Annotated in this window: 44 protein-coding genes (2 of these 44 cut by a window edge); all 44 read right to left on the reverse strand. The window is 37.1% G+C overall.

Going from position 1 to position 57671, the window contains the following annotated elements; translation table 11 throughout:
- Positions 1-309, reverse strand: the start of a protein-coding gene (locus tag EQG68_RS01840; RefSeq protein WP_129463084.1) for a DUF7619 domain-containing protein. It extends 2172 nt beyond the left edge of the window; 309 of the gene's 2481 nt are visible here — the first part of the coding sequence; its start codon is at positions 307-309; its stop codon lies beyond the left edge, outside the window.
- Between the two features lie 83 nt (positions 310-392).
- On the reverse strand, positions 393-1154 hold the full coding sequence (locus tag EQG68_RS01845; protein WP_129463085.1) for a LytR/AlgR family response regulator transcription factor: 762 nt from the start codon (positions 1152-1154) through the stop codon (positions 393-395).
- Between the two features lie 99 nt (positions 1155-1253).
- Complete coding sequence (locus tag EQG68_RS01850; RefSeq protein ID WP_164975367.1) at positions 1254-3221, reverse strand: tetratricopeptide repeat-containing sensor histidine kinase; 1968 nt, start codon at positions 3219-3221, stop codon at positions 1254-1256.
- A 228-nt stretch (positions 3222-3449) separates the two neighbouring features.
- Entirely contained in the window at positions 3450-3980 is a 531-nt protein-coding gene (locus EQG68_RS01855; protein WP_129463087.1) for a hypothetical protein, read from the reverse strand.
- Positions 3981-4080: 100 nt separating this feature from the next.
- Entirely contained in the window at positions 4081-7104 is a 3024-nt protein-coding gene (locus EQG68_RS01860; protein WP_129463088.1) for a MopE-related protein, read from the reverse strand.
- Positions 7105-7373: 269 nt separating this feature from the next.
- Positions 7374-14759, reverse strand: coding sequence for a GEVED domain-containing protein (locus EQG68_RS01865; RefSeq protein ID WP_129463089.1), 7386 nt, complete (start codon positions 14757-14759; stop codon positions 7374-7376).
- A gap of 206 nt (positions 14760-14965) precedes the next feature.
- Positions 14966-20323, reverse strand: a complete 5358-nt coding sequence (locus EQG68_RS01870; RefSeq protein ID WP_129463090.1) for a GEVED domain-containing protein — start codon at positions 20321-20323, stop codon at positions 14966-14968.
- 518 nt (positions 20324-20841) lie between these two features.
- Positions 20842-26718 (reverse strand): fibronectin type III domain-containing protein, encoded by a 5877-nt coding sequence (locus tag EQG68_RS01875; RefSeq protein ID WP_164975368.1) that lies wholly within the window; start codon positions 26716-26718, stop codon positions 20842-20844.
- 361 nt (positions 26719-27079) lie between these two features.
- A complete protein-coding gene (locus EQG68_RS01880) occupies positions 27080-27610 on the reverse strand; it encodes a hypothetical protein (RefSeq protein WP_129463092.1) in 531 nt (176 codons plus the stop codon).
- A gap of 100 nt (positions 27611-27710) precedes the next feature.
- Entirely contained in the window at positions 27711-31022 is a 3312-nt protein-coding gene (locus EQG68_RS01885) for a hypothetical protein (protein WP_129463093.1), read from the reverse strand.
- A gap of 307 nt (positions 31023-31329) precedes the next feature.
- A complete protein-coding gene (locus EQG68_RS01890; protein WP_129463094.1) occupies positions 31330-35667 on the reverse strand; it encodes a lamin tail domain-containing protein in 4338 nt (1445 codons plus the stop codon).
- A 195-nt stretch (positions 35668-35862) separates the two neighbouring features.
- Positions 35863-38487, reverse strand: coding sequence for a T9SS sorting signal type C domain-containing protein (locus tag EQG68_RS01895; RefSeq protein WP_129463095.1), 2625 nt, complete (start codon positions 38485-38487; stop codon positions 35863-35865).
- Between the two features lie 234 nt (positions 38488-38721).
- Positions 38722-40014: a phosphopyruvate hydratase gene (gene eno, locus EQG68_RS01900; protein ID WP_129463096.1), complete on the reverse strand. Its 1293-nt coding sequence runs from the start codon at positions 40012-40014 to the stop codon at positions 38722-38724.
- 162 nt (positions 40015-40176) lie between these two features.
- Positions 40177-41295, reverse strand: a complete 1119-nt coding sequence (gene carA / locus EQG68_RS01905; RefSeq protein ID WP_129463097.1) for a glutamine-hydrolyzing carbamoyl-phosphate synthase small subunit — start codon at positions 41293-41295, stop codon at positions 40177-40179.
- Positions 41296-41777: 482 nt separating this feature from the next.
- Positions 41778-42284, reverse strand: a complete 507-nt coding sequence (rplQ, locus tag EQG68_RS01910; RefSeq protein ID WP_129463098.1) for a 50S ribosomal protein L17 — start codon at positions 42282-42284, stop codon at positions 41778-41780.
- Between the two features lie 63 nt (positions 42285-42347).
- Positions 42348-43340, reverse strand: a complete 993-nt coding sequence (locus EQG68_RS01915; protein ID WP_129463099.1) for a DNA-directed RNA polymerase subunit alpha — start codon at positions 43338-43340, stop codon at positions 42348-42350.
- 21 nt (positions 43341-43361) lie between these two features.
- Complete coding sequence (gene rpsD, locus EQG68_RS01920; RefSeq protein WP_129463100.1) at positions 43362-43967, reverse strand: 30S ribosomal protein S4; 606 nt, start codon at positions 43965-43967, stop codon at positions 43362-43364.
- A 117-nt stretch (positions 43968-44084) separates the two neighbouring features.
- Positions 44085-44468 (reverse strand): 30S ribosomal protein S11, encoded by a 384-nt coding sequence (gene rpsK / locus EQG68_RS01925; RefSeq protein ID WP_129463101.1) that lies wholly within the window; start codon positions 44466-44468, stop codon positions 44085-44087.
- Between the two features lie 8 nt (positions 44469-44476).
- Positions 44477-44851, reverse strand: a complete 375-nt coding sequence (rpsM, locus tag EQG68_RS01930) for a 30S ribosomal protein S13 (protein WP_129463102.1) — start codon at positions 44849-44851, stop codon at positions 44477-44479.
- 2 nt (positions 44852-44853) lie between these two features.
- Positions 44854-44970 (reverse strand): type B 50S ribosomal protein L36, encoded by a 117-nt coding sequence (gene ykgO / locus EQG68_RS01935; protein WP_084139925.1) that lies wholly within the window; start codon positions 44968-44970, stop codon positions 44854-44856.
- A gap of 12 nt (positions 44971-44982) precedes the next feature.
- The gene (infA, locus tag EQG68_RS01940; RefSeq protein WP_112086714.1) at positions 44983-45198 is read right to left on the reverse strand and encodes a translation initiation factor IF-1; all 216 of its coding nucleotides are present in this window, start codon (positions 45196-45198) and stop codon (positions 44983-44985) included.
- A 5-nt stretch (positions 45199-45203) separates the two neighbouring features.
- Positions 45204-46550 (reverse strand): preprotein translocase subunit SecY, encoded by a 1347-nt coding sequence (gene secY, locus EQG68_RS01945; protein WP_129463103.1) that lies wholly within the window; start codon positions 46548-46550, stop codon positions 45204-45206.
- A 12-nt stretch (positions 46551-46562) separates the two neighbouring features.
- Positions 46563-47015, reverse strand: coding sequence for a 50S ribosomal protein L15 (gene rplO / locus EQG68_RS01950; protein ID WP_129463104.1), 453 nt, complete (start codon positions 47013-47015; stop codon positions 46563-46565).
- A gap of 11 nt (positions 47016-47026) precedes the next feature.
- Positions 47027-47209, reverse strand: a complete 183-nt coding sequence (gene rpmD / locus EQG68_RS01955; protein WP_129463105.1) for a 50S ribosomal protein L30 — start codon at positions 47207-47209, stop codon at positions 47027-47029.
- A gap of 14 nt (positions 47210-47223) precedes the next feature.
- Positions 47224-47748: a 30S ribosomal protein S5 gene (rpsE, locus tag EQG68_RS01960; RefSeq protein ID WP_129463106.1), complete on the reverse strand. Its 525-nt coding sequence runs from the start codon at positions 47746-47748 to the stop codon at positions 47224-47226.
- Between the two features lie 6 nt (positions 47749-47754).
- Positions 47755-48108 carry a 50S ribosomal protein L18 gene (rplR, locus tag EQG68_RS01965; protein ID WP_129463107.1) on the reverse strand — a complete coding sequence of 118 codons (354 nt, stop codon included), beginning with the start codon at positions 48106-48108 and terminating at the stop codon, positions 47755-47757.
- A gap of 12 nt (positions 48109-48120) precedes the next feature.
- Complete coding sequence (gene rplF, locus EQG68_RS01970) at positions 48121-48663, reverse strand: 50S ribosomal protein L6 (protein WP_129463108.1); 543 nt, start codon at positions 48661-48663, stop codon at positions 48121-48123.
- Positions 48664-48679: 16 nt separating this feature from the next.
- A complete protein-coding gene (rpsH, locus tag EQG68_RS01975; protein WP_129463109.1) occupies positions 48680-49078 on the reverse strand; it encodes a 30S ribosomal protein S8 in 399 nt (132 codons plus the stop codon).
- Between the two features lie 140 nt (positions 49079-49218).
- Positions 49219-49488 carry a 30S ribosomal protein S14 gene (gene rpsN / locus EQG68_RS01980; protein ID WP_129463110.1) on the reverse strand — a complete coding sequence of 90 codons (270 nt, stop codon included), beginning with the start codon at positions 49486-49488 and terminating at the stop codon, positions 49219-49221.
- A 3-nt stretch (positions 49489-49491) separates the two neighbouring features.
- Positions 49492-50043: a 50S ribosomal protein L5 gene (rplE, locus tag EQG68_RS01985; protein ID WP_129463111.1), complete on the reverse strand. Its 552-nt coding sequence runs from the start codon at positions 50041-50043 to the stop codon at positions 49492-49494.
- A 2-nt stretch (positions 50044-50045) separates the two neighbouring features.
- Positions 50046-50360 carry a 50S ribosomal protein L24 gene (rplX, locus tag EQG68_RS01990; protein WP_129463112.1) on the reverse strand — a complete coding sequence of 105 codons (315 nt, stop codon included), beginning with the start codon at positions 50358-50360 and terminating at the stop codon, positions 50046-50048.
- An 11-nt stretch (positions 50361-50371) separates the two neighbouring features.
- On the reverse strand, positions 50372-50740 hold the full coding sequence (gene rplN, locus EQG68_RS01995) for a 50S ribosomal protein L14 (RefSeq protein WP_007803649.1): 369 nt from the start codon (positions 50738-50740) through the stop codon (positions 50372-50374).
- A 2-nt stretch (positions 50741-50742) separates the two neighbouring features.
- Positions 50743-51003, reverse strand: coding sequence for a 30S ribosomal protein S17 (rpsQ, locus tag EQG68_RS02000; RefSeq protein ID WP_129463113.1), 261 nt, complete (start codon positions 51001-51003; stop codon positions 50743-50745).
- A gap of 17 nt (positions 51004-51020) precedes the next feature.
- Positions 51021-51212 carry a 50S ribosomal protein L29 gene (gene rpmC, locus EQG68_RS02005; protein ID WP_129463114.1) on the reverse strand — a complete coding sequence of 64 codons (192 nt, stop codon included), beginning with the start codon at positions 51210-51212 and terminating at the stop codon, positions 51021-51023.
- 13 nt (positions 51213-51225) lie between these two features.
- Positions 51226-51645 carry a 50S ribosomal protein L16 gene (rplP, locus tag EQG68_RS02010; protein ID WP_112086726.1) on the reverse strand — a complete coding sequence of 140 codons (420 nt, stop codon included), beginning with the start codon at positions 51643-51645 and terminating at the stop codon, positions 51226-51228.
- Between the two features lie 19 nt (positions 51646-51664).
- Complete coding sequence (rpsC, locus tag EQG68_RS02015; RefSeq protein ID WP_129463115.1) at positions 51665-52411, reverse strand: 30S ribosomal protein S3; 747 nt, start codon at positions 52409-52411, stop codon at positions 51665-51667.
- Positions 52412-52419: 8 nt separating this feature from the next.
- On the reverse strand, positions 52420-52830 hold the full coding sequence (rplV, locus tag EQG68_RS02020; protein ID WP_129463116.1) for a 50S ribosomal protein L22: 411 nt from the start codon (positions 52828-52830) through the stop codon (positions 52420-52422).
- A 6-nt stretch (positions 52831-52836) separates the two neighbouring features.
- Positions 52837-53115: a 30S ribosomal protein S19 gene (rpsS, locus tag EQG68_RS02025; RefSeq protein ID WP_129463117.1), complete on the reverse strand. Its 279-nt coding sequence runs from the start codon at positions 53113-53115 to the stop codon at positions 52837-52839.
- A gap of 10 nt (positions 53116-53125) precedes the next feature.
- The gene (rplB, locus tag EQG68_RS02030) at positions 53126-53950 is read right to left on the reverse strand and encodes a 50S ribosomal protein L2 (protein ID WP_129463118.1); all 825 of its coding nucleotides are present in this window, start codon (positions 53948-53950) and stop codon (positions 53126-53128) included.
- Positions 53951-53956: 6 nt separating this feature from the next.
- The gene (rplW, locus tag EQG68_RS02035) at positions 53957-54247 is read right to left on the reverse strand and encodes a 50S ribosomal protein L23 (protein ID WP_129463119.1); all 291 of its coding nucleotides are present in this window, start codon (positions 54245-54247) and stop codon (positions 53957-53959) included.
- Positions 54248-54253: 6 nt separating this feature from the next.
- Positions 54254-54883 carry a 50S ribosomal protein L4 gene (rplD, locus tag EQG68_RS02040; protein ID WP_129463120.1) on the reverse strand — a complete coding sequence of 210 codons (630 nt, stop codon included), beginning with the start codon at positions 54881-54883 and terminating at the stop codon, positions 54254-54256.
- Positions 54883-55500, reverse strand: coding sequence for a 50S ribosomal protein L3 (gene rplC / locus EQG68_RS02045; RefSeq protein WP_129463121.1), 618 nt, complete (start codon positions 55498-55500; stop codon positions 54883-54885). Before rplC ends, rplD begins: the two co-directional genes overlap by 1 nt.
- A gap of 108 nt (positions 55501-55608) precedes the next feature.
- A complete protein-coding gene (gene rpsJ, locus EQG68_RS02050; protein ID WP_026710316.1) occupies positions 55609-55914 on the reverse strand; it encodes a 30S ribosomal protein S10 in 306 nt (101 codons plus the stop codon).
- 11 nt (positions 55915-55925) lie between these two features.
- Positions 55926-57671 carry the 3' portion of an elongation factor G gene (gene fusA / locus EQG68_RS02055; protein ID WP_129463122.1) on the reverse strand. 411 nt of this gene lie beyond the right edge of the window, so the window shows 1746 of its 2157 coding nt (coding positions 412-2157); the start codon falls outside the window, past its right edge; its stop codon occupies positions 55926-55928.

Here is a 57671-nt window from a genome sequence, read left to right on the forward strand (position 1 = left end):
ATTACAGGCAAGTGAGTATAAGATACTCATACCGGACAGATCTAATGTTGTGAGTTGGTTTTCCCAACAAGATAATATTTCTAAATTACTGAAACTTTGAATTCCTTCTAATGAGGAAATATCTAAGCCATCTAATATTAGATAAGTCACAGCCAATGCCTCACTTTCTTGAATCTCTCCATCAGAATTTGTGTCAATTACGGGATTATAAGATAAAAGTGCGTTCTTAAAATTCGGATCAGGAATATTCACAATTTGAGCCTGAACAAAACTTGAGAAAAGAATCAATAAAAAGAATATCTTTTTCATAACAATAATTTTTATAAAAATACAACTTCTGTTTTTAGTGTTTTTAGTTGATTGAGTAAATGTACGTTTTCACTTAGAATTCGCTACATCGTCTTCAACAACTCTTGCAACCGCTCCTTCTTTCGTTGCGAAATGGGCAAATGACTATTATCCGCCATCACCACATACCCACCCTCCTTTTTAATATACGATTTCAAATAGGCCAAATTGATTAAATGCGATTGATGAATGCGTTCAAAACCGTGTTCCGTCAACAAATCTTCATATTCTTTTAAGGTTTTGGAAATCAAAATCGGTTTGTTGTTTTTGATGTAAAACTTGGTGTAATTGTCTTCGCTTTCACAACGAATTATATCGCTGATTTCAAACAAATGAATGCCTTCTGAGGTAGAAAGAGCAATGCGTTTGAAATGATCTACTTTCCTGCGAATGTTTTCCAACAGCAAATCAATGTGAGCATAATTATCGCTTTTTGACATCACCTCTTTTATCTTTTGAATTACTTTTTGCAATTCATCCGGGTCAACCGGTTTCAATAAAAAATCCAACGCACTAAAGCGAAAAGCTTTGATGGCATATTGTTCATGAGCCGTTATAAAAACCACTTGCGAAGTGATTTTGCCATTGATTTCCGCTAATTTTTCCAATACATCAAAACCGGTTCCGTCGGTTAATTGAATGTCTAAAAACAACACGTTTGGTTTTAACCGATGAACTGCTTCTACACCGGACAGAACACTATCCGCTTCACCAATAATGGAAATGTCGGGTGCATACCGAGAAAGCATTTGTCGCATTCCGGCTCTTAGGTTGGCATCGTCGTCGATTAGTATAGCTGTTGTCATGTTTTTGTTTCAGGTTTCAGGTTTCAAGTTTCAGGTTTCAAGTTTGCTTCGCCAGTCGCCCTTTGGGCTCGTGTCAGGTTCAATCACAAACCGGTTATTTTACTTTATATATTGTATCGGTAAATTCAAGACGACTTTTGTACCTTGAATTACGCCTAACTCATTTTTAATTTCTTTTATTTCCACCTTGGCTTTTTGAGCCGTGGACGCTTCCATCATTTCCAATCGTTTTTTAGTAATATCGAGTGCCATTGATTTATGGATAGCCACTAAATTTTCTTTGATTTCTTTGGATTTTTCAAACCCAATTCCGTTGTCTAAAATAGTACACACTAAATTATTTTTTTCAATTGAAAAATCAACTGAAATAGTGCCGTTTTCTTTTTTAGGAATTAATCCGTGAATGATGGCGTTTTCAACAAAAGGTTGTAAAAGCAAAGGCGGAATTGCCATGTCATCTTCGATTTCGTTGCTTTTGGATAGTTTAAATTCAAATACATTATTAAATCGAAGTTGTTCTAACTCCAAATAATTTTGCAAACTCTCCATTTCTTTATCAATGGGAATGAGTGATTCTTTTGAATATTCCAAGGTCAATCGCATCAATTTGGAGAATTTTGATAAGTATTTAATGGCAGAATCCGTTCCGTTTTGAACAATAAAACTGGAGATGGAACCCAAACAATTGAATACAAAGTGTGGATTCATTTGTAAGTGTAAGGCTTTTTGCTCGTATTCTGCCAATTCTTTTTGTAGCGTTAAATTTTTCTTTAACTGTATGCGGTTGTAAATCAAAAAGGCAATTCCTAACAAAAGCAACACAAATAAAGCGGTAAAAATGGTTTGAAGGGTTTGTCTTTTTGACTTTTCTGCTAAAAGCAACGCCTTCTTTTCCTGCTCTTTTTTCTTGATGGCTTCTTTCTTTTCAAATTCATAATTCATTTCGGCTTGCACACTTTTCCGAATGTTTTCATGATTAATCAAGCTGTCCTGAGCGGTTTTGTATAATTTAAAATGCTTGAACGCTTCGTTGGGTTGATTGCGTTTTTCGTATATCGAACTCAATAATTTTTCAGCCAAGGCCGTTCCTTCCAACACCTTGAGTTGTTTGGATAATTCGGCTGCTTTTTGGGCATGGATTAACGCTTCACTCCACATATTTTGTTCATAAAAATACTCACCCATAAAAAGATAGGTGTCTGATTTTCCGAATTTATCGTCAATTATATCGAATGTTTGGAGAGCTAAATTCCAACTTTCCAATGCTTTTGACGAATTTGCATTTTTCTTGTGAAGTAAACCCAAATTATTATACAATTCACCCAAACCTCTTGGATTGGGAAATTTTTCAAAATAAAATTTTGCTTTGGTATAATAGTCCTCCGCTTCTTTTAGGTTATGCTGTTTTAAATGAAGATTTCCGATATTGGTTAGGGTAATACCAACGGTTGGATCGCCCACTTTTTCTTGAAGTTTTTGAGCTTTACTAAAGTAATCTAATGCCTTGAAGTCTTCATTTTGTGCTCGGTAGACAATTCCGATATTATTATAAACACGTGCTAATTTTTCTTCTTCTTTAGTTTCTTCGTATAAAGTCACTGCTTTTAAATGGTGTTGAAGGGCTTTGGCATAATTGCTTTGTTCCGAAAAAACAACACCCATGCTTCCATATACTCTGGCCAAACCGTTTTTTAGTTTGCGGTTGTCTTTTGAATTTACACCCAATTCATTTTCATACACTACTTTGGCTTGCGAGAAAAAGTCCAATGCTTTCGGATAATCGCCTGAAATTATTTTGGCGATGCCCAAATGGAGTAAAGCGGTTGCTTCTTCAGCTTTGTAGTTTATTTTTTTTGCCAGTGATAACGCTTTTGAAGCATAATCCTCCATCAAAATAGGATTATTACTTTTGTAATAATCGGCTATTTCATTGAGCAATTGCACTTTTTCAATGTCATTTTTTGTTTGATTCAGGACATTCTTTAAACTGTCTGCCGTTCTGTCTTGTGCAAAAACAACAGCAAAACTCCAACATAACAAAAAGAATGATAAGCATAACTTCTTCATAACCATCATTTGAAAACAAATATAAGTTATCCTTTGAGAAGTTAAGCGGTAAATGAGTGATTGAGGGTTTTGAATGAGAATCTGAAGATTCGTCTAAATTAAACAAGTGATGCTTTCAATACGATATAATAGAAATCCCAAAAACCCTAAAAAATCAAAAACCCCTCTAAAAGAAGGGTTATGAAGGGTTTTAAGTAACTGATTGTTTAGTTTCTTTTTGACGTAAAACTAAACCGTTGCGTTTACATAACTGTCTGCTTTTTTCATAATCGAACGAATCAAGATGGTTTTGGTAGACATTCCTGATCTTAAATATTGTTCTTTTTTTGAAACTAAGGAAGAACGGTTAATGGTCGTTGATTCTTCTTTTGCAGTAGAAACTTTCGTTTCTTGTTTTGCTCCGGAAAACCAATTTGATATTTCAATTGAACTCATTTCAACAGTATTTTCTTGAATCATCTCTTGAGCATTTTCTTCTGATACCATTTCGTTCGCTACTGATGTTTGAGCAGCAACTTCTGTGATAGCAGAGAAAAGAACTACGATTAAAGAGATTAAGAATTTTGTGTTGATTGCTTTCATATCTAATTTAAAAATTCGTTTTGTTTTTATTTCTGATGTAAAAGTATATCGGTTGTATGCCTCTACCCGATTTTTTCGATGACGTGTCGATAAACTCGATAAAAAGACAACGGACTGAAAGTGAATGGATAAAATGTGCATTTCGTCGATAGTTGCTTTATTGACAGTGCTTTTCATAGAACGACAAAATGTGCATTTCGTCTAATCAGTCACAATTAGGCATAAAAAAACCTTCGATTGCTCGGAGGTTTTTATTTAGTTAACTCAGTAACTTAGCTTATTGTTTCACCACTCGTAGGGCTCTCGTTTCTTCTCCTTGTGTTACAATCACATTGTAAACTCCGGAAGGATATTGATTACCGAATTGATAGTTGGTAACGTCTTGTGCTTTTACTTCTCTTACTTCTAAAAGTCTTCCTGCCATATCATACACTGTCAAGCTTACAGCTTCAGTGTTGGATGTTCTCACATCAAGGGTAAAGCTTGTTGCAAATGGGTTTGGATAAGCTATTGCTTTAAAGCCTGTTTCGTTAGTTGATTCCTCTGGTCGGATAAGTATGATTTCTCCACCAGGAGTAATGATACTACACGATTTTCCATAAGGTCCCCAAACACCATTTAAGCGAATTGCAACACGTACAGTATACATCTCTCCCGGTACTAATCCTGTGAAATTATTCAATGTAACTGTTCTTGTGGCTCTGTCAACCGTTTGGCTGTAGGGTAGGTTGATGTTTTCCAATAAGAATCGGTATTGTTCAACACCCGGATATGACTCTGCAAAAAGTGATTCATTGTTTGAATTTACAAGGTATTCATCACATTGTGCATCTTCCAAACCAACAGTTGGAAACATAGGCGTAGTAATGTTACAAACCGGTCCGTATGATAAATACGTTCCGTCTGTATTTCTAACTGCTACTTCCACATTGTACGTGGTGTTGAATTCTACAGAAGTCAAATTACTCATTCTAAAATCTCTTATCGGACGGTCAACCGTTTGTACATCGATTGGATTCAGCGTATTCGTTACTCTGAAACGGTAACCCGTTGCAAACGGTACAATATCAGCAAAAATTGAATTGTTCAAGTTACTGATAGCGGAATTACACTGAGAAGCTTGAATTTGCGTAGTGGTATCCGGTGTAGAAACAGTACATGGTGTGCCGTAGAACGGTTGCCATACATTATTGATTCTCACAGAAACTTCAACCGAATATTCGGTTGCAAAAGCATAGCTTGTTAATTGTGTAAAACGGAAAACACGCAAAGCTCTGTCAATGGTTTGTACTTCATTGGTTGATAAATTGGTCACTCTAAAACGGTATCCTTGTGCTCCCGCTACCAAGTTGGCATAAACATAACTGTCAATGGTTGGTAACGTTATTCCACACTGTGCCGGTTGAACAACCGATACTATTGGCGTACAACCATTGTCGATGATGCCATCACAGTCGTTGTCTAATCCATCGTAGCAGATTTCTGTTGCTCCCGGATAAACCGTGTTGTTAGTATCGTCACAGTCGGTGTTATCATTAACTCCACTAGGGGCTAACATGTTAGTTCCAAAACCGTCATTATCAAAATCAACATAAGTGAGTAAGTTGTCATTCGAATCGAGATTATTTAAGACTCCACCGCAAGCAACCAAAACTGAAGATCCAAATCCATCATTATCTAAATCTTCATAAAGTAATAAATTATCATCACAGTCAAAGTTATTCGTAACATATCCACTCGGTTGCCCTGTACAATTAGAAATAGAACTAGCTGCATTACCAAATCCATCACCATCTACATCAGCATAATACGTTACAGCATTTAACAAAGTAATAGTGGCCCCATTGGCACTTCCCGCCTCGTTGGTTACAGTCAAAAGCCCGGAAACACCTTGTGGAACGGTTACTATTAATTCTGTATTAGATTGTGAATCGATGCTAACAGGAGTTCCTCCTACCGTTACAGCAGAAACGTAAATCAAATTATCCCCGGAAATGGTAACTGAACCGGAACCATTGTCACAAATCGCAGTTGGTGCGGTAGTAGTAACAGTTGGTGGTATCATCGTAACAGTACCCAAAAATGCAAAATTGTTTATTCTATATTCTCTGTCATTTGATGGTCCGGAAGCATCCCAACCATAAAGTCTAAAGGTAATGGCACTTTGAACATTTTGATATTGTGAAGCCCCAAGATTGATAGATTTACTCGTTGCACTTTGATTAGTTAGCGTATAGGTTGAAATAGACGAATTATAATTCAAACTTGACCGAAATGAAAAATCTTCCGGTGCATCATTATCTCTTCGCTCTTCTTCATAATCAAAGCTTTCAAAATTTAGTTGATAACCTACATTAGGTGTGATTGTCCATTCAAAATAATCATCTCCATCGATGGCATTACTAGTGGTCCAACCATTAGCTCCATACGCCCCATTTTCAGACTCATAACTGATTCCAGGTCCTCTTCCTATTCCAGATGCCGTGGCATTAGCATCAACTACTTGATTAGTTGTGTATGGATTACTAAAATTATTATTTGTTGTAATCGCATTGGAAAAAATATAACTTGGCACTGAATAATTGATTGTTACTTCATCAATAGCAAATCCATGATCTGAACCTGAGTGATTAACATCTCTCCAACGAAGCATGATATAGTCTCCATTTGCTAAAGACAGTCCTGAAAGTGATACATTTGAAGCAGAAACTCTATTTGAAACAGAATTACCATTTAAAGAAACATTATCAGAACCTGAAGAAATTGGTCCGTTTAAATCTAAACCAGGTACTGCAGTCCATCCGGAATCTGAGTTCTCATTTAAGTCTGAAAAAGAAGAAGAACTGGTTCTGTACCTAAAGCTAACTCCTTGAACACCATCACTCCCTTTTCTCCATTGTTCCAAGGTATATGAAACAGTAATTGAAGTAATCGTTACTCCGGATGTATTTCGCAACAAAAGACCAATCGCGGCATCATCAGTACTACTACTATTCAAAATTCCTAATGCTCTCTCAGAACTTCCATTCGACCCATAACTATAGAATCTTCCACTACTGCTTCCTCCATTATCTGCAGCATAGCTATTCGGATTAGCATTACCATCCTCTCTCTGTATATACCAAGATGAAATTGTATTATTATTAGTAAAATTATTTGAGCTTCCTGATTGTGAAAGCGAATTAAAATCCTGAGTATATGACCCAGTTACAGTCATGTTCACCTGTGCATAAGTGTGATGAACAAAAAACAAAAAGACTATTAAAAACAGCCCTAAATAACGTAATTTTTTAGTTTCCATATATATGTATTTAGTTGATACAATTTCGGAAACGTTCCTACATTCTTTTGATTAACAATGTATTAGGGCTATTTTTGGATAATCAAATTTAGAGTAGATAAATTGAAAAACACAATAAATTCGACAACTTGATAAAATTCCCGTTTAAAGTCAATTATTCAACACTTTTAACCTAAAAATCATCTCCATCTATCTTAAATACAAACGACATTATATAAAAAAAACCTCCGATTGCTCGGAGGTTTAATTTAGTTAACTCAGTAACTAGCTTATTGTTTCACTACACGTACAGTTCGCGTTTCATTACCTTGTGTTACAATTACATTGTAAACACCTGATGGATAACGGTCACCGAATTGGTAATTTGTTACATCTTGAGCTTTTACTTCTTTCACTTCTAAAAGTCTTCCTGCCATGTCATACACAGTCAAGCTTACTGCTTCAGTGTTCGAAGTTCTTACATCAATTGTAAAGCTTGTTGCAAATGGGTTTGGATAAGCAACCGCTTTGAACTCATTTACACCATTTGCATCTACTCTTGTTACTTCTTCAGGTCTGAAGGCACCAGGAGTAATTATACTACATGATTTACCATAAGGTCCCCACTCGCCGTTTAAGCGAATTGCTACGCGTACAGTATACATTTCACCCGGTACTAAACCTGTGAAGTTATTTAATGTAACTGTTCTTGTGGCTCTGTCAACCGTTTGGCTATATCCTAAACTAATGTTCTCCAATAAGAATCGGTATTGTTCAACACCAGGGTAAGATTCTGCAAATAATGTTTCAGTATTAGAACCTACCAAATACTCATCACATTGTGCATCTTCCAAGCCCACCGTTGGGAACAATGGTGTAGTAATGTTACAAACAGGACCATACGATAAGTATTCTCCATTTGTATTTCTAACCGCAACTTCTACGTTGTAGGTTGTATTGTATTGAACCGAAGCCAAATTAGTCATTCTAAAATCTCTAATCGGACGGTCAATCGTTTGCACATCGATAGGATTCAACGTATTCGTTACTCTGAATCGGTAACCCGTTGCAAACGGTACAATATCAGCAAAAATTGAATTGTTCAAGTTACTGATAGTTGTATTACATTGAGAAGCTTGAATTTGAGTTGTAGCTTCTGGAGTAGTAACTGAACAACCAGTTCCATAGAATGCTTCCCAAACGTTGTTTCTTCTTACAGCAACTTCAATCATATACGTTCTATCAAACGCATAATTTGTTAATTGAGTAAGGCGGAAAACACGTAAAGCTCTGTCAATCGTTTGCACCTCATTAGTAGTCATGTCAGTTACTCTGAATCGGTAACCTTGAGCTCCACTAACTAGGTTTGCATAAACATAACTGTCAATTGAAGGTAATGTAGCTCCACATTGAGAAGTTTGCACTTCAGTAGTAGAAGGACAACCAGTAGTTGTAAGTGTGTAGCTGTAAGAAGCTGCTCTTACACATCCTAATACGTTCACGCTTGATGCAGCATAACTAGTTGGACTTGTTGCAGATACTTTAGCGTAAACTGTAGTAGCAAAACCACCTGTGTAAGGAATTGTTCCTCCTTCATCAGTATATAAATCTGTTGTAGGAGTCCAAGTTACATCTGGAGCCGGTAATGCATAGTTTATAACTAAGACTGCTGTACCAAAAGTAGCATCAACTGTAGCTCCACCATCATTAAAAGACTCAGTAAGCACTAAATTAATAGCACCGCTTGTAGCTGTAAATCCAGGTACATTTACTGTTGGATCAGGAGAAATTAAACCTCCAGAACCTAATGTTGATATTTGGGTAGCACCCAATACATGAGCACCAGTTAGAGCCACACGAATTTCACTTCTCCAAGAACCGTTTATAGAGTTTACGTTTGTAAACTGTAATTCAGCAGACGTTACAACTGCACCTACAGGTATTCCTGTTATGGTTGCTGGGAAAGTTACTCCTCCTGTTACCCCGGTTGATTCCAAATTAGTTCCAAAAGAAACTACAACAGACCCTACAGAGTTTGCAGAAGCTGTTAACGCTTTTAACTCACCCTCACAAGCAGTTGTTGCACTACCTGAAACTGTAATTTCAAGTGGAGCATTTGGATTAATACTTACAGATGTTGTAGCAGAACTTGAACAAACTGCAGGAGAGGTTACTGTAACGGTATAGACCCCTACATTTGCCATAGTCACGTTAGACAGAACAGGATTTTGATCTGTAGAACTAAATCCGTTTGGTCCGCTCCATTCAAAAGTAGAACCTGGGATATCCGAGGTTGCTGAAAGCGTAATGCTTTCTCCTTCACAAACTACACCACTATTAGATGCATCTGCAGTTGGAAGAGGGTTAACCGTTAACGTTACAGCATCAGAAGTTACAGCATCACCACATAAAGGAGTTATAACAACATCGTATGATGCGTCATCTGAAGCAGAAATAGCAGTTAAATCTAATGTAGCACTTGTTGCACCATCAATTGCAATTCCGTCTTTTCTCCATTGATACGTTAAACTTGGTCCGGTAGCTGCTACGGTAAAGGAAGCATCTGTTCCTTCACATTGTGCTAAAGCAACTGGCTGTGTATCAATAACTGCACCACTAACCACATTAACTGTTACTTCAGAAGAGTGTGTACATCCTGCAGAGGAAGTAACTACTACTGAATAAGTTGTTGTTTCAGATGGATTTACAATAGGATTTTGATCTGTAGAACTAAATCCGGAAGGAGTTGAAGACCAAGCATAAGTGTAAGTAACTGGAGCAGAAGGAATAAATCGATAGATTTGACCATCTGCAGGTTTTACTCCGATACTATTTGTTGATGTAGTTGTACTGATAGAAGGAGCAGCAGATGAATCAGATAATGAAATATAATTTGCAGCTGCAGTTCCCATTAAACCAATAGAAGCTCCGCTTGAACCGGTTGGGTTACCATCTGCTTCCGGTCTGTAAACATACTCTATAATATTTGTTCCCTCATACAATTTAACTTGGAAAGAAATACCTACTGTTGAATTCCAGTTCCATTCCATGTTTAACCATTCTACTGTCAACACACGGTTTGGCGAAGTACCACTTACTTGGTAAGTAACACCAGCAGTACACTGTAAATCATCCCACAATGGAGCTAAACCTGGTCTTACTGTTGTTGTGGTAGTGGCTAAATTGTTTGCAGCTGTTGAATTTCCGGTGGCATTGAAAGTAAACAAACCATTTGAGTTCACTCTGAAGTTTGTATAATTTGTTCCACCATAACTGAATGTAAATCCGATTGGAGTTGATGAAGACAGAGTATCATCTGCTCCAACAGGTAGACTAGTTGCAGTTCCACCTACTAATGGTGTAAATGTACCACTTGTAGCTTCAAATCTATAAGAAGCACTGTTAATTGGGTAAGCAGGAGTTACTTGAACCGGTGTTATACCTAATTGTACAGGGTCATTTTCACAAACTTCTGTTAAGTCTGCTGTAGCGTCACCTGAAATTTGTGAACTTACACTTACCGTTACCGTAGTTGTATTTGAACAACCATTGGCATCCGTACCTGTTACAGTATATGTAGTTGTAACAGTTGGAGAGGCAGAAACTGTAGCTCCTGTTGTTGCACTTAAACCTGTAGCAGGTGCCCAAGTATAAGAAGCAGCTCCAGAAGCAGTTAAAGAAACGGCATCACCAGGTAAACAATACGTTGCTGAACTTGGAGTTACCTCAATAGTTGGTTGCTGTATAGTTAATGTAACTACATCAGAGTTTAAAGGTAAACATGGTGCGTTTCCACTTACTACAGCTCTATAATATGTTACTCCAACAGGTGAAGATGCAGAAACCGCAACCGTTAAAGAAGCACCTGTATCTACATTTGTCCAAGAATCTACACCATTTGGTGAAGATTGCCATTGAATACCGGTTACATCACCGGCTGCAGTTACACTAAAGTTCGCTGATGTATCAATTCTACAAACCAAGGCACTTGCCGGTTGTGTAGCAATTGAAACTCCTTCGTTAACTGTTAAAGTAGCTGAATTAGAGGTAGCTGCATTTGCATTACCGGTTACTATCGCTCTAAATCTGTAACCATTATGCACTAAAGTAATTGTTGACACTGACAATACGCTAGTTTCAGCATCTGCAATGGTCATTCCGTCTAAATCACCGTCTACAACTGAAATCCAGTTTTCTAGCCCGTCTGCATCGTATTCCCAACGATATTCAATATCTTCTTCTAATTCTTCTCCTGAACGAACTACAGTAAAGGTTGTTGACCCTCCATCACACAAGGTTACATCAGCTGGATCAGTAGCAATACCGGTGTCACCTACACTCAAGATTGAGTTTGGTGTGGTCGTTTCAGGTGAACAAGGACTTGTTCCTGTCACTTCACAATAAAACGTAAAAGTACCCAAATCAAAAGGGACACTACCTATTACTAAGGTAGAAGAAGTTGAACCACTGTAAGTTTCATCACCTAAAATAGTAAAAGAATCATTTAGCGTAAAGGTATCAAGGCCATCAGTCGCAAACCATTGGTAGGTTAATCCAGATCCTGTTGCATCTACGGAAAAAGTCGCATCGCTACCGGTTACAACTGTTTGACTTGGCGTAAACGAATTGATTACTACAGGCTCATAAATATCTACATCATAAGTAACCACTGTTGTACATCCATTATCAGTTACTGAATAACTAATGGTTACAGCACCTTCTGAAACTCCGGTAACAGTTCCACCAACAACTGTAGCTACAGCTTCATTGGAAGAAGACCATGTTCCACCCGGTGATGTACTGGATAATACTAATGTATTAGGCATACATAATGCGGTAGCGGCTCCTGTGATAGGGTTAACTACCGGGAATGCATTTACAATTAATGCATCTACACTTGAAGCAGAACCATTTGAACTTGGTTCAGCAGCAACTGTAATTACTCCGGCAGTGTCTCCGGCAGGAACAACAGCTGTAATTTGTGTATCACTATCAATAGTAAACGAAGCAGCTTCAATACCATTAAATTGAACTGATGTAGCTCCGGTAAAATTAGAACCGGTAATTACAACCGAATCCCCACCATCTTGACCACAAATAAACGTTGGGTCAAAACTAGCAACTACCACTGGTGGAGGAGTTAATTCCCAAGCTAAAGTAAATGTACCAGAACCAGAAGACCATCCATCTTGAATCCAATAGGCTGTTTGAGTAGATCCCGTAGTATTTGTCCATACTTCGTTAATTACTTCAGTATCACGACAAATTACCTCTGTTAAAGTACCACAAGTACCATAAGCTAAAGTATGAGCTGAATCATAACTTGAGGCAGTCAATCCAATAGTTAATGTATACCCATTTGGAACTTCTATAGAATAAAAAGATTCAGGAGCAGTTGTTGTAAACGTACTACCACAAGAAGCAATAACAGAGTTAGTGTAACCTACTGTAGAACTAGTAATTGGCGAAACAAGTGCACCTAAATCAAAAGCACCGGAACACAAATCATTAGCAGGAACATCCTCTGTAGTAAAGCTCCATTCAGCACAAGGGCCTACGGCTTCACCACCACTATTTACGGGTACTATTCTCCAAAAATTAGTTTGGTTGTATAACAAACCAGTAATCCCAACAGTTGGATCACCACTTTCAGGAGCAGGTAAGTTTCCAATCAAGGTTAATGAACCACTCGTTGTACCAAAGTAAACATTATATGAAGTAGCCGCTCCTTCTGTAGAAGAAGTTGCCGGTGCACTCCACGTTAATTGTGCAGCTCCTTCAACAATTGCCACATCTGTTGCTCCGTCAGCCGGAGAAACTAATGTTGTACATGCAGGAGGATTGTCAATTGTTGAAAAAGTAAATGGCCCTGACCAATCACTAAATAAAACTCCGGCTTCACAAACGGCTCTTACGTAAAATTCATAATCTGTACCTAACGTTAATTCATCTGCTAAAAAAGTCGTTGAAGTAGCAGCTTCACCAGCTCCTGTAGGTTCTCCTGAGTCAGGTGCTTGTACTACTACTTCCCATGCAGTCTCAGCACAACCTTCTGTCCACGATAAATCTGCAGTTGTTTGTGTGATGTTTGCTACCCCTAAACTAAAAGGAGCCGGACAAGGATCAGCTGCTGAAATTTCTACTAAATAGTCTTCAGTTTCACCATATCCATAGGTTGCACAAGGATCGATTGCACTACCTGTTGTATTCCATACATCTCTAACTCTTAAACGGTGAATTCCTAGAGGAGGGTCACACGCTAAAACAATCGGAAATGTTGCTGTTCCGTTAGCTCCAATAGAAGTAGTGGTAAAACCAATTCGTTCTGAAGTTTCAAACACCCCATTATCATTATAGTCAATCCAAGCGGCTACGTTTTGGCTACCAAAAGAACCAACAGTAACTGATACAGTATACGATGTTCCGGCTTGTAAAACCGCCGTATGATTAGGTAATGTATTAAAAAATGTATACGCAGGATTTACTTCATCAGTACCAGTATTATTGGCTAATGTAGTACCAAGAATCTCGATATTTGAAATTAAATCTCCATCTGTTTTACCAAAGGTATAAACCGGATCACAATAAATAATATCAGCCCCTGTTGTAAATGTTTGCACAACACAATCTGTAGCTTCTCCATTATCATTTTTAGGAACAATACTATAATAATATAAAGTACTTGCTAATAAAGGTGATGGCAATATATAAGATGTTGACGTAGTATTTGCTAAGAAAGCAGGAGACGGATCTGTTCCTAAGTAAATGTCATAACTTGTTGGTCCGCCTGTAGCGGCTGTCCAACTTAATAAAACGTTTCTAGCTACATCAGTCGCTGCATCAGCAGGCACTAACCCACTTGCACAACTTGGCGGATCTAAAAACACAGGAGGACTCCATCTGTATGTTTGTCCGGAAGCCGGAAAAACAGTAGAAGAAATTGTTACTGTAGAAAATTGAGTCCCTGCGGTCGTAGCAGACCAATCTGCAGCTGTTTCACGGTTATTGAAATCAGTAGCAGCAGAACCACCTCTGATTCCAATTTGCCCTGAGTAAGTGTTTACAGGCGTAGAACTTCCATAAACAATCTCAACATCGTTAGTTGTTTCATACAATCTAATTTGCATGTTCATAAACGTTGTTGCACTGTTGTATTGAGCTTGAAAATTAGTCCACTCAATAACCATTACTCGGTTTGGAGCAGTACCTTGCAGTTGTGTAAACACACCCCCTAAAGCTCTACCATCTCTACCAAAAGCAGCAATTGCATTGGTGTTTGAGGCTGTAGAAATTGGCGAATAGGCCGAAGTATCATTTGTACTTCCCAAACGCAAATGCCCATTTGCATTGGCTACAAATTGTGTAAAAGGAGACCCATTAAACGTAAAGGTAAATCCAATATTTGTAGCCGAAGAACGACCATCATCACTATTAGGAGCAATGATTTGTGTTCCTCCGGACAAGGCGGAATACGTACCGCTTTCCTGAACAAATGTGTAATCTGTTACTTGAGCAAATACACTAGAAAAATTAAAAAATAAAAAAGCAAACAAACACAGTAAAAAGGTTGATTGCTTCAGACCCGTCGAAGAAGACCTGCTTCCCCGACCATCCGGTTCTCGGGTTTTGAGTTGCGTCCCCAAACGCCAACTCAAGGAATTGTAGTATTTAATCATAATTAAAAAATTGGTTTAAAATGAGTTAATAAATATACTAATTATTGTTAACATGAAGTTAAGACAAACAAGACAAATCGTTAAAAAGCAAATATTCTCGATAAAGTACAAACCTATTTGAATTTTAACACGTTTCTTTTGTTAAAATCAATAAAAAAACAAAACCCTTAGCAATACTAAGGGTTTTGAATAGGTTTCGCGTATTATTAGTAAGCGACTTTCTTGGTTACAATCTGCCCTTCGGTAGTAGTAATTTGCACTAATATTACTTGATTGGCTATATTCAAATCTACAAATTGAACTGTTGTAGCATTTATTGATGATTGATCCGTAATTAATCTTCCTCTTACATCAAACAATCGGACCTCTTTCATCTCAATGTTTCCGGAGTTAACGAAAATAGTTTGATTGTTTTTGTATACCACAATTGCATTAGAAACATCAGGATTATTAACACTTAATGTTCCATCTTCAAATTGCACTTCAAAACGATCATCAAATGTACCTGCTTCGGTGGTAAAGTTATAATTTGCCGTATTCAAATTATGGATTACATTAAGCCATTTATCTTCTAAATAAACTTGTTGACCTTCTTCGAACAATCCATCAAAATTTTCTAATTCAATAGCAAAATCACCGGCAATCGTTGTTCTGAATCCTAACGGAATTTCGTCTGACACATTGAACGGCAATGCTCTACCTTGAATAGTTAATTTTTTATTACTGTTTAAAGAATATAGACTTACAACATTTCCGGCTTCGGTTACTTCGGCATCATAGGCATTGTCTAATTCGTTTGTAGCTCCTTGAACATAACCTAACAACATTTGTTTGTATGCTCCTTGTTGATTAATGATATTTAACCAAATTCTGTGTTTTTCAACAACTGAAATTTGAGGTGCATCCGGACTTCTATAAAACAAATCATTCAGACCTGTTAAACGCATAGAATTATCAAAGTTTAATGTACCGGAAGCTAAACCTTGTACAAAGAAACCTTGACCGGCAGCAATATTACCTGTTGGCACATTTGGATTCACACCCGGATTTGGAGAAGCAGCGGTTCCTGCTCCACCGGTTGCATTGTATGTGGCATAATCATTTGCATTATATACATTGGCTGTAATGGGAGTGTTATGTGTCCAAAAAAACATATTTCCTTGTAAAACAGTATTATTTGCTGCATATAATAAATCAGCATCAATAGCACTTGGATATGGATTTCCAACTAAATTTCTATTTTGAGTTCCTGAAACGGTAATACCGATAGAATAAGGACCATTATGAGGCACACCATAAAAAGCACCTGTAAATACAGCCGGTATCGTTGTACTGAATGTACCGGGAGCTCTGATGATATATCCTCTTGCTGCATCCATCACAGAAGTATTACTAATATTTTGCCATGAATACGTTCCACTATTAAAGATATAAAAACGGGCTGCATTGGTATCCGGAGAAAAACTTCCCAAAACTTGATTAGCAACCGGCGAAGACCAATAGGTATAATCATATTGTACTATTGGAGTAGTATTGCGTTCATATCTTATAGAGCCTGAATTGGCAACATTAGATAATTGGATTAAACTGGCATTATTTTCAAATACTACTGTATTAGGTAGTGATGGTCCATCCACTGTAAACTCATTTTGAACAGTAACAGTCACACCGGATTGTACAGTTAATGTTGCACCTGTTAAAACTTGAACAGAACAAGCACTAAAATTAGCCGAGGCAGTGTAGTCGCCTGCAATAATCACCCGTTTAGAAATGTCCGGTGTTCCATTACTCCAAGTAGTAGTTCCGGTTAATATCGTAGCATTGGTTGATACAGACGCAACGGTTGAATAGACCGGATTACAAGAACCCGCTCCAATAACTGCTCTAAAATATCGAATCGTTAGGAATGTTCCAAACTCGGCAGGTGTTAAAGTTGTTGTTGTATTTGCGATAGGTGTTACACCAACCGTAAAGGCAGCATCATCAGCATATTCCCATCCAAGAATATTTCCAACATGACCGGATAAAGTTATGTTGGTATAAGTAGATGAATCACATGATACTTGGTTACCGGACAATGTACCTCCTACTTGAGGTGTTACTGCAATGGCAACGGTTTGTGTACTTTCACAAAATGTTGGTCCGGGAGCAGTAGCGGTAGCGGTATAAACCGTATCAGCACTTGGCATGGCATACACCACACTCGTTCCGGTTCCTGTGTAAGGAATTGTTGCCGCAGCATCGGTATATAATCCGGTTGTAGGCGACCATACAATTGCGGATGTTGCACTACCTAACACTCTAAAATTATCGATGGCCCATCCATAACCCCAATTGGCTTGGTAATCAAAACGAATTTGAATAATATTACCTACATAAGGATTCAAATCCAAGAAAACTTGCACAAAAAATGTAGGAGTACCCTGATCCGCGTTAAAGCTTATTAAATCAGTCCAATTTGTTCCTCCATCCGTTGTTACTTGCACTCTGGTTATATCTGAGGTCAAAAATCTATTGAGATGATGATAAAAACTGGCTGAAGCGGTAGTATATGCTGTTAAATCTATCGGTGGCGAAGTTAATCTTGTTCTAGTGATACTAGGAACAGAGGGTGTACCGCTACCTTGTGCATCTGAGTTAGACAATACAAAGCTGGAATTGTCATTGCTATTAAAAGTAGCAAACCATGTAGGTGGCCCAGCATTATAACCATTTGCTCTTACTGTCCATGCCGAATTAGCCGGGCTAGAACCTCCTGTTGATGCAATTGTACTTGTAAATTGACCAGGTCCATTAATACCGGAATTAAAATCTTCTTGGTAAACGGTAATATTGGAAACAATACCTCCTGCAGCATTTAACTCAATGGCCGGTCCGTTAATACAACTATCCGTTCCGTCCGGTGTGGAAATTGTTATTGGTGTTGGCGTTTCATTAGCTGTGTAAGTAAAATTCACTGTATTGGTACTAAATGCACCACTGGTCTGACTAGCTGTTAAAATAAAGGTTGTTGTTGCACTTGTATTGAACACATATCCCGAAACAGGATCTCCGGTTACTCCCGTAGATGGAGTCCAGGTATACACATCAAAATCAGATATAGTTGATGTGATGAATACCGTTGGTGAATCGGTTAATCCACATTGTGCAGGCATCGTTGTTTGGCTTAAGGTTAAAGCCGGTGGTGCCACAATAACATTAACTGTGTAATCTTCAAAGGCTTGCCAAGTACCCGTTCTACATGGGTCTGAAAAAGGACCAAAATCAATACCTCCTATGCGTAATCTTCTTGGCCCAAGAGGTTGTGCAATTGGCACTGTAAAGGAAGCGTTTAAAGTAGTTGGTACAGCATTGGTGGATACTCCGGTATATACTAACTCACCTGCGTCAGCAAAGTCACCATCGTTATTCCAATCTACCCAAATGTTAGTATCATAGGTAAAACCTGTACCATAAGTAATAGCAACCGGAATAGTAGCTCCTTGAGGAACATTAGTTGTAAATCCTGAATAATCTCCATAACCTCCCGGTTCTAAACCGGTTGTATTATTAATACTTCCCATAGTAACGTTGGTAATTCCATTTGGATCAGGAGTACCAGTTTGCACCGGTGTACAATAAACCGGTGGTGCAACTAATGTTGTAAAAGTGGCACTTGATGACCATTCACCTAAATCGCCAAATCCACAAATACTTCTTACCCAAACATAATAGGTAGTACTTGGTGAAAGCCCCGGAATTACTGTTAAAGTTGTTCCGGCCGGTACAGTTCCCGATGGAGGAGTACTATTGGTTGGCGGAATTCCGGTAGTATTATAATAATACGCATATCCACCGGTTGGTGAAGGTGTGGGTGCTGTCCAAGTTATGGTTGCATTATTAAAACTAACTAAGGCAACTGGTGCATTTAGACCAGTAGGCACCAAACAGTTAGAAACATCAATAAATATATCATCTAAATATAAAGTTCCATTGGCTGCTTCAGAGTAAGCTCTAAAACCAAAATAATACGTATCGGTTGTAGGTGCTGTAAAATTAACAACATTGGTTTCCGGAACCGATTTAATTTCAGGGTGGTCATCCAATTGAATTGCTCCTGCCAAACCGGCTGCTGTTCCGGTGGTGCCGTAACGCACTTCCATACGGTTTGTGATAAAAGTGAATTCCGACGAACCTCCATAAATGTATTGAATGCGATAAGTTTGACCGGCTGTTAATGCAATACCTTTAGTAATAAACCATGTATTGGCATCATTGGTTGGATGAAACGAGTACGTTAAATGCTCATCAAAAAATGCTCCAAAATCCGGTGGTGAAGATTGCCAATCATTTCCGGTTCCTGCATTATCATTCACGGTACAAACCGGTAAACCGGGAACGGTAAATCCATCTCCAACAGGGTCAAAAGGTAAATAATACGGAACGGTTGTCGCCGCACAAGGTAATGTAAACGTTGGTCCGGTTACCCAAGCACTATAACTTGACCCTCCACAAAAAGAGCGTACATATAAAGTATAAGTAAAACCTTCTGTTAATCCGTTCGCTGTGGTTGATGTTCCGGCTACTGTTCCGGAATCACCTAAACCTACAGGACCTGAACCCGGTGCACCACTACTACGCACTTCAAATTGGTAACTGGTGGGTGCAACTGCCGGAGCAGTCCAAGAAATATCAGCCGTAGTTCCCGTAAAATTAATGGCCGACAAACCACTAGGTTCATAACAAGGTGGCGTCCATTGCATACGGATTACAGTACCTAAATGAGAGGTATTTCTATAATTTAATCCATTGTTTGAAGCAGTACCGGCTGTAGTTGAAGTATAAGCAACCGCATTTGCCGCTCTATTGTTGTAATCTGCGTTTGTAAGCCCTCTTAATCCACATTGCCCAATTGCAGTTACGGCAACAGAAAGAGCCGTTGGCTGCACATCATGAATAACTTCTACAATGTTACTCCCTTCATATAATTTGATTTGAAAGTTAAGCAACCCTTCACGAGGAGCTGTAGTGTTTAAATACCTTGCCATGTTTTCATACTGTACGGTAAACACTCTACTTCCGGGAGCACCACTTACTAAGTATTGTACACTGGAAACAACCCCCGTATATATTGGTGCTGAACCAAAAGTGGCATAAACAAGGCTGGTTCTTGCATAACCAGCAATAGCTCCTGAATATCTATTCGTTAAAGTGGTACTAATCGGATCCCCCATGTTTCCGGCCGGGTTAAAAGCACCGGCAAAATAAATAAATCCGTTGGAGTGAACTTTTACCTGGGTATAATCTGTTCCATTATAATTAAAAGTAAAACCCAATGGGATCTCAGAACCAATAGGTGTAATTTGTTGAAAAACTGTGGGGCCAAAAAGGTCGGTTCCTGATATTGGAGAATATACCTCTCCATCCGAAACACCATTAAACTCTTGGTAACCGTAATTTTGAACTTGAGCTTGTGAGTTAAAGCCTAACAAAAGCATGATTCCTAAAAACAACACACGCAAGGCTGAGGATGTTTTTTGGAAAAAATTCGTTCGGTTATTTTTTAAAAGTAAAGTTGAATTCATAGTTTTTATTTTTGAAAATTCAGTTTTTTAGTTTTGTTTTAATTGTAACTCATTTTATTAATTATAAACTTGAGTTAAAAATGTTCTCTTATAAAATATCACGTGATTCAATATCCGATAAAAAACACAAATCATCGATAAAATACAAATAAATCTAAGATGCAACTTACTTTTCTGATTAAAAAACAATAAAGCGTTATTAATCAGCCTCATAAATCCATCTTATCATGCATTAATTTCAACAAAAATACATTTTTTCGCGAATAATACTCATTAAAAATGTATAAATTATTAACACAACAAAATTGTTTTGTTAAATTATAGCTTTCTAAACTAATTCAATTTAACTAAAAGGTAAAATTAAACAGAAATTTTTATGAAAGGTTACTTATTCGATGAATAGCTTTAAAAATCGATTAGCAGAATTTAACTCGTGTAAAAGCTATTTTTTTGGGTTAAAAAGCAAAAAAAAGCCCTTTGTGTGTGCAAAAGGGCTTATACAAATGAAGATTATTTGGTTAAAATATTATTTTTTTGGTGACTGAATTACCTGATTCATCAGTAATTTGCACTAACAAAACTTGGTTAGCAATAACCAAATTCTCAAAAGTAGTGGCGTTACTTTGAATATTTTCTTTTGTTGCAATTTTTCTTCCACGCATATCAAAAAGAATAATTTTTTCTAATAGGGTATTAGTAGAAGCTAAAACACTTATTTGTTGATTATTTTTAATAACTACAACATTTTTTATATCAAAAGGAGTTACACTTAAAGTTTCATCCGTGTAACGAAGAATAAAACGACTTTCAAATGTTCCGGACTCCGTGAAGAAAATATAAGGTTCATTTTTTAAATTGTGAACTATATTAAGTAATTTATCTTCTAAATATATATTTTGATCGTCAAAAAAACCATCAAATGTAGCCAATTGAATTGTGTAATAACCTTCTGAAGGTGAATTGTATCCTAAAGGAATTAAATCATTATCAACGAAAGGAAGAGCTCTCCCTTGTATAGATAATTTTTTATCATTCAAAATGGAATAAAAACTAACCGGATTACCGGCTTCAGTTAATTCTCCATCGTATTTACTATCAAATCCATTGGTTGCCTCAGGTACATAACCTACCAATAACTGTTTAAAGCCTCCCTCTTCATTAGTTAGTTCAAGCCAAAGCCTACTTTTGTTTACAATAGATTGTGTAAGAGGCATACTATTCATTCTGAAAAACTGTGTATTGTTACTCAACAAACGCATAGAATTTTTAAAAGTAGCCGTTCCTGTTCCGGCACATTTCATAAAAAATCCTTGTCCAGCCACAATGGTACCATTCGGAATAGTATTATTAATTCCTGAGTTAGTAGCAGATTGTGTCCCTACACCACCGGTATAATTATAAATTGCGTAATCATTGGAAGTATATTGGTAATTTGTAATGGGAGTATTGTGTGTCCAAAAATAAATTGTTCCACCAACTACACCGGCATTGGATGGATCATCCATAAAATCATCGGCACTTATAGCACTTGGATAAGGATTTCCTAACAGGTTTCTATCGTTTAATCCACTAACTACAATCGGTACAGTTATATCTCCATTGTGTGGAACTCCAACAAACTGACCGTTATAAACCGTTGGTGTAGTGGCATTGAACGGCAATATCCCCGGAGCTCGAATAATATAGCCAATACCTGCTGTAAAAGTGGAAGCAACTGAGACGTTAGACCAATTATAAATGGCAGTATTCCATCGGTAAAATCGTGCAGCATTGGTATTTGGTGAAAACGATCCAAAGGTTTGATTAGCAACCGGAGAAGACCAATATGTATAATCATAAGTTACCATAGGAGTGGAATTTCTACGGTAAGTTATTGAACCTGAATTGACAACATCATTAATTTGAATCAAACTAGCATTGTTTTCGAAAATAATTGAAGTGCTAGCCGGTGGTCCGGTAACATCAATTTGATTGTTAACAATAAAATTATGGTTTGCTAAAACAGTAACTGTGCCAGATTGAACCTCCATAGAGCAAGCCTGAATATCACCAGATGAAGTATAATTTCCGGCAAAAACAACTCGCTTGGTATTATCAGGCAAACCATTACTCCATGCCGTGCCATTCCAAACTGTAGTTGGAAATTCAACGCTTTCAACAGCAGAGTATGCCAGCGGACAAACCCCACTTTGGATTACAGCTCTAAAATATTTGATGCTTGTTATTGTTCCCATTTGTGCAGGAGTGAGTGTATCGGTGGTGTTTGGAATTGTATTTACATTGACAGTAAACGCAGCATCATCCGCTGATTCCCACCGAATAATTGTTCCAGCGTAACCGGATAGGGTAATTGCAGTTGGTGTGGTATCTGAGCATAAAACCTGACTTCCGGAAAGAACCCCTCCTACAGGAGTCGGGTCAACCGTTATCAAAATATCCTCTGTTGTACTACATCCATTAGTTCCTAAAGCGGTAGCAGTATAGGTTCTTGTTGAAGTAGGTTGAGCGTACACAATTCCGACAGGTGTTCCTGCAACGTAAGGAACAGTAGCTCCGGCATCGGTAAATAATTCGGTATCAGGCGACCATAATACGGCGAGTGAAATAGCGGCCGAAACTTCAATGTTATCAACACCCCAAGCCCAACCCCAGTTGGATTCAAAATTAAAACGTACTTGAACATTAGGGTTGCCAATATATGCATCCAGATTAATCGTATGTTGAACCCAATTGCTACCGACTCTTTGAGAGGATAAAAACGTTTCAACTACAGTCCAATTCGTTCCATCAGTAGATACTAATACTTGTGCCACATCCCCAGAAATATAGCGTAACCAATGCCAAAAGGATATAGAGGCAGAAACATACACACTTAAATCAAATGGTGGCGATGTTAATGTTGTTCGTGTTATGGTGGTTTCACCTTGAGAATCAGAATTAGCTAGGAAAAAAGTAGAGGCATCGTTACTCGAAAAAGTATTGGTCCAGTTTGGACTTCCATAATTGTATGGACTTGTTCTCAAAGTCCATTGAGATGCCATTACATCCCCCGCAATGGAAGTATTTGCTGCCACCCAACCCGGTGCACCACTATTAAAATCTTCTGAATAAACAACTGTAGCTGTAGCAGACCCTACTGATGCTGACAATGGTTGAATATCATTTTCACAAATAGTTGCTGAGGCCGGTACTATAGCAATTGCCGGTGGTAAAGGATTTACGGTTACGGTAATAGTGGCTACATTGGTACATAAAGCCCCTGAGGTTTGAGCGGCTGTTAAAGTGTAAGTAGTAGTTGTGGTAGGATTAAATTCAAAACCTGCACCAATAGAACCGGAAATACCAATGTTAGGCGACCAAGTAAACGTATTGTATGAACCTGCACCGGACACAGTTACGAGCGGAGTTGTTTCACCACTACAAATTTCTTCAGAACTACTGCTCAATGAAAACGCCGGAGGCAAAGCTACTGTTGCATTTACAGCAATTCTTGTTGAAATACATTCTGTCGTAAATCTCCAATTATAGAAAAAATAATAAAAAGTATTATCAAGAGGATTTCCTGTAATTTGAGCCACACTTGAAACATACGGATAAGAGGCTCCTGACGAATTACTTCGTAAGCCAGAGGTTGGCATATTACTTATATAAAGATTATAAGTTCCAACCGGAAGTGGATAGTTTAACGAAATAGTTTGAGGAGTATTTCCACCTGTTACTGATGTTGTAAATGGAAAGGTAGCAATTGTGACGTTGAAAGAGTTTCTTAGGACAATTTCACCTGATTGACCGGAAGCCAAAGGAAATATATCAACGGCTTGAATAGTTGTACCTGTTAAAACATCAAAACTCATACTTGTTGGAAAAGTAGAATTTTCTGTTGTACCTCCTTGTGTTAACGGGGAAATTGGCCCAGCTTTTGCAGTGGCACCAAACGCTTTAGCCTGAGCATAATAAACAGTAGTTGAGTTTAATGAAGGTGTTGTAAAATTATTTCCGGTGAAAATGCTTACCCCTCCAGTAGGCACATCGTACCATTCAATAAAAGAACCCGAATTAGGGATCGCAGTCAAATTTAAAGTACCCACACCACATCGAGAAGCTCCTGAAGAAGACGTAACTAATGGTGTATTACATTCAGTCGTAAATGTCTGGACTTCACTCCAAACACTTCGATCAACTCCCCCACAAAAACCTCTTACCCAAAGGTAGTAAAACGTAGAAGCTGTTAGTCCTAAAATGGTTGCGGAAGTAACACCTGCACCAACAGAACCGGAAGGAACCGTTGCAAGAGTTGGAGGTGTTGGAGATGTAGAATAATAATACTGATAGCCATTTGATGGTGGAGGCACAGAAGCAGTCCAAGAAATATTTGCTGAATTATTGGTTACCGAAAGGACTTCTACATCGGTTGGCTCAAAACATGTTGGTGAAACAGTAACGCTAATATCGTCTATGGCAATAAAACTTTGATCTGCTATACTAAAGCCATGAAATCCAATATAATACACACCACTACTAACCGGTGTAAAATCAACTGAGGCGACTTGAAAAGCGGTGTTGTTAATATTAAGTAAATCTAACAACGTAACATTCATCCCAGCCACATCTTGTGAATTTCCTAAACGTACCCTTAAATTTTCAAAAAAAGTACCCGCAGCTCCTGTATTATACCTGAAAAATAATCGATAAGAGATACCTCCAGTTAAATTTAATCCCGGCATGAAAAACCAATCATTCATGTCTACGGTAGGATTTTTAGCAATATACATTGCTCTGGGAGAGGAAGAAAAACTTACACCTTGAACCCCCCACTGAATAACATCTGCATTATCATTTTCACGAGTAAAACAAGTTGCTAAACCAGCCAATGGTGAAGTATCGAAGTTTTGAGTATATGGAATATTGTAATACCCACAAGGTAGTACACCAACATTAATTATATTACTATTAATTGCACAAGGTCCTGGACCAATTGCACGAACACGGTACCAATAATTTGTGGCCGTAACTAAATCGGACACCGTAAAACTATTCACCAAACCTACTGAAAGGTCGTTATAAGCAGGTAAGATGTTAGTGAATGTATTATTAGTAGAAATGTCAATTCTGTAATCAGTAGCAATTGCTACATTATTCCAATTGAGTGTAAATCCATTTCCATTGATTGCAGTGGCTGCAGTAGCTACTGCTGTTGGGGTACAAGTCGTAGCTGAGGCAGTTAAAATATTTGATAACCGATAAAATGGTGCCCCTATACAATTATCATTATAGGGAATTACCCAATAATAATAAGTTGTTCCTGCTGTTAATCCGGTTTGTGTAAAAGTCGTGGTAGAGGAAGGAGCACTACTTACCACAGTATAAGTTCCTGCGACAGTATCACCAGCGACCCAATAACCTCCATTGCTTATTTCTGTTGCTGTAGGTGGCGTATTAACCAAACTTCTCACTATTAAATAATGAGAAGAAGAAGGTGTTGCCGGTGTAAAGCTATTCCCTATAAAAGAATTAAATGTTGTATTTGTTCCCCCAATTACAAGTCCTGTCGCCGAAGCAGAAGGTGTCGTACAATTTGATGAAGGAGGCGTCCAAGTATAGGTTAAACCAAAATCAGGATAAGCCAAAGAAGGTGGTATTGCAACGGAATTACCAATTGTTCTTACATTACTGGTTGCCGCAGTTCCGGGTAGCGTAGTACCAAACCAAGGAGTACTTGTTGTTTTTAACCTATTCAATACATTTCCAGCACCACCATTTCTTGGAAATGTTGTATTTGGTCCACGAAGACCAACTTGCACGGTACGGGAAGTTGTTCCAAGCGGCACACAATTTCCATACGATACTTGTATTTGATTTGTGGTTTCAAAAATTTTAATTTGAAAATTAAAAACTCCGGGGTCAATTACTCTCTCTGCATTTTGCCATTGGACAACTAGAGATCGATTAGGAGCCACACCTTGAATTTCATATCGAATTGGAGATGAACCTGTATTATCAATCAAATTAATCCCTAAACCACTAATTACTCCATCGTGTGCAGTATTAGTACTTATTGGGTTGTACGTAGTTGCCCCGGGTTGTGTAGTTCCAAACGTGATGTATCCATTTGGACTCACATAACACTCAGTGTGCGTTACTCCATCAAATACAAAATTAAATCCAAAGTTTATTAAAGTGGCTGACCCGGTTGTGTGATTATCCCAACCTGCTGGGTAAACTTCAGTTGCGGTTGGAGAAATTGATGTGTAACCTGAAATCGCCTCAGAAAAGGTATATGCCGTAACTTGTGCATTACCAGTAAAAAAACCTGATAAAAAAAATAGTATTGCCATTATACTAATTTCTTTTCGATCTGAAATAAAACTAGCAATTGTACTTTTACTTGGTAACATTTTTGAGTAATTCATAATATTGTATTAATCCTAAACAGGCATTAAAGCAAAAATAATTTTATTTTGAATAATGTTTATGGAATGATTATAAAAATCTAAAAATCAGATTTTTCCATTATAAAAATACATCATTTCAATTATCACACTCGGTTTTTATTTTTAAAAAATCAACAAATCGATTAAAGTCAAAAATAATCGACAAAATGCACATCACTCGAAATAATTATCTTATATTTCTTATAAATGGATTTATTTAAAAAATCATAATATAATTCAGTTAAATAAAATAAAAAAACCCTCTAAAAGAAGGGTTATGAAGGGTTTTAAGTAACTGATTGTTTAGTTTCTTTTTGACGTAAAACTAAACCGTTGCGTTTACATAACTGTCTGCTTTTTTCATAATCGAACGAATCAAGATTGTTTTGGTAGACATTCCAGATTTTAAATATTGTTCTTTTTTTGAAACTAAGGAAGAACGGTTAATGGTAGTTGATTCTTCTTTTGCAGTAGATACTTTCGTTTCTTGTTTTGCTCCGGAAAACCAATTTGATATTTCAATTGAACTCATTTCAACAGTATTTTCTTGAATCATCTCTTGAGCATTTTCTTCTGATACCATTTCGTTCGCTACTGATGTTTGAGCAGCAACTTCTGTGATAGCAGAGAAAAGAACTACGATTAAAGTGATTAAGAATTTTGTGTTGATTGCTTTCATATTTATTTTAAAAATTCGTTTTGTTTTTATTTCTGATGTAAAAGTATATCGGTTGTATGCCTCTACCCGATTTTTTCGATGACGTGTCGATAAACTCGATAAAAAGACAACGGACTGAAAGTGAATGGATAAAATGTGCATTTCGTCGATAGTTGCTTTATTGACAGTGCTTTTCATAGAACGACAAAATGTGCATTTCGTCTAATCAGTCACAATTAGGCATAAAAAAAACCTTCGATTACTCGAAGGTTTTACAATTTATAAAGTGTTATTTTTACTAGTGAACTACTTTTTTGGAAATGGTTTGTCCGTCTACTGCAGTCAATTGAACGATTAACACTTGATTTGCAACTCGTTCTAATGGAATGGAGAAAGTAGTTGCTGAAACATCATTTTGCTCCGCAACTAAACGTGCACGCATATCGAATACTTTTATGTTATTCATTGGAACAGTTCCGGAATTGATTTCGATTGTTTTATTTTTAGAATAAACAACTACTGTATTTTCGAGAATTGGATTAGAAACTGACAAGGTACTTTCGTAAACAATTTCAAAACGGTTTGAAAATGTTCCGGCTTCGGAAGTGAAATTGTATTCTGATACTTTTAAATTGTGTTCAACATCCAACAATAAATCTCTTAAATAAATTGGTTGTGATTCCAGGAACAGTCCATCTACATGATCGATTGCAATAGTATAGTCTCCGGCAGAAGTTGCTTTAAATTGTAAAGGAACGATATCAGTTGTTTCAAAAGGCAAGCTTCTTCCTTGTATCACAAATGTTTCATCATTAATTAACGAAGTCAAAGCAATTGCTCCATCGTTAATATGTTTTCCATCAATGGCATAATCAATGTCATTCGTGGCATTAGACATGTAGCCTACTAATGTTTGAGAAAACAATCCTTCCGTATTTGATGCATTTAACCAGATTCTATGACGTTCTACTGTATTTTGCATTCTAAAGAATTGGTTTGCATGGTCATCGATTCGCATGGAATTATTGAATTCCAGACTTGTGCCGTTTCCGCTCGCTTCTACAAAGAAACCTTGTCCTGTTTGCAAAACATCATTTGGATCAAATACTTGTGCTTCGGAATTTGATACAAATCCTCCGGTTGTCCATGAACAATAACTTGGACTGGCTGCATTGTTTGTTTTTCTCCAAAAATATAATGTTCCTGTCGTATTCGCTGCATTTGTTGAATTACTCACAAAATCAACAGCGTCTATTGGCGATGGATAGGGATTACCAACAGCGTTAAAACGTTGTCCAACTCCATTATCCGTCATCGTGAAAGTATAATCACCATTGTTAGGAACACCTTCAAAAACACCGGTCCAAATCGTTGGAGTTGTTGGGTGGTTGTTAGGCATTCTAATTAAATACCCTGTTGCATTGGCAAAATCCGTTGTAGAAGGAACAACTGACGAATATTGATTAGCTGTTGTTGAATAAGTATAAAAACGATTGGCTAAGGTAGATGGAGAAAAATCCAGTAAATTTTGTCCTGCTACCGGAGCACTCCACAACGTATAATCTTGGCGAAGTAGTGCAGAACTGTTTCTTTTTACAATGATAGCACCACTATTATTGTTAGAAGTTTCCTCTTGCAATAAATTAGCGTTATTTTCTAAGGTAAAACTACTTCCGGTATTTACGGTCAAACTTCCCGCTAAACTCACCGTGTCTCCGGATGAAATAATAACAGTTGCATTATTGGAAACCGTTAAAGAACATGCGTTTAAATCACCCGCAGAGGTATAATCGTATTCAATTATTGCAGCCGTAGTTGCAGTAGGTGTTCCATTATCCCAGCTTCCTCCACTGGCCGATGTCCAAGTAGTTGATTCAACAGACACAACCACTTCATCAGTAACCGTACATCCATTGGATGTCACTTCTAGAATGTAAGTAGTAGTCACTGTTGGATTTACCGTTGGGTCTTGTTCGGTGGATGTAAATCCGGAAGGAATTGACGTCCAGGAATAGATAGGTTCAACAAAATTTCCTGTAATTACAATATCATCTATATACCAATTATCAATATTATAAATGTTTCCATCATATAAGAAACGGTAATAAAAAGCAGATTGATTTACAGCCGATAAATCGACTGTTACAGTAGTCGCGGCGACATCTCCTGTGGCAGTTTGACTCCAACGAGTAGTCCAAGTTGTACCATCAGGAGAAGTTTGCAAAGCAAGGGGAGCATCACCGGCAAACCAATCTAAATTATGTTTAAAATCCATCGATAGATTAGTTAATTCAGTTGCGTCTAATAAAGGAGATTGAACCCAAATTGAAACAAGTGTAGGATCACCACCGCTAAACCATTGCATTCTTAATTCATTGGCACTACCTCCGGCATTGGTTGTTGCACTTATACTCCATCTGTTTGTATCATTTGTTGTCATAGTTGCAAATCCGGTATCCCCATCTATTGTTGATAACGTTTGTATTGCCGCATTATAATCAGCTGAACCATCTAAAACAACAGTAGAAGAAGCACAAACAGATACATCTGTACCTGCTGAAACACCGGTTGGTGAAATCAATTCCCCGGAAACACTCACATTTCTTGTTGTTGCTCCTGTACTAGTGAGAGCAATCGTTGCAGGAGTGGGATTACTTGATAATGCTTTCATCCTGGCATAAATAGTTGTTGTAGCAACGTTTCCTCCTGATTGAGTTAATACTAATGAATCAGAAAAAGAAACATCATCCGTTGACACTTCAAAACCGGTTGGTGCTGTGATTAAAATATCATCGGTTAATAAAATCCCGGACACTTGAAAAGTTTGACTTCCGGAAACGGTTAAATTACAAGCTTCGAAAGACGGAAGACTTGTAGTTAAAACTGTAATGACCGGGTCAGTTGGTGGATCAAAACGATACACTTGATTGTTGGCCGGTTTAGCGGCAATATCTGTTGTAAAAGTAGTTGAACTGGCAGTAGGACTCGCTCCTGCACTATCCAACGTTAAATAAGTATCATTGGCATCATAAATACCAATAGTAGCACTTGGGTTATTTACAGGATCTGCACTCTGTTGGTAACGAAACTCAATTCGATTAGAGCCTTCATATAACCAAACTTGAAATTTTATGGCATCGGCACCGGATTGATAATTCCATTCATTTCCTCTAAATTCAATTTTCATGATACGATTGGGAGAAGTACCTTCTAATCGGTAACGAGCTCTTGCTGTGCTTTGTAAATCATCCCATAAAGGCATTAATACAGGTTTGTTTGTCCCAGCATTGGCTTCACTATTTAGAAAAAATGAATCCGTAGAAGCAGTGTTAAAAGTAATAAAACCATTACTACTTACCTTAAACTGCGTATAATCGGTACCTGCAAAATTAAAAGTAAAACCAATATTAGTGGTATTCGACAATACATCATCTGATGTATTATTCAAACCACCAACATTTGTTGTGCCGGTTAAATTAGCATAGGTTGCTGTGGTAGCTGTAAATGTATAGCTGGAAGCCGTTTGTGCATTGATCAATAGAATTCCGAATGCTAAAAACAGTACGCTAAATACTACTTTTAAATTCCACTTTTGTAATTGTTTCTCCATAATTCAACATTTTGTTTTAAATTATTTTTTTCAAAATTATCCATTTTTGCGAAAAAGCAATGGAAAAATATCGATAAAATACATATTTCATCGATGAAATGCATTTTTTAACAATATATTTAAGTTATATATTACAAAAACAAACATGAAAAACATGTCCTTGCACTTAAAAATATAGTATAAAAGGTTGGGAAATGAGTTTAGGGAAATGTGGTATTGGGCACAAACGTACAAAAAATAGTTGACAAGTAAACAAAAAAGCCCGTCAAAAAAATGACGGGCTTTCCAGTATAGTTTAAAATATAAGTTAGTGAACTACTTTCTTAGTCATTAACTGACCATTAGTCATTTTGATTTGAACAATTAAGACTTGACTGGCCAAACCTGTTAAATCTATTGAAGCAACGGATGTATTCAATTCTTCTTGTGAAGCTACTTTTCTTCCTCTGATGTCAAATACCGTTATAGCAGAAATTGTTTCACTACCTGCATTAATTTCAAGGGATTTATTTTTAGAGAATACTACTACGTTATTGAATGTTGGATTATCAAGTGACAAAGTAGATTCATAAACAATCTCAAAACGATCGGCAAAAACACCGGCTTCTGCTGTAAAGGCATAGGCTGAGTTTCTCAAATTATGTTCTATTCCCAGTAAATTATCTTTTATAAAAATATCCTCTTCTGTTTCAAACAAACCATCCACATTGGCTAATGAAATCGTGTAGGAACCGGCTGTTTCGGTTTTAAAATTCATTGGTACAACATCTGTTGCACTGAATGAACCTCTAGCTTGTACCGCAAACTCTTCACTGTTGATAAGGGAAGTAAATGCCGTTTGACTGTCGTTGATATATTTTCCGTCATACATGGCATCAAATTCTAACGAAGAATTTTCCATGTAAGCAATCATTGTTTGACCAACTATGTCTTGAGCATTACTTAAGTTTAACCAAATTCTGTTTTTCTCTTCATTTGCATTTCTAAAAAATTGATTATCCTGATTAGCTGTTCTCATTCCATTAGTAAAAGTTAATGAAGTGGATGTCGAACGAGCAATAAACCCTTGCCCGACTTGAATGATACCATTAGGGATTTGAGCACTGCTTCCGCTTCCTCCTGTTCCGGCTCCTCCGGCTAACGTATAGGTGGCATAAGCAGAACCGGCTGCTGCATTGGTTTTTCTCCAGAAGTAAAGAGCTTCTGAAAGGCTGTTGCCGTTGATAAAATCATCCGCATCAATAGTAGAAGGATAAGGATTACCCACTGCATTATAGGTATTATTAGCCACAGAAATGGTCACATCTCCATTATAAGGTACCCCCACGAAACTACCACTCCATACGGTTGGTGAAGTAGGATGAGTATCCGGCATACGAATCAAATAACCTGTTCCTTCAGCAAAATCTGTTGTAGAAGGAGTTACAGTTGCATATTGATTGTTTGATGGATTGTATACATAAAAACGGTTCGCCAATGTTAATGGTGAAAAGTCTAACAAATTTTGACCAGCCACCGGAGATGACCATAAGGTATAATCCAAACGCATTAACGCTGAACTGTTTCGGTTTACGGTAATATTTCCTGAATTATTAGTATCGTTGTTTTGAACTAGGTTTGCATTGTTTTCCACTACAAATTCAGTAGCGGTTAATTCATTGGTCACCTCATTTACCACGGTTACATTGGTTCCCGATGAGACGGTAAATGAACCACTTTCTACAGTCAACGATTTAGCCGTAAACTCTCCATCTGTTCCAGACTCATACGCTCCTGCAATAATCGCATCGATGGTAGCATCCGGACCGTCAATGTTTGACCATTCGGTACCATTCCACGTTACGGTAGTTGGTTTGGTTATTACTGTAATTTCGTTACTGTTTCCAGAGGTTGCCGCTCCAAGAACTGCACGAACTACATAGTAATAAGTAGTTTCAGGATTTAAACCGGTTACAACATAAGATGTTACATTACCAACGTTTATATCTTCTATTACATAAGTTGTTGAGGAACCGCCGTCAAAAGTGTGTGAGCCTAGATCAGTTACTGTGTCTATAGAAGAACTAGTCCAATCAGTTCCTAAGGTTGGAAATCCTGTTGGGTTAGTTGTAACACCTCCAATAATATCTGAATTTCTAACTAATGTTTGGTTAACGGTAATGTTACCACTATCAGACCAAGACGCACCTGGATCATTACCAATTTCTCCAAAAATATCAACAAATGAAGTTGTACTAATTTTATACAAAGCAACGGCATCATCACCATTAAAGTTTACCGCAGAATCAACTGTTGTGGTTCCTCCATATACACTTGCGGCTGAATTCCTGTAAACTATTGTTGCACCATTTGCTAAGTTGCCAGATAAAACATTTGCATTAGTTGGTGTTGATGCACCATTGGCATATAAGCGTAACTCATAATCACTTAAATCAATAGTAACACCTGTACCATTGTAAATTTCAATATATTTATTACTACTACTTCCCTCTATATATTCCGATATAAACAAATCCGTAGCAAAAATTGTTGTTTGCTCATATACATCAATTTCATAACTTGTTGCTCCTGCTACAGCCTCCCAATTGGCAGTAAATTCAGTTTGTCCGATTAATGTTCCTGCGGTAGCGGTTGGTGTACCCAATGCATTTACAGTTAATACACCACTCGAAGCCCATGGCGATCCATTGGTTCCTCCATACACATAAGTACTACTTCCGGTTTTGATAAAACGAGAGGCATAATAATAGGTTCCAGGAGTTAGTCCTGTCCCTAAATTTACTTGGTATTCATCGTTGTTTCCGGTTACTGAAGCATTATGTGAGGCAGATAACCATGTCCATGTTCCATCCGGTGTTGTATCGGTTGAAGAATACCCTATTTCTGCCGTGATGCCTGCTCCTTGACCTGCTCCTTCTGTTACGCCCGGTTCATATACTTGTGCAAAAACAGTCACTGTTTCACCCTCAGTTAGGGTGGCTGAAGTTGGGAATTGAATGTTGGCAAAATTTACTACATCCGCATTCACATTTAAAGTAACATTATCATTATTCCAGTTTCCTCCGGAACCTGCGTATACAAAAGGTCCTGTACCAATTTGAAAACGACCGGCATAATAATAGGTCCCGATTGGCAAACTGCTCAACGTCGCTTGGTATTCATCATCATTACCATATTCGGTATTGAATGTTGCCGGAACCCAAGTCCATCCCGGATTTGAAGGATCATCATCCGTTGAACTATATCCAACCCATCCAAAAAGGTTACTTTGCTCGCCTGATAGGGTGGTTAATCCCGGTTCATAAGCTCTGATATAAACGGTTAAACTACCGCCTTCCAAAATATTTTGAGTAGTGTTAGGAAACTGAACTACGGCATAATCCACCAATTGAGCGGCCAAAGTAGTACCGGATTCCGTACTTCCAAAACCGGTTTCAACATTAGCTCCATTTCTGGCTTTCACTTGAAAAGTATAAGTAGTAGAAGTTGTTAAACCGGTTACAGTAATTGTACTCCATGTAGCAGCAGTTTGCCAAACCGCAGTAGCACCCAATGAGCCATCACCTTGAACATATTGTCCTCCCGTTTCTTGTATAGCATACTCTGTTGTTGCCGGATTTGAATTTTCAGTTGTAGCATCAACCGTAACATCAAGAGTTGTTTGCAGTGGATTCGTAACAACTACAACGCCCGGTGTATTTGCCAGTGTATAAAAAGTCATGTCTGAACCATTAGTGGATACAGCACTCACTGTTCCTACTGCTCTGTAATGATAGAGAGTATTGACCGCTAAAGAACCAATTGTGGCTGATATACTTGTATCTGAAGTACCTGTTGCTGTTGACGGAGTTGCCGTTATAGAATTTCCATAGGTTACTGTTGTACCGTATTCAAAACTTGCGTCGGTGGTTGTTCCGTTAGCGTTGATAGCACCATTTAAATCAGCACTTGTAGTAGCAATGGCAGTAGCTGCGGTAGTAGTTACTGTTGGACCGGAAACTATTGCAGATGCATTTATTACAAAATTATCTAATCGATTATTACCTGTTGAATTAGTAGCTCCTGAAACTGTTAATCTCAAATAAACAACACTGGCATTATCGACTTCATTTATTGAACTTAAATCTAATGTTCTTGTTAAAAAAGTTGATGTTGTATTAGCAGTATTGGTTCCGAAATTTGTATAAGTCAAATTATCTGTACTCCAAGCCCATTGATGGTTATTAAAACCTGTACTTGTTCCTCTTGTTGCAAATGAAAGTACTGGATTTTCAAAACCTGTCATAGAGAATTTTAAAACTATGCTTTTTCCATTAGCAGAATTTCCTGTTCCTCCAACTAAAGAGTATGAGCTACCAGCAACAGTTGTACCTCGAGGATCATTAATCGTTGTCCCTGCAAACATTGTTAATTCATTTCCAGTAGTAGCTGTAATCCATGTTGAAGAACCATTTGTACCATTTGCAAAAATAGTGGCTATTCCAGATTGATTACCAATATTAGCTGTAACACTAGTTGGAGTATTTGGAGCAGCTAATGAGGTGTCAAATGTCCATGCAGCTTGTTGAGCATTAACAGTAACTCCCACTAAAATCAGAAAAAAAATAAAAAACTTCCCAAAAGTTTTAAGTAAAGATAAATTCATAAATAAAAAATTTTAGTTTTTGGAAATTTAACGACCAAAGCCGTCAAATCGGGTGCAAATATAACGTTAAAATGTTACACTTTATCGATTTACTAAAATTTCTGATTATGAAATGGTTAAATGTTTGAAAAGAATTTTACAAAGTAAAAAAACCTCCTACAAATGAGGAGGTTTTTTTTACGTTAATTTCTATTTTTAATATATTAATTTTTTAGACACGACCGTTCCATTTTGAGTAATCATTTGTACTAAAAGTACTTGTGATTGAATCGATCCTAATGGAATGGTTAAGTAAGTTGAAGCATTGTTTTGGGAAGTAGCAATTATTCTTCCACTTAAATCAAAAATGGTCACGGAAGAAATTTCTTCATGAATAGCACGAACGGACACCCCATTATTTTCTTTTAAAACAATGAAATGATTCGCATTGACAGTTGGTTCATTCACAGACAACACGTCTTGGTAAACAAGTTCAAAGCGTTGTGAAAAAACACCCGATTCGCTAACGAATTCATACGGTGATTCCGTGATATTATGCCAAATCCCCAGGTCAATATCTTTGATAAAAATTTCAGAATTATCAGCAAAGACACCGTCTTTTTCATTTAAAACAATAGAAAAAGTTCCGGCATTGGTGGTTTTAAATCCTAACGGAACCACATCTGTATTTTCGAAAGGCAATGCTCTGGCTTGAATGGTAAAAGGTTCTTGTTCCAAAAGGGTGTAGAACGCATTTTCATTGTCGTTGATGTAACGTCCGTCTAAAGCCGCATCAAAAGCATTGGTGGCTTCCGAACGATAATTCACTAATAGTTGGCTATAGAAGCCGTTCTCTCCGGTAGCTGTCAGGCGAATGCGGTTGTTTTCTATTTCGGATGAACTTCTAAAAAATTGGTTATTGTTGTCACCAATTCGCATGGTATTATCAAAATTAATAGTAGTAGAAGTTGATTTTACGATGAATCCTTGCCCTACTTGTATCACACCATTGGGAACTAAGCCAAGTGGATCGCCCGAATTAGAACCTGTCCCAACACCTCCGGCTAAAGTGTAAGTGGCATAGGAGGAAGCTGCAGCATTGTTTGTTTTTCTCCAAAAATACAACGCTTCTGAAATTCCATTGGCAGTGATAAAATCATCTGCATCAATGGTTGAAGGATACGGGTTCCCTACCGCATTATAGGTATCATTAGTAACCGAAACACTAACATCACCATTATTAGGCACACCGTTAAATGAACCATTCCAAACAGTAGCTGTAGCACTTGGGTGATCATCCGGCATTCGAATTAGATAGCCTACCCCTTCAGCAAAATTATTTGTAGAAGGAACAATCGTACTATAATTATCTGTTGAAGAATCATAGGTATAAAATCGATTCACTAACGTATTGGGTGAAAAAGCTAATAAATTTTGACCCGCAACCGGTGACGACCATAGGGTGTAATCCAAACGGAATAAACTGGCACTGTTTCGCAAAACTGCTACATCACCTACATTATCATTAGTGGTTCCGTTTTGAATAAGGTTGGCATTATTTTGGATTGTTACCGTTCCACCGTTATTAATTAAATCATCTCCTACTGTTATATTCATGGAAGATGGAACAGTTAATGCAGTTCCGGAACTAAGAATTAAATCTCCGGAAAGTGATTTAGTAGAATCTAAAGAATAACTCCCTGAATTAATCGTAACAGAAGAAGGACCGTTTGAACTAGGCCATTCCATAGCAGTGGTTTGACTTCCGGTTAACCCATAAATAAGTGTTCCGGTAGCACCATAAGCAATGGTTCCGGCTCCTGAAATGGTTCCGCTGTATGTAAATGTACCGTTAATAGTAAGTGTGGCTCCGGTATCGACAGTCAAACTAGCCCCAGCCGGTAAAGTCAAATTATTTAAGGTTTGATTAGTTGAAACGCGTAAAGTAGCCCCTGAACTCACTGTTACATTATTGGTTGATGGCAATGTTGCACCACCGGTTCTGTTTAAACGCAATGTTCCGGCATTCACAGAAGTTAATCCGGTAAAAGTATTTTGTCCGGTTAGAATCACTGTTCCCACTCCATTTTTGTTCACGGTATTTTCTGTCGCACCGTTATTACTCATCACGCCGGTTACAGTAAAGGTTTCGCCTGTATTAGAAGTTAAATTGATGGGTAAGTTGGATACTGCTAGATTAGTAAATCGTCCATCCATGTTTGCTCCACTATTTCTAACTTGAATTTGTCTGATTGAACCACCACCTCCAGCAAATAGTTCAATATTGTTTCTTGTACCACCGATAACAAGATTAAATTCCTTATCCGAAATAACTTCGATTTCGTATGTCACACCTGCTTTGAATGTGTTGAAATCCGGCATGTTAGCATATTCTAGCCCACTGCTTTTTAAATATCTTGCATTCCCATCACCACCACGAAATTCAACTTTTGTTAAGGCATTGTTGTTGTATCTAGAGTCTAAATCTGCTCCCCCATCAAATAAATTAGTTGTACTTCGTAAAGAAAAACCAATTATTCCATCAGTTACAATACCGGTTCTGCCACTTGCTGTTGCACCGTCTATTCGCATGACAATTTTCTGTCCAGGATTTAGAGTAACTTGTGTACCTCCTATCGTACCATCTACGGTTATAAACCTTCCATTCAAATCACCTTGATTGGTAGCTCCAAATGAAAATAAACCAACTCCTCCGGTATATCCGAAACAACCTGAAGAATTTCTCCATACATTTGACCAGTTACCACAACCGTTGGTGTAAGTCTGTGCAGAAATAGCTAGGCTGCTAATTGCAAAAAATAATAGTAATAATTTTTTCATAAGTAAGTAGTTTTATATTTGGGAATTTTATAGGTTAAATTTAGGTAAATTTACTATTTTTTTTTTAAAAAATAATTATTATTCAATCTACATCGATTTCGTGTTGATAAATTACTCTGAAAAAATTGATTAAAATCTAATTTTCTTTACTAAAAATATAAAACCGAGTGGTTTTTGGGCATAAAAAAACCCTTTCGGTTTTACGTGAAAGGGTTATATTGAAATAAAATTCAATTATTTTTGTTTAAATGCTTTTTTACCCGGAAAGTAAGCCACATTTCCTAATTCTTCCTCAATGCGAAGTAATTGATTGTATTTTGCCATACGATCTGAACGTGAAGCCGAACCGGTTTTAATTTGACCACAGTTTAAAGCTACGGCTAAATCGGCAATGGTGTTGTCCTCTGTTTCTCCTGAACGATGTGACATGACAGAGGTATAACCAGCGTTATGGGCCATGTTTACTGCAGCAATAGTTTCAGTTAACGTACCTATTTGGTTTACTTTTACCAAGATGGAATTGGCTATTCCTTTTTGAATTCCGGTAGATAAACGTTGCACATTGGTTACAAATAAATCATCTCCAACCAATTGAACTTTATCACCGATTAGGTCGGTTAGGTATTTCCAACCGTCCCAATCGTTTTCGTCCATTCCGTCTTCGATGGAAATAATCGGGTATTTTGAAGCTAATTCTGCTAAATATTCGGCTTGTTCGGTAGAAGTTCTGATTTTACCGGTTTCGCCTTCAAATTTTTTGTAATCGTAATTTCCGTTTACATAAAATTCGGCAGCGGCACAATCTAAGGCAATCATTACATCGTCTCCAAATTTATATCCTGCGTTTTCAACTGCAAATTTGATTGAATCCAGTGCATCTTCGGTTCCTCCGGCTAAGTTAGGGGCAAATCCACCTTCATCACCTACAGCAGTAGACAAATGACGGTCGTGTAATACTTTTTTCAAGTTGTGAAAAATCTCTGTTCCCATTTGCATGGCATGTGTAAAACTGGTAGCTTTTATAGGCATAATCATGAATTCCTGGAATGCAATCGGAGCATCGGAATGTGAACCCCCATTGATAATATTCATCATCGGCACAGGTAATGTATTGGCAGAAACTCCTCCTACGTAACGGTATAAAGGCATTCCTAATTCGTTAGCAGCTGCTTTAGCTACGGCCAATGAAACACCCAGAATTGCATTAGCACCTAAATTTGATTTATTTGGTGTCCCATCCAATTCAATCATGGTTTTGTCAATTTGATTTTGTTCAAAAACCGACATACCCACAATTTCCTCTGCGATGATTGTATTTACATTATCTACTGCCTTTAAAACACCTTTCCCCATGTAGGCTTTTCCGCCATCACGTAATTCCACGGCTTCATGTTCACCTGTGGAAGCTCCTGATGGAACGGCTGCTCTTCCTAAAATTCCGTTTTCTGTAATGACATCTACTTCTACGGTTGGATTTCCTCTAGAATCAAGGATTTGTCTTGCATGTACTTTGATAATAATACTCATGATACTGTTTATTTATTATTTTTTAGTTACTTTTTTTGAATGATACACAAATTTAAGGATTCTAAATTTGGAATTTTATATAATTTAAGAAAGTTATAAACGCAAACGTTTTAGTGTAAAAAAAGGCCTGACAATTTATAAAACTGTCAGGCTCTAGTAAATTTATGCTTCTTGTAATGTAGCTTTTTTTATGTTGGAAATAAAATCATCAAACAAATAGGATGAATCGTGTGGGCCGGGGCTAGCTTCGGGATGGTATTGCACTGAGAAGCAATTTTTGGATTTCATTCGCATTCCGGCAACGGTTCCGTCGTTAAGATGTTCGTGGGTGATTTCTAGATCCGGATGTATTTCAAGTTCTTCGCGAACCACAGCAAATCCGTGGTTTTGAGAAGTAATTTCACCTTTTCCTGTGATGAGATTTTTTACGGGATGATTGATTCCCCGATGCCCGTTGAACATTTTATAGGTTGAAATGCCGTTGGCCAAACCAATGATTTGATGTCCAAGACAGATTCCGAATAGCGGCTTATTGTCAGCAATGATTTGTTTCGCTACTTCGATTACGTCGGTTAGTGGTTCCGGATCACCTGGACCGTTGGACAAAAAGTATCCATCAGGATTGAAACTTAGCAATTCGGCATACGAAGCGTTGTATGGAAATACTTTGATGTAACAATCTCTCTTGGCTAAGTTGCGAAGGATGTTAGTTTTAATCCCTAAATCCAATGCTGAAATTTTGTAGGTTGCTTTTTCGTCTCCGAAGAAATAAGGTTCTTTCGTTGAAACGGTGGAGGCTAACTCCAATCCTTTCATATCGGGAACATTAGCTAATTGTATTTTTAAATCATCGATTGAAGTTCCATCGGTACAAATTACAGCATTTTGTGCACCGTGGTCACGGATATAGCTGACTAAAGCACGTGTATCAACATCCGAAATGGCAATGAGTTTTTGCTTTTCGAAATAGTCGTAAAGACTTCCGGCTGCATCTGGTCTTGAATAATTAAAGCTGAAATTTTTGCAAACTAATCCGGCAATTTTGATGGAATTGGATTCTACTTCTTGGTCGTTTACGCCATAATTGCCAATATGAGCATTGGTGGCGACCATAATTTGACCAAAATAAGAAGGATCAGTAAAAATTTCTTGGTAACCGGTCATTCCCGTATTGAAGCAGACTTCACCGAAGGTTTTGCCGCTGATTCCGATTGATTTTCCGTGAAAAATGGTGCCATCTGCAAGTAAAAGGATGGCAGGTTGTCGTGTGTTGTAGTTCATGGTTGTGTGTTGTTTTGCAAATTTAGTTTAATTTCTTAATTTGGGAAAGTTTTTTTTCTGAGGTGCTATGGAACTGAGGTCCTGAGGCACTAAGGTTTTTTCTGGCTGATATTTTTTAACTATATAAGGCATGTAAGTTTTTAATTTTTGAACCAATAAGAAATTAAGGTAATTTAAAGTTGAAGTTCATTTGAGTTTTTAACCTCCCTCCGACCCCCTCCAAAGGAGGGGGAGACGAGATGGATAATGGGTGGTCTATAATTTTTATTGCTCACTTTTTATGGTTTACTTTTAAGCCCCGATTGCAGCGGTATCCTTTTTGTGTAGCTTGCGAAACAAAAGATATAGCGGAAAACGGGAACATGGTTTCCTGAAAAAGCCCAAGCCATTCGCTTCTGAAACTGAAATAAATTCAGCTTGAATCAAAAAAAAAGGACAAACTCGAAAGTTTATCCTTTTTGATTATTTGATAATGAATTTCATTATTCAGTCGCTTCGGTTGTTGGAGTTGAATCAGCAGCCGGTGCTTCCGGTTCTTTTGCTTCCGGAGTAGTAGTTTCAGCTTTTTTAGCTTTACCACCACGACGGCTTTTTGCTTTTTTCTCTTCTTTTTTACCTCCGTTGTATAGTTCGTTGAAATCTACTAATTCGATCATCGCCATGTCAGCGTTATCTCCCAAACGATTTCCTAACTTGATGATACGTGTGTAACCGCCCGGACGGTCGCCTACTTTTGCAGCCACTTCTCTAAAAAGCTCAGTCACAGCATATTTATTTCTCAAGTAAGCAAAAACAATACGTCTGTTGTGCGTAGTATCTTCTTTCGATTTGGTAATCAATGGTTCAACAAATTGTTTCAATGCTTTTGCTTTGGCAACTGTTGTATTGATTCTTTTGTGTTCAATTAATGAACAAGCCATGTTCGCTAACATTGATCTTCTGTGACCTTGTTGTCTGCTTAAATGGTTTACTTTTTTTCCGTGTCTCATGACGTGTTTTTTTTAACCTTCATCTTGCTTCAATCCGCTTTGGAGAGCAAAATATGAAGTAATTTATTCTTTATCTAGTTTATATTTTGACAAATCCATTCCGAAATGTAAGTTTTTGATTGCTACAAGCTCATCCAGCTCGGTCAATGATTTCTTACCGAAATTGCGGAATTTCATCAAGTCATTTTTATTGAATGATACTAAATCACCTAATGTATCAACTTCAGCCGCTTTCAAACAATTCAATGCTCTTACAGAAAGATCCATATCAACAAGCTTTGTTTTAAGCAATTGTCTCATGTGTAATGACTCTTCGTCATAGGATTCTGTTTGTGCAATTTCGTCTGCTTCTAAAGTGATTCTCTCATCTGAGAACAACATGAAATGGTGAATTAAAACTTTGGCAGCTTCTGTTAAAGCGTCTTTTGGATTAATTGAACCATCAGTTTTGATTTCGAAAACTAATTTTTCATAATCTGTTTTTTGCTCAACACGGAAGTTTTCGATTGCATATTTTACATTTTTGATTGGTGTAAAAATAGAATCGGTGAAAATGGTTCCGATGGCTGCGTTTTGTTTTTTGTTTTCTTCTGCAGGAACATATCCTCTCCCTTTTTCGATGGTTAACTCCATATTGATGTTAACTTTAGAATCAAGATTACAGATAATCAATTCAGGATTTAAAACTTGGAAACCTGAAATGAATTTTTGAAAATCACCAGCTGTAATTTGTTCTTTACCAGAGATAGAGATGGTCACGGTTTCGTTGTCAACTTCTTCAATTTGACGTTTGAAACGAACTTGTTTTAAGTTCAAAATGATTTCGGTAACATCTTCTACTACTCCGGAGATGGTAGAAAACTCGTGATCTACACCTTCGATACGTACAGATGTAATTGCATATCCTTCAAGAGCGGAAAGCAAAACTCTTCTAAGTGCATTACCAACAGTCAATCCGTAACCAGGTTCTAAAGGTCTGAATTCAAACTTACCTTCAAAATCGGTTGAATCGATCATGATAACTTTATCGGGCTTCTGAAAATTAAATATTGCCATAATTACGACTACTGTCAATTATTATTTGTTGTATAACTCAACGATTAGTTGTTCTTTGATGTTTTCTGGGATTTGTAAACGTTGTGGTACGGTTACAAAAGTACCTTCTTTGGTATCATTGTTCCAAGTGATCCACTCATATACTTTGCTAGCACTTGCTAACGAATTGTTGATAGCTTCAACAGATTTAGATTTTTCACGAACAGCTACTTTATCGCCTGGTTTTAGGTGGTAAGAAGGAACATTCACGATTTCACCATTTACAGTGATGTGTCTGTGTCCAACGATTTGACGAGCTGCTCTTCTTGAAGGAGCAATACCCATTCTGTAAACCACGTTGTCTAAACGAGCTTCGCAAAGTTGTAAAAGGATTTCACCGGTTACACCTTTTGATGCTGCTGCTTTTTCAAATAAATTTCTGAATTGTTTTTCAAGAATTCCGTAAGTGTACTTTGCTTTTTGCTTTTCCATCAACTGAACTGCATATTCAGATTTTTTTCCTCTTCTTTTGGCTAAACCATGTTGCCCTGGAGGGTAATTTCTTTTTTCGAAGGCTTTGTCTTCTCCGAAGATAGCTTCGCCAAATTTACGAGCTATTTTAGTTTTTGGACCAGTATATCTTGCCATTTTAAATTGTTTTAAGGTAGTGATTATGAATTCAGGTCAAATCCTTCGATAATCAGTCTCTACCTTGGGTTATACTTAAATAAAAATTATAAAGAACTGAAATAAATCAGTTAATCATTAAACTCTTCTTCTTTTTGGAGGTCTACATCCGTTGTGTGGCATTGGAGTAACGTCGATAATTTCTGTTACTTCGATTCCACCGTTATGGATTGAACGGATAGCAGACTCACGTCCGTTACCTGGTCCTTTCACATACACTTTTACTTTCTTTAATCCAGCCTCAAGTGCTACTTTTGAACAATCTTCTGCAGCCATTTGTGCAGCATATGGTGTGTTCTTTTTAGATCCTCTAAAACCCATTTTACCGGCAGAAGACCAAGAAATTACTTCCCCTTTTTTATTCGTAAGGGAAATAATAATATTGTTAAAAGTTGCATTAATATGAGCTTCACCCGTTGATTCAACGATAACTTTACGTTTTTTTGTTGTTGTCTTAGCCATATTACTTATTATTTAGTTGCTTTTTTCTTGTTAGCAACAGTTTTTCTTTTACCTTTTCTTGTTCTTGAATTGTTTTTAGTTCTTTGTCCTCTTAACGGAAGACCAGCTCTATGACGGATTCCTCTGTAACATCCAATGTCCATAAGACGTTTGATGTGTAGGGAAACTTCTGAACGCAATTCTCCTTCAATTTTGTAATAGGATACGGCGTCACGGATTCCTCCAATTTCGTCGTCATTCCAATCTTGAACTTTCTTGTCTTGACTAACTTGAGCTTTTTCTAAAATCTCAATAGCTCTGCTTTTACCGATACCGAAGATATAGGTTAAAGCAATAACTCCTCTTTTGTTTTTAGGTATATCTACCCCTGCGATTCTTGCCATAATTATCCTTGTCTTTGTTTAAATCTAGGATTCTTTTTGTTAATAACGTACAATCTGCCTTTTCTGCGAACGATTACGCATTCGGCACTTCTTTTCTTTACTGATGCTCTTACTTTCATTGTGAAATAGCTTTAATATCTATAAGTAATTCTTGCTTTTGTCAGGTCGTAAGGGCTCATTTCCAATTTAACTTTATCACCAGGTAATAATTTAATATAATGCATACGCATTTTACCGGAAATATGAGCAATCACAACGTGACCATTTTCTAATTCTACGCGGAACATTGCATTTGATAATGCTTCGATGATTGATCCGTCTTGTTCTATTGCTGATTGTTTTGCCATAAAAATTAAGCTACCGCTTTTCTATTTTTACCACTTTTCATTAAACCATCATAATGTCTATTCAACAAATAAGAATTTATCTGTTGCATAGTATCAATTGCAACTCCCACCATAATTAATAAGGATGTACCTCCGAAAAACATTCCCCAGTTTTGTTGAACTCCCATTAAATTAACAACAACCGCAGGAAATACTGCTATAATTGCTAAGAAAAGAGAACCCGGTAATGTAATTAAAGACATCACTTTATCTAAAAAGTCAGAAGTTTCTAATCCTGGTCTGATACCCGGAATAAATCCACCACTTCTTTTTAAATCATCTGCCATTTTATTGGTTGGTACTGTAATTGCGGTGTAAAAATACGTGAAAACGATAATTAACAAAGCAAAAACTACATTGTACCAAAACCCAAACATATCACTAAAAGCTCCTGTAACGGATTGAGCCATTTCAGTGGATGAAAGACCAGCTACTGCAGCAGGAATAAACATAATTGCCTGTGCAAAAATAATAGGCATTACTCCTGAAGCATTGAGTTTCAAAGGAATAAATTGTCTATTACCACCGATCATATCTTGTTCAAAATCACCACCGGCTGTTCTTCTGGCATATTGAACCGGTATTTTTCTAACCGCCATCACTAAAAGAATACTAGCTATGATAATTAATAACCAAAGAATAATTTCAAACACTAATTTTACCAAACCTCCTTGATCTTGTGTTACTGTGGAAACAAATTCTTGCAAAAAAGCTTCCGGTAAACGGGCTATGATACCTACCATAATTAATAAGGAGATACCGTTACCAATTCCTTTATCAGTAATTTTTTCACCTAACCACATCGCAAAAATAGTTCCTGTTACAAGAATAACTACAGCTGAAAAGAGGAATGAGAATGAATTAAATCCTAATAAAAATGCTTCGGATGGTAAGGTTCTGTACAAATTATAAATGTATCCAGGTCCTTGTACTAAAGTGATAGCAATCGTTAACCAACGTGTAATCTGATTGATTTTTTTTCTACCACTCTCACCGTCCTTTTGCAGTTTTTGTAAATAAGGAACTGCGATTCCCATTAATTGCACCACAATGGATGCAGAAATGTAGGGCATAATTCCCAAGGCAAAAACAGATGCTTGTGAAAATGCTCCTCCGGTAAACATATTTAGAATCGAACCGATCCCTTGGTCTGTTTGCGATGCTAAACCTTCTAACTTAGTGGCATCGATTCCCGGTAAAGTAACCTGTGCTCCAAAACGATATACTAAGAGTAAACCTAAAGTAACCATAATTCGGTTCTTCAGTTCTTCTATTTTCCATACGTTTGCGAGTGCTTCAAAAAATTTCTTCATACAGTCAGTAAATTATAAAGTTACGGCTTCACCACCGGCAGCTTCAATTGCTGCTTTTGCAGTAGCAGTAAATTTGTGAGCGGTTACTTTTAATTTCGCTTTTAATTCACCTCGACCTAATACTTTTACCAATTCGTTTTTAGTAGCTAAACGATTGTCAATGATAGTAGCAAAATCTACTGTATCAGTAACTGTTCCGTTATCCACTAAAGCTTGTAGTGTATCAAGGTTGATTCCTTGATAATCTACTCTATTGATATTTTTAAATCCAAACTTAGGTACTCGTCTTTGAAGTGGCATTTGCCCTCCTTCAAAACCAATCTTTTTAGAATAACCAGAACGAGATTTTGCTCCTTTGTGACCACGTGACGCAGTTCCACCTTTACCGGATCCTTCTCCTCTACCTAATCGTTTATTTTGGTTGTGTGTTGAACCTTCAGCTGGTTGTAAGTTACTTAAATTCATTTTGAATAGTGTTATTTAGCTTCTTCTACAGAAACTAAGTGTTTAACTTTATTTACCATACCAAGGATAGCAGATGAATTTTCATGCTCTACTACTTGTCCTAATCTTTTAAGACCCAAAGAAATCAATGTTCTCTTTTGAGTTTGAGGACAGTTGATTTGACTTTTTACTTGTTTTACTAAAATCTTTGACATAATTTCCTTGTATATTAACCTTTAAATACTTTCTCTAAAGAAATTCCTCTTTGCTTAGCTACTGTATAAGCACTTCTCATTTGAAGTAAAGCATCAAAAGTTGCTTTTACTACGTTGTGAGGATTTGAAGACCCTTGAGATTTTGATAATACATCGTGGATTCCAACTGACTCAAGTACCGCACGCACAGCACCACCGGCAATAACCCCGGTACCGTGAGATGCTGGCATCAAGAAAACTCTCGCTCCACCAAATTTTCCTTTTTGTTCGTGAGGAACAGATTGACCACTTAAAGGAATTTTTACTAAATTTTTCTTTGCATCTTCTACAGCCTTAGCAATTGCTTCTGATACATCTTTCGATTTTCCTAGTCCGTGACCAACAACTCCGTTTTCATCACCTACCACAACAATAGCAGAAAAACCAAATGCTCTACCACCTTTTGTTACTTTGGTAACACGATTTACACTTACCAAACGATCTTTTAATTCAAGACCACTAGGTTTTACTAACTCTACATTTTTGTATTGACTATACATAATTTCTTAGAATTTAAGTCCGGCAGCTCTCGCTCCTTCTGCTAATGATTTAATACGACCGTGGTATAAGTAGCCTCCTCTATCGAAAGTTACAGTTTCTATACCTGCTTTCAATGCTTTTTCAGCAACTAATTTTCCTACTGCGTTAGCTACTTCAACGTTTGTCCCTTTAGCATCTACTCCTTTATCTCTAGAGGAAGCGGCTAATAGCGTTACACCGTTTACGTCGTCTACTAATTGTGCGTAGATTTCTTTGTTACTTCTGAATACAGAAAGTCTTGGTTTAGTAGCAGTTCCGCTTACAATCTTTCTAATTCTGAACTTAATTCTCTGTCTTCTATCAGATTTTGTTAATGACATAATCTTACTTTTTTAAGCTGATTTACCTGCTTTTCTTCTTAATACTTCACCTACGAATTTAACTCCTTTTCCTTTGTAAGGTTCTGGACGACGGAAACCTCTAATTTTAGCGGCAACCTGACCTAAAAGTTGTTTATCGTGAGAGGTTAGTTTAACGATTGGGTTTTTACCTTTTTCTGAAATAGTTTCCAATTTAACTTCTGGAGCAATTTCTAAAATGATATTGTGAGAAAATCCTAAAGCAAGATCTAATTTTTGACCTTGATTAGAAGCTCTGTACCCTACCCCTACTAACTCTAATTCTTTTGTAAAACCGGTAGACACCCCATTAATCATGTTGCTGATTAAAGCTCTGTACAAACCATGTTTAGCTCTATGATCTTTGTGGTCTGATGTTCTTTCCACCAGTACTTGACCATCTTCAACTTTAACACTTACATCCGAAAACTCTTGTGTTAGTTGACCTAATTTCCCTTTTACTGTAATTACACCATCGTTAACTTCTAATGTTACGCCTGATGGAATTTCAACTGGATTTTTACCTATTCTTGACATCGTTCAGTCTTATTTATTAGTATACGTAACAAATTACCTCTCCACCAACATTTAATTGTTTCGCTTGCTTTCCGGTCATAAGACCCTTAGATGTTGAAACAATTGCAATTCCTAATCCGTTAAGGATTCTTGGTAGGCTAGAAGAACCTGCATATTTACGTAAACCTGGTTTACTAATTCTTTGGATATCTCTAATTACGGGCTCTTTCGTTACTTTATCGTACTTAAGAGCGATTTTGATTGTACCTTGCACAGTACTATCATCAAACTTGTAGCTTAGGATATAACCTTGATCGAATAAAATCTTTGTGATTTCTTTTTTAAGGTTAGAAGCAGGAATTTCCACCACTTTGTGATTGGCTTTCACTGCATTTCTAACTCTTGTTAGATAATCTGCAATAGGATCTGTATACATATTTATAAAATTTTGGCAACGGTTTTCAGAGGAACTATTCCGCTGAACCTGAAACCATTAAACACATTTTTTAAAGTAGATAATTGTACGTTACCGGCAAAAATCCGGCAAATGTACAATTATCTGCTGAAATAAACTAACTACCAGCTAGCTTTCTTTACTCCTGGAATTAATCCTTGGTTAGCCATTTCACGAAAAGTTACACGTGAAATACCGAATTGTCTCATATACCCTCTTGGTCTTCCAGTTAATTTACAACGATTGTGTAAACGAACCGGAGAAGCATTTCTCGGTAATTTTTGTAAGCCTTCATAATCTCCAGCTTCTAATAAAGCTTTTCTTTTTTCAGCATACTTGTCTACCGCTTTTTGTCTTTTTACCTCGCGGGCTTTCATTGATTCTTTAGCCATATCTTAATTCTTTTTAAAAGGTAATCCTAATTCTGCTAATAATGATTTTGCTTCTTTGTCGGTTTTGGCCGTTGTAACGAAAGTAATATCCATTCCTGAAATTTTGTTTACTTTATCAATATCAATTTCCGGGAAAATGATTTGCTCTAAAACGCCAAGATTGTAATTACCTCTTCCGTCAAAACCAGTTGCTTTAATTCCACCAAAATCTCTTACACGAGGTAAAGAAGATGTAATCAATCTATCTAAAAATTCATACATTCTCTCACCACGCAAAGTAACCTTAGCACCAATTGGCATACCTTTTCTTAATTTAAATGACGCGACGTCCTTTTTTGAAATAGTAGCTAAAGCTTTTTGACCAGTAATTTTTGTCAATTCGTCTACTGCATAATCAACTAATTTCTTGTCTGATACGGCAGCACCAACACCACGGCTTACAACAATTTTTTCAAGTTTTGGAACTTGCATTATATTTTTGTAACCGAACTCTTCTTTCAAAGCAGGAATAACTCTGCTTTTATATTCTTCTTTTAGTCTAGGGATATAAGCCATTACTATAATACTTGATTAGATTTTTTTGAAAATCTTACTTTCTTATCTCCTTCTACTTTAAAACCAACTTTCGTCACTTTCTTTGACTTAGGGTCAATTAAAGATAAGTTTGATATTTGAATAGGAGCTTCTTTCTTTACGATTCCACCTTGAGGGTTTTTTGCACTAGGTTTTGTGTGAACAGAAACCATGTTTGTACCTTCAACAATCGCTTTATTTGCATCTACGAAAACACGTAAAACTTTACCTTCAGCACCTTTATGGTCACCTGCGATAACTCTTACAATATCTCCTGTTTTGATTTTTAACTTTGTCATCATTAATCGAATTAAAGCACTTCTGGTGCTAATGATACAATTTTCATGAATTGTTTTTCACGAAGTTCTCTTGCAACCGGTCCAAAAACACGAGTACCTCTCATTTCACCTGCAGCGTTTAACAATACACATGCGTTATCGTCAAAACGGATGTAAGATCCATCAGCTCTTCTCACTTCTTTTTTAGTACGTACAACAACTGCAGTTGATACAGCACCTTTTTTAACGTTACCGTTTGGTGTTGCGTCTTTTATTGACACTACAATTTTATCTCCAACAGAGGCATAACGACGTTTCGTTCCTCCTAAAACACGGATTGTCAAAACTTCTTTTGCACCTGTGTTATCTGCTACTTTTAATCTAGATTCTTGTTGTACCATAATTACTTCGCTCTTTCAATGATTTCAACTAATCTCCAACATTTAGATTTACTTAAAGGACGCGTTTCGCTAATTCTTACCGTATCTCCAATGTTACAGTCATTTGTTTCGTCGTGTGCAACATATTTCTTAGTTTTTAACACGAACTTACCGTATAATGGGTGTTTTACTTTTCTTGTTTCAGAAACAACGATAGATTTCTCCATTTTGTTGCTCGTAACTACACCAATTCTTTCTTTTCTTAAATTTCTTTTTTCTTCCATCTTTCAGCAGAATACAATTATTGTAACTCTCTTTTACTTAGCTCAGTAACTAATCTCGCAATTGTTCTTCTCATCTTTCTAATTTGAAGCGGATTTTGAATTGGAGAAATAGTATGAGTCGTTTTTAGGTCGGCATACGTTTTTCTTGACTGACTAAGTTGTTCTTGTAACTCAGCTACAGATAGACTTATAATTTCTGATTGTTTCATAATGTATATAAGATTATGCTTCGAAATCTCTAGCAACGACAAACTTAGTTTTCACAGGAAGCTTTTGGGCTGCTAAGCGTAATGCTTCTTTTGCAACGGCCAAAGGGACTCCTCCTACTTCAAACATAATTCTTCCGGGTTTAACAACGGCAGCCCAATATTCAACTGCACCTTTACCTTTACCCATACGTACTTCAAGAGGCTTCTTAGTGATTGGTTTATCCGGGAAAATTTTGATCCATAATTGTCCTTCTCTTTTCATAAAACGAGTAGCTGCAATACGAGCTGCTTCGATTTGACGTGAAGTTAAGAACGAAGAATCCATTGATTTGATTCCGAACATCCCATTTGAAAGTTCGTGACCTCTTTGAGAATCACCTTTCATTCTACCTTTTTGTACCTTACGGTATTTTGTTCTTTTAGGCTGTAACATTTTTCTTTAATTTAAAAAATTACTTTCTTTTACGTGGGTTTGATTTTCCATTTGGTTTTCCTCCTCTTGGAGCATCACCACCTTTATTTCCACCACCAGCTTGTTTTTTATCCATGCCTACTAATGGAGAAAGATCTCTCTTTCCGTAAACTTCACCTTTCATGATCCATACTTTGATACCCATTCTACCGTAAGTAGTGTGAGCTTCAGCCAAAGCATAATCAATGTCGGCTCTGAAAGTTGATAGAGGAATTCTACCTTCTTTGAAACCTTCTGAACGTGCCATTTCAGCACCATTCAAACGACCGGAAATCAAAACTTTAATTCCTTCAGCATTCATACGCATTGCTGCTGCGATAGCCATTTTAATAGCTCTTCTGTATGAAATACGGCTTTCGATTTGACGAGCGATACTTGTTGCAACTAAATAAGCATCTAACTCAGGTCTTTTAATTTCAAAGATGTTAATTTGAACCTCTTTGTCTGTAATTTTCTTAAGTTCTTCTTTCAACTTGTCTACCTCTTGTCCGCCTTTTCCGATAATGATACCAGGTCTAGCAGTAGTGATAGTAACGGTTACAAGTTTTAAAGTTCTCTCGATGATTACTTTCGATACACTAGCTTTTGATAAACGAGCATGGATATACTTTCTGATTTTATAATCTTCGGCTATTTTATCACCGTAATCATTTCCACCATACCAGTTTGAATCCCATCCTCTGATGATCCCAAGTCTGTTTCCTATTGGATTTGTCTTTTGTCCCATCTTATTTATTAATTGCTTTGAGTGTTATTACTAGCTCCAAGCACGATTGTAACGTGATTAGAACGTTTTCTAATTCTGTGTGCACGACCTTGAGGAGCCGGACGAAGTCTTTTTAACATCATTCCACCGTCAACTCTGATCTCTTTTACAAATAAAGCAGCTTCTTCAATACTAGCTTCTGCGTTTTTAGCTTGCCAATTGGCGATAGCTGATAACAACAATTTTTCTAGTTTTCTTGAAGCTTCTTTTTGACTAAATCGTAATACATTTAGTGCTCTTTCCACTTTCTGACCTCTTACCAAGTCTGCAACCAAGCGCATTTTTCTAGGTGAAGTAGGGCAGTTATTCAATTTCGCGAAAGCTATCGACTTATTAGCCTCTTTTCTCGCATCTGCTGTTTCTCTTTTACGAACTCCCATTGCTTCTTATTTTTTACCTTTATTTTTAGCACCGGCATGACCTCTAAATGATCTTGTTGGTGAAAATTCTCCTAACTTATGTCCTACCATGTTTTCAGTTACATAAACTGGAACAAACTGACGACCATTGTGTACTGCGATTGTTTGTCCAACGAAATCCGGAGTAATCATTGAAGCTCTTGACCAAGTTTTGATCACTGCTTTGTTTGATTTCTCGATATTCTCAAGAACTTTTTTATCTAATTTATAATGTACGAATGGTCCTTTTTTTAATGAACGTGCCATGTCTATCTAATTATTTCTTTCTGCGTTCAACAATATACTTATTACTTGGGCTCACTTTAGAACGAGTTCTATAACCTTTTGCAGGTATACCGTTTCTAGAGCGTGGGTGACCTCCGGAAGAACGTCCTTCACCACCACCCATTGGGTGATCAACAGGGTTCATTGCAACCGGTCTTGTTCTAGGTCTTCTGCCTAACCATCTTGATCTACCGGCTTTACCGGAAACAATCAACTGATGATCGGAGTTAGACACTGCACCAATAGTAGCCATACAAGTTAACAAGATTAATCTTGTTTCGCCGGAAGGCATTTTAATAGTGGCATATTTTCCATCTCTTGCCATTAATTGAGCAAAGGTTCCAGCCGAACGAGCAATAATAGCTCCTTGACCAGGACGTAACTCAATACAAGAAATTACTGTTCCAAGTGGAATTTTACTTAATGGTAAAGCATTTCCGATTTCCGGAGCTGCTTCTTCACCTGAAGTTACAGTTTGACCAACATTTAAACCGTTTTGAGCAATTACATAGGTTTTAGCACCATCTGCATAAGCTAACAAAGCGATAAAAGCTGTTCTGTTTGGATCGTACTCAATTGATTTTACAGTAGCTGGAATACCAGCTTTCGTTCTTTTAAAATCAATGATACGATACTTTTGTTTGTGACCACCGCCAGTATAACGCATGGTCATTTTTCCTTGACTATTTCTACCTCCTGAGTTATTTTTCGGTGCCAATAATGACTTTTCCGGCTTATCAGTCGTGATGGCGTCAAAACCATTCACAACTCTAAAACGCTGACCCGGGGTAATAGGTTTTAATTTTCTAACTGACATTACTTATTAGATATTGTTATAAAAATCAATTGTTTCTCCTTCTTGTACTTCAACAATAGCTTTTTTGAAAGCATTTGTTTTTGCACTAATCATTCCACTTTTTGTGTATTTCACAGAACGATCTGGTCTAACATTCATAGTGTTGATAGCAACAATCTTCACACCATATGCAGATTCTACTGCATTTTTGATTTGAATTTTATTTGCTTTCTTGTCCACTACAAAACCATAACGATTGTTTAATTCACTTTGCTTCGTGATTTTTTCAGTTATGATAGGTTTAATTATGATACTCATGGCCTATTATTTACTTAAATTTTCTTCAATTCCTTCTAAAGAACTCTCTAAAAGCACTAAATTATTTGTGTTCAAAATAGCATAAGTGCTTAATTCTGAGATTGTTACAACTTTAGAGGCCTTTAAATTGCGTGACGACAAATATACATTTTTATTTGTATCGCCCAACACAAACAGAGATTTTTTATTTTCTAATCCTAAGGCTTTCAGAACTGTAATAAAATTCTTAGTGCTTGGTGTGTCAAAATTAAAATCTTCTATTACTATTAATTCAGAATCTTTTACTTTTTGAGAGAAGGCCGATTTACGAGCTAATCTTTTTAAAGCTTTATTCAATTTGAATGAATAGCTTCTTGGTCTTGGTCCGAAAACTGTACCTCCACCTTTGAACAATGGATTCTTAATACTACCGGCACGTGCGGTACCAGTTCCTTTTTGTTTCTTAATTTTACGAGTACTTCCAGTAACTTCTGCTCTTTCTTTTGCTTTGTGAGTACCTTGTCTTTGGTTGGCAAGATATTGTTTAACATCAAGATAGATGGCATGTTTGTTAGGCTCGATAGCGAAAACAGCGTCAGAAAGTTGAACTTTTCTGCCTGTATCTTTTCCGTTGATATCTAAAACTTTTACTTCCATTACTTCTGAATGATTACATAAGAGTTTTTATGTCCAGGAACGCATCCTTTCACTAATAACAAATTTTTATCTGCTACTACTTTTAAAACTCTAAGGTTTTGAATTGTTACATTTTCTCCTCCAGTTCTTCCTGCCATTCGCATTCCTTTGAATACTCTAGATGGGTAAGAAGAAGCTCCAACAGAACCCGGTGCTCTCAAACGGTTGTGTTGTCCGTGAGTAGCTTGTCCAACTCCACCGAAACCGTGACGTTTAACAACCCCTTGGAAACCTTTCCCTTTTGATACTCCTTGAACATCAACAAATTCTCCTTCGTTGAATTGCTCTACTGTGACTAAATCACCTAATTTATACTCTGTTTCAAAATCTTGGAATTCAACGACTTTTTTCTTAGCAGAAGTTCCCGCTTTTTTAAAGTGACCGATGGCCGCTTTAGTGGCGTGTTTTTCTGTTTTGTCATCGAAACCAAGCTGAAACGCTTCATACCCGTCAACCGCTTTGGTTCTGACTTGGGTAACGACACATGGACCTGCTTCAATTACGGTGCAAGGAATATTTTTCCCATTCTCGTCGAAAATGCTAGTCATGCCGATTTTTTTTCCAATTAACCCAGACATATTAAACTATTTATAAATGATTAAAAATTTTTTATTTTGTATTAAGACAAGAGTATTAAGTATTAAGAGGATGTCTTAACACTTAATACTTTCATCTTTGTACATTTATCACACTTTGATTTCAACTTCTACTCCACTTGGTAACTCTAATTTCATCAGAGCATCAATAGTTTTAGAAGAAGAAGAATAGATATCTAACAATCTTTTGTATGAACTCACTTCAAACTGCTCTCTTGCTTTTTTGTTAACGTGTGGAGAACGTAATACAGTGAATATTTTTTTGTGCGTTGGTAATGGAATAGGTCCAGTTACAACAGCTCCCGTACTTTTAACGGTTTTTACGATTTTTTCTGCTGATTTATCCACCAACATGTGATCGTAAGATTTTAATTTTATTCTGATTTTTTGACTCATTTTCGTTAGAATTAAGCGTTACCTTTTGCTTTTTTGATCACTTCTTCAGAGATGTTTGAAGGAGTTTGTTCGTAATGTGAAAATTCCATTGTTGAAGTTGCTCTACCTGAAGACAAAGTTCTCAAAGTAGTAACATAACCAAACATTTCAGATAGGGGCACAAACGCTTTAATCGTTTTAGCACCGGCTCTATCACCCATGTCGTTTACTTGACCTCTACGACGGTTCAAATCCCCAACGATATCTCCCATGTTTTCTTCAGGAGTAATTACTTCGATTTTCATGATTGGCTCAAGAATTACAGCTCCGGCAGCTTTTGCAACCTCCTTGTAACCCATTTTAGCAGCCAATTCAAACGAAAGTGCATCTGAATCCACAGGGTGGAACGATCCGTCTAGCAAAGTTACTTTCAAACTATCAACAGCGTATCCCGCTAAAGGTCCTTGTTTCATAGCCTCTCTGAAACCTTTCTCTACCGAAGGAATGTATTCTTTAGGAACGTTACCTCCTTTTACTTCATTTACAAATTGAAGACCTACGAATGGTTTTCCATCAACCTCATCGGCCGGTTCTAAACGGAATACAATATCACCGAATTTACCACGACCACCCGATTGTTTTTTGTAAGTTTCTCTGTGTTGAGCAGCCTTTGTGAAAGCTTCTTTATATTCTACTTGAGGCTCTCCTTGATTAACCTCTACTTTGAATTCTCTTTTCATACGATCTACAAGAATGTCTAAGTGTAACTCACCCATTCCTGAAATGATAGTTTGTCCGGAAGCTTCATCAGTTCTAACGGTAAATGTTGGATCTTCTTCAGCCAATTTAGCCAAAGCCATACCCATTTTATCCACGTCAGCTTTAGTTTTAGGCTCAATTGCGATACCGATTACAGGGTCAGGGAATTTCATACTTTCTAATACAATTGGATGTTTTTCATCACACATTGTATCTCCAGTTTTTATATCTTTAAATCCAACTGCTGCTCCAATATCTCCAGCCTCAATAAATTCGATTGGATTTTGCTTGTTCGCGTGCATTTGGTAGATACGAGAAATTCTTTCTTTATTACCTGAACGTGTATTCAAAATATAGGAACCTGCATCTAAACGACCAGAATAAGCACGGAAGAAAGCTAAGCGACCAACATAAGGATCTGTAGCAATCTTGAATGCTAACGCAGCAAACGGCTCTTTTGGATCTGGACGACGTAAAATTTTTCTTTGATCTTCTTCTAATAATTCGCTATCATCAGGATGAGTCCCAACAATACCTTCTTTATCTAAAGGTGAAGGCAAATATTTACAAACAGCATCCAACATGAACTGAACTCCTTTGTTTTTGAAAGAAGATCCGCAAATCATAGGAATGATTGCCATGTCAATAGTAGCTGCACGTAATGCATTGTTAATTTCATCTTCTGTAATAGAATTTTCATCCTCCATATACTTATCTAATAAGTTCTCGTCATAAGTTGCGATTTCTTCGATAAGTTTTGAACGAAATTCTTTCACTTCAGCAACCATGTCTGCCGGGATATCAACAATATCAAAAGTAGCTCCTTGTGTTTCATCATGCCAAACAATTGCTTGATTTTTCACTAAATCTACTACTCCTTTGAAATCTTGCTCCTCGCCAATTGGCAAAGTAATTGCTACAGCATTAGATTTTAACATATCCTTCACTTGCTGACAAACAGAAAGGAAGTTAGACCCTTGACGATCCATTTTGTTAACAAACCCCATTCTAGGAACACG

The sequence above is a fragment of the Flavobacterium piscinae genome, assembly GCF_004122145.1.
In the GTDB taxonomy this organism is placed as follows: domain Bacteria; phylum Bacteroidota; class Bacteroidia; order Flavobacteriales; family Flavobacteriaceae; genus Flavobacterium; species Flavobacterium piscinae.

What these genes read in the sequence shown, in the direction of transcription:
- rpsM (WP_129463102.1), bottom strand. Translation starts at nt 44,851, where the DNA reads ATGGCAAGAATCGCAGGGGTAGATATACCTAAAAACAAAAGAGGAGTT.
- rpmC (WP_129463114.1), bottom strand. Translation starts at nt 51,212, where the DNA reads ATGAAACAATCAGAAATTATAAGTCTATCTGTAGCTGAGTTACAAGAA.
- EQG68_RS01865 (WP_129463089.1), bottom strand. Translation starts at nt 14,759, where the DNA reads ATGATTAAATACTACAATTCCTTGAGTTGGCGTTTGGGGACGCAACTC.
- EQG68_RS01890 (WP_129463094.1), bottom strand. Translation starts at nt 35,667, where the DNA reads ATGAATTTATCTTTACTTAAAACTTTTGGGAAGTTTTTTATTTTTTTT.
- carA (WP_129463097.1), bottom strand. Translation starts at nt 41,295, where the DNA reads ATGAACTACAACACACGACAACCTGCCATCCTTTTACTTGCAGATGGC.
- EQG68_RS01915 (WP_129463099.1), bottom strand. Translation starts at nt 43,340, where the DNA reads ATGGCAATATTTAATTTTCAGAAGCCCGATAAAGTTATCATGATCGAT.
- EQG68_RS01855 (WP_129463087.1), bottom strand. Translation starts at nt 3,980, where the DNA reads ATGAAAAGCACTGTCAATAAAGCAACTATCGACGAAATGCACATTTTA.
- rplB (WP_129463118.1), bottom strand. Translation starts at nt 53,950, where the DNA reads ATGTCAGTTAGAAAATTAAAACCTATTACCCCGGGTCAGCGTTTTAGA.
- rplO (WP_129463104.1), bottom strand. Translation starts at nt 47,015, where the DNA reads ATGAATTTAAGTAACTTACAACCAGCTGAAGGTTCAACACACAACCAA.
- rplN (WP_007803649.1), bottom strand. Translation starts at nt 50,740, where the DNA reads ATGGTACAACAAGAATCTAGATTAAAAGTAGCAGATAACACAGGTGCA.
- EQG68_RS01860 (WP_129463088.1), bottom strand. Translation starts at nt 7,104, where the DNA reads ATGGAAACTAAAAAATTACGTTATTTAGGGCTGTTTTTAATAGTCTTT.
- eno (WP_129463096.1), bottom strand. Translation starts at nt 40,014, where the DNA reads ATGAGTATTATTATCAAAGTACATGCAAGACAAATCCTTGATTCTAGA.
- rplR (WP_129463107.1), bottom strand. Translation starts at nt 48,108, where the DNA reads ATGTCATTAACAAAATCTGATAGAAGACAGAGAATTAAGTTCAGAATT.
- rplC (WP_129463121.1), bottom strand. Translation starts at nt 55,500, where the DNA reads ATGTCTGGGTTAATTGGAAAAAAAATCGGCATGACTAGCATTTTCGAC.
- rpsQ (WP_129463113.1), bottom strand. Translation starts at nt 51,003, where the DNA reads ATGGAAGAAAAAAGAAATTTAAGAAAAGAAAGAATTGGTGTAGTTACG.
- rplQ (WP_129463098.1), bottom strand. Translation starts at nt 42,284, where the DNA reads ATGAGACACGGAAAAAAAGTAAACCATTTAAGCAGACAACAAGGTCAC.
- rpsD (WP_129463100.1), bottom strand. Translation starts at nt 43,967, where the DNA reads ATGGCAAGATATACTGGTCCAAAAACTAAAATAGCTCGTAAATTTGGC.
- EQG68_RS01850 (WP_164975367.1), bottom strand. Translation starts at nt 3,221, where the DNA reads ATGAAGAAGTTATGCTTATCATTCTTTTTGTTATGTTGGAGTTTTGCT.
- rpsS (WP_129463117.1), bottom strand. Translation starts at nt 53,115, where the DNA reads ATGGCACGTTCATTAAAAAAAGGACCATTCGTACATTATAAATTAGAT.
- rplD (WP_129463120.1), bottom strand. Translation starts at nt 54,883, where the DNA reads ATGGAAGTAAAAGTTTTAGATATCAACGGAAAAGATACAGGCAGAAAA.
- EQG68_RS01880 (WP_129463092.1), bottom strand. Translation starts at nt 27,610, where the DNA reads ATGAAAAGCACTGTCAATAAAGCAACTATCGACGAAATGCACATTTTA.
- ykgO (WP_084139925.1), bottom strand. Translation starts at nt 44,970, where the DNA reads ATGAAAGTAAGAGCATCAGTAAAGAAAAGAAGTGCCGAATGCGTAATC.
- rpsC (WP_129463115.1), bottom strand. Translation starts at nt 52,411, where the DNA reads ATGGGACAAAAGACAAATCCAATAGGAAACAGACTTGGGATCATCAGA.
- rplW (WP_129463119.1), bottom strand. Translation starts at nt 54,247, where the DNA reads ATGAGTATCATAATTAAACCTATCATAACTGAAAAAATCACGAAGCAA.
- rplE (WP_129463111.1), bottom strand. Translation starts at nt 50,043, where the DNA reads ATGGCTTATATCCCTAGACTAAAAGAAGAATATAAAAGCAGAGTTATT.
- rpsH (WP_129463109.1), bottom strand. Translation starts at nt 49,078, where the DNA reads ATGTATACAGATCCTATTGCAGATTATCTAACAAGAGTTAGAAATGCA.
- rplX (WP_129463112.1), bottom strand. Translation starts at nt 50,360, where the DNA reads ATGACAAAGTTAAAAATCAAAACAGGAGATATTGTAAGAGTTATCGCA.
- rplP (WP_112086726.1), bottom strand. Translation starts at nt 51,645, where the DNA reads ATGTTACAGCCTAAAAGAACAAAATACCGTAAGGTACAAAAAGGTAGA.
- EQG68_RS01895 (WP_129463095.1), bottom strand. Translation starts at nt 38,487, where the DNA reads ATGAAAAAATTATTACTATTATTTTTTGCAATTAGCAGCCTAGCTATT.
- secY (WP_129463103.1), bottom strand. Translation starts at nt 46,550, where the DNA reads ATGAAGAAATTTTTTGAAGCACTCGCAAACGTATGGAAAATAGAAGAA.
- rpsE (WP_129463106.1), bottom strand. Translation starts at nt 47,748, where the DNA reads ATGTATAGTCAATACAAAAATGTAGAGTTAGTAAAACCTAGTGGTCTT.
- rplF (WP_129463108.1), bottom strand. Translation starts at nt 48,663, where the DNA reads ATGTCAAGAATAGGTAAAAATCCAGTTGAAATTCCATCAGGCGTAACA.
- rplV (WP_129463116.1), bottom strand. Translation starts at nt 52,830, where the DNA reads ATGGGAGTTCGTAAAAGAGAAACAGCAGATGCGAGAAAAGAGGCTAAT.
- EQG68_RS01885 (WP_129463093.1), bottom strand. Translation starts at nt 31,022, where the DNA reads ATGGAGAAACAATTACAAAAGTGGAATTTAAAAGTAGTATTTAGCGTA.
- rpsN (WP_129463110.1), bottom strand. Translation starts at nt 49,488, where the DNA reads ATGGCTAAAGAATCAATGAAAGCCCGCGAGGTAAAAAGACAAAAAGCG.
- rpmD (WP_129463105.1), bottom strand. Translation starts at nt 47,209, where the DNA reads ATGTCAAAGATTTTAGTAAAACAAGTAAAAAGTCAAATCAACTGTCCT.
- EQG68_RS01845 (WP_129463085.1), bottom strand. Translation starts at nt 1,154, where the DNA reads ATGACAACAGCTATACTAATCGACGACGATGCCAACCTAAGAGCCGGA.
- EQG68_RS01875 (WP_164975368.1), bottom strand. Translation starts at nt 26,718, where the DNA reads ATGTTACCAAGTAAAAGTACAATTGCTAGTTTTATTTCAGATCGAAAA.
- rpsK (WP_129463101.1), bottom strand. Translation starts at nt 44,468, where the DNA reads ATGGCTAAGACAACAACAAAAAAACGTAAAGTTATCGTTGAATCAACG.
- rpsJ (WP_026710316.1), bottom strand. Translation starts at nt 55,914, where the DNA reads ATGAGTCAAAAAATCAGAATAAAATTAAAATCTTACGATCACATGTTG.
- EQG68_RS01870 (WP_129463090.1), bottom strand. Translation starts at nt 20,323, where the DNA reads ATGAATTCAACTTTACTTTTAAAAAATAACCGAACGAATTTTTTCCAA.
- infA (WP_112086714.1), bottom strand. Translation starts at nt 45,198, where the DNA reads ATGGCAAAACAATCAGCAATAGAACAAGACGGATCAATCATCGAAGCA.